Origin of the sequence: Embleya scabrispora (assembly GCF_002024165.1) — a bacterium.
GTDB lineage: Bacteria > Actinomycetota > Actinomycetes > Streptomycetales > Streptomycetaceae > Embleya > Embleya scabrispora_A.
On sequence record NZ_MWQN01000001.1, the window covers coordinates 5,173,963 to 5,229,557 of the forward strand.

General features: G+C 72.7%; 55 protein-coding genes and 2 pseudogenes (2 of these 57 only partly in view). 32 read left to right on the top strand and 25 right to left on the bottom strand.

Features of this window, described 5'->3' with window-relative positions; translation table 11 throughout:
- On the bottom strand, window positions 1-1,999 hold the 5' portion of the coding sequence (locus B4N89_RS22935) for a hypothetical protein (protein WP_078977704.1). Its footprint begins 875 nt before the window's first position; the window shows 1,999 of its 2,874 coding nt (coding positions 1-1,999); it begins with the start codon at window positions 1,997-1,999; the stop codon falls past the left edge of the window.
- Between the two features lie 542 nt (window positions 2,000-2,541).
- Here B4N89_RS22935 and B4N89_RS22940 point away from each other — a divergent pair.
- Together B4N89_RS22940 and B4N89_RS22945 are read left to right on the top strand one after the other, a co-directional pair.
- Complete coding sequence (locus B4N89_RS22940) at window positions 2,542-2,976, top strand: ATP-binding protein (protein ID WP_161500788.1); 435 nt, start codon at window positions 2,542-2,544, stop codon at window positions 2,974-2,976.
- A 168-nt stretch (window positions 2,977-3,144) separates the two neighbouring features.
- Window positions 3,145-3,672: a hypothetical protein gene (locus tag B4N89_RS22945; protein WP_143658053.1), complete on the top strand. Its 528-nt coding sequence runs from the start codon at window positions 3,145-3,147 to the stop codon at window positions 3,670-3,672.
- Window positions 3,673-4,231: 559 nt separating this feature from the next.
- Here B4N89_RS22945 and B4N89_RS22950 read toward each other — a convergent pair.
- Complete coding sequence (locus B4N89_RS22950) at window positions 4,232-5,125, bottom strand: KPN_02809 family neutral zinc metallopeptidase (RefSeq protein ID WP_078977707.1); 894 nt, start codon at window positions 5,123-5,125, stop codon at window positions 4,232-4,234.
- 249 nt (window positions 5,126-5,374) lie between these two features.
- On the opposite strand from B4N89_RS22950, the gene B4N89_RS22955 reads away from it, so the two are divergent.
- The 5 genes from B4N89_RS22955 to B4N89_RS22975 all read left to right on the top strand — a co-directional run bounded on the left by B4N89_RS22955 (window position 5,375) and on the right by B4N89_RS22975 (window position 12,064).
- Complete coding sequence (locus tag B4N89_RS22955) at window positions 5,375-6,973, top strand: ABC-F family ATP-binding cassette domain-containing protein (protein WP_078977708.1); 1,599 nt, start codon at window positions 5,375-5,377, stop codon at window positions 6,971-6,973.
- Between the two features lie 430 nt (window positions 6,974-7,403).
- Window positions 7,404-7,637, top strand: a complete 234-nt coding sequence (locus B4N89_RS22960) for a helix-turn-helix domain-containing protein (protein WP_020553538.1) — start codon at window positions 7,404-7,406, stop codon at window positions 7,635-7,637.
- Window positions 7,638-7,881: 244 nt separating this feature from the next.
- Window positions 7,882-8,631, top strand: a complete 750-nt coding sequence (locus tag B4N89_RS22965; protein WP_101897339.1) for an enoyl-CoA hydratase/isomerase family protein — start codon at window positions 7,882-7,884, stop codon at window positions 8,629-8,631.
- A gap of 233 nt (window positions 8,632-8,864) precedes the next feature.
- Entirely contained in the window at window positions 8,865-10,766 is a 1,902-nt protein-coding gene (locus B4N89_RS22970; RefSeq protein ID WP_078977710.1) for an ABC transporter ATP-binding protein, read from the top strand.
- A gap of 68 nt (window positions 10,767-10,834) precedes the next feature.
- Complete coding sequence (locus B4N89_RS22975; RefSeq protein ID WP_161500789.1) at window positions 10,835-12,064, top strand: FAD-dependent monooxygenase; 1,230 nt, start codon at window positions 10,835-10,837, stop codon at window positions 12,062-12,064.
- Between the two features lie 18 nt (window positions 12,065-12,082).
- Here the strand turns inward: B4N89_RS22975 and B4N89_RS22980 are convergent, their stop codons facing one another.
- From B4N89_RS22980 to B4N89_RS22990, 3 genes are read right to left on the bottom strand one after another with little or no spacing between them, the layout of a single operon-like run.
- Entirely contained in the window at window positions 12,083-12,430 is a 348-nt protein-coding gene (locus B4N89_RS22980; RefSeq protein ID WP_078977712.1) for an Asp23/Gls24 family envelope stress response protein, read from the bottom strand.
- Window positions 12,427-13,179 (bottom strand): Asp23/Gls24 family envelope stress response protein, encoded by a 753-nt coding sequence (locus B4N89_RS22985; protein ID WP_078977713.1) that lies wholly within the window; start codon window positions 13,177-13,179, stop codon window positions 12,427-12,429. Before B4N89_RS22985 ends, B4N89_RS22980 begins: the two co-directional genes overlap by 4 nt.
- Window positions 13,170-13,724, bottom strand: coding sequence for an RNA polymerase sigma factor (locus B4N89_RS22990; protein ID WP_078977714.1), 555 nt, complete (start codon window positions 13,722-13,724; stop codon window positions 13,170-13,172). The genes B4N89_RS22985 and B4N89_RS22990 overlap by 10 nt, the downstream gene beginning before the upstream one ends.
- Window positions 13,725-14,011: 287 nt before the next feature.
- Here B4N89_RS22990 and B4N89_RS22995 point away from each other — a divergent pair, with 287 nt between their 5' ends.
- From B4N89_RS22995 to B4N89_RS23020, 6 genes are all read left to right on the top strand, one after another.
- Entirely contained in the window at window positions 14,012-14,503 is a 492-nt protein-coding gene (locus B4N89_RS22995; RefSeq protein WP_078977715.1) for an Asp23/Gls24 family envelope stress response protein, read from the top strand.
- Complete coding sequence (locus B4N89_RS23000; RefSeq protein ID WP_078977716.1) at window positions 14,500-14,778, top strand: hypothetical protein; 279 nt, start codon at window positions 14,500-14,502, stop codon at window positions 14,776-14,778. Before B4N89_RS22995 ends, B4N89_RS23000 begins: the two co-directional genes overlap by 4 nt.
- A gap of 126 nt (window positions 14,779-14,904) precedes the next feature.
- A complete protein-coding gene (locus B4N89_RS23005; protein WP_078977717.1) occupies window positions 14,905-15,087 on the top strand; it encodes a hypothetical protein in 183 nt (60 codons plus the stop codon).
- Window positions 15,087-15,443, top strand: a complete 357-nt coding sequence (locus tag B4N89_RS23010; protein ID WP_078977718.1) for an Asp23/Gls24 family envelope stress response protein — start codon at window positions 15,087-15,089, stop codon at window positions 15,441-15,443. The genes B4N89_RS23005 and B4N89_RS23010 overlap by 1 nt, the downstream gene beginning before the upstream one ends.
- Complete coding sequence (locus B4N89_RS23015) at window positions 15,440-16,057, top strand: DUF6286 domain-containing protein (RefSeq protein WP_078977719.1); 618 nt, start codon at window positions 15,440-15,442, stop codon at window positions 16,055-16,057. The genes B4N89_RS23010 and B4N89_RS23015 overlap by 4 nt, the downstream gene beginning before the upstream one ends.
- A 4-nt stretch (window positions 16,058-16,061) precedes the next feature.
- Window positions 16,062-16,697 carry a hypothetical protein gene (locus B4N89_RS23020; protein WP_078977720.1) on the top strand — a complete coding sequence of 212 codons (636 nt, stop codon included), beginning with the start codon at window positions 16,062-16,064 and terminating at the stop codon, window positions 16,695-16,697.
- A 130-nt stretch (window positions 16,698-16,827) separates the two neighbouring features.
- Here the strand turns inward: B4N89_RS23020 and B4N89_RS23025 are convergent, their stop codons facing one another.
- On the bottom strand, window positions 16,828-17,589 hold the full coding sequence (locus B4N89_RS23025) for an SDR family oxidoreductase (RefSeq protein ID WP_078979554.1): 762 nt from the start codon (window positions 17,587-17,589) through the stop codon (window positions 16,828-16,830).
- 82 nt (window positions 17,590-17,671) lie between these two features.
- On the opposite strand from B4N89_RS23025, the gene B4N89_RS23030 reads away from it, so the two are divergent.
- Entirely contained in the window at window positions 17,672-18,430 is a 759-nt protein-coding gene (locus tag B4N89_RS23030) for an SIR2 family NAD-dependent protein deacylase (protein ID WP_078977721.1), read from the top strand.
- Between the two features lie 18 nt (window positions 18,431-18,448).
- Here B4N89_RS23030 and B4N89_RS23035 read toward each other — a convergent pair whose 3' ends face one another.
- A complete protein-coding gene (locus B4N89_RS23035) occupies window positions 18,449-19,252 on the bottom strand; it encodes an SURF1 family protein (protein ID WP_235618735.1) in 804 nt (267 codons plus the stop codon).
- 269 nt (window positions 19,253-19,521) lie between these two features.
- Here B4N89_RS23035 and B4N89_RS23040 point away from each other — a divergent pair, with 269 nt between their 5' ends.
- Together B4N89_RS23040 and B4N89_RS23045 are read left to right on the top strand one after the other, a co-directional pair.
- Window positions 19,522-20,199: a hypothetical protein gene (locus tag B4N89_RS23040; protein WP_078977722.1), complete on the top strand. Its 678-nt coding sequence runs from the start codon at window positions 19,522-19,524 to the stop codon at window positions 20,197-20,199.
- The gene (locus tag B4N89_RS23045) at window positions 20,196-21,830 is read left to right on the top strand and encodes a serine/threonine-protein kinase (protein WP_078977723.1); all 1,635 of its coding nucleotides are present in this window, start codon (window positions 20,196-20,198) and stop codon (window positions 21,828-21,830) included. Before B4N89_RS23040 ends, B4N89_RS23045 begins: the two co-directional genes overlap by 4 nt.
- 100 nt (window positions 21,831-21,930) lie before the next feature.
- Here the strand turns inward: B4N89_RS23045 and B4N89_RS23050 are convergent, their stop codons facing one another.
- A complete protein-coding gene (locus B4N89_RS23050) occupies window positions 21,931-22,479 on the bottom strand; it encodes an ArsR/SmtB family transcription factor (protein WP_078977724.1) in 549 nt (182 codons plus the stop codon).
- Between the two features lie 663 nt (window positions 22,480-23,142).
- On the opposite strand from B4N89_RS23050, the gene B4N89_RS47825 reads away from it, so the two are divergent.
- Window positions 23,143-23,877 carry a hypothetical protein gene (locus B4N89_RS47825; protein ID WP_143658054.1) on the top strand — a complete coding sequence of 245 codons (735 nt, stop codon included), beginning with the start codon at window positions 23,143-23,145 and terminating at the stop codon, window positions 23,875-23,877.
- Window positions 23,878-23,925: 48 nt separating this feature from the next.
- Here B4N89_RS47825 and B4N89_RS23060 read toward each other — a convergent pair whose 3' ends face one another.
- Window positions 23,926-24,531: a TetR/AcrR family transcriptional regulator gene (locus B4N89_RS23060; RefSeq protein WP_078977726.1), complete on the bottom strand. Its 606-nt coding sequence runs from the start codon at window positions 24,529-24,531 to the stop codon at window positions 23,926-23,928.
- A 254-nt stretch (window positions 24,532-24,785) separates the two neighbouring features.
- Between B4N89_RS23060 and B4N89_RS23065 the strand changes: the two genes are divergently transcribed.
- The 5 genes from B4N89_RS23065 to B4N89_RS23085 all read left to right on the top strand — a co-directional run bounded on the left by B4N89_RS23065 (window position 24,786) and on the right by B4N89_RS23085 (window position 30,137).
- Window positions 24,786-25,583, top strand: a complete 798-nt coding sequence (locus tag B4N89_RS23065; protein ID WP_078979555.1) for an acetoacetate decarboxylase family protein — start codon at window positions 24,786-24,788, stop codon at window positions 25,581-25,583.
- 51 nt (window positions 25,584-25,634) lie between these two features.
- On the top strand, window positions 25,635-26,525 hold the full coding sequence (locus B4N89_RS23070) for an SDR family NAD(P)-dependent oxidoreductase (protein WP_414646385.1): 891 nt from the start codon (window positions 25,635-25,637) through the stop codon (window positions 26,523-26,525).
- Between the two features lie 6 nt (window positions 26,526-26,531).
- Window positions 26,532-27,854, top strand: coding sequence for an amidohydrolase family protein (locus B4N89_RS23075; RefSeq protein ID WP_078977727.1), 1,323 nt, complete (start codon window positions 26,532-26,534; stop codon window positions 27,852-27,854).
- Between the two features lie 6 nt (window positions 27,855-27,860).
- The gene (locus B4N89_RS23080; protein ID WP_235618736.1) at window positions 27,861-29,147 is read left to right on the top strand and encodes an amidohydrolase family protein; all 1,287 of its coding nucleotides are present in this window, start codon (window positions 27,861-27,863) and stop codon (window positions 29,145-29,147) included.
- Between the two features lie 186 nt (window positions 29,148-29,333).
- The gene (locus B4N89_RS23085) at window positions 29,334-30,137 is read left to right on the top strand and encodes an SAM-dependent methyltransferase (protein WP_078977728.1); all 804 of its coding nucleotides are present in this window, start codon (window positions 29,334-29,336) and stop codon (window positions 30,135-30,137) included.
- Here B4N89_RS23085 and B4N89_RS23090 read toward each other — a convergent pair.
- From B4N89_RS23090 to B4N89_RS23100, 3 genes are all read right to left on the bottom strand, one after another.
- Window positions 30,107-30,544 carry a nuclear transport factor 2 family protein gene (locus tag B4N89_RS23090; RefSeq protein WP_078977729.1) on the bottom strand — a complete coding sequence of 146 codons (438 nt, stop codon included), beginning with the start codon at window positions 30,542-30,544 and terminating at the stop codon, window positions 30,107-30,109. The two genes, B4N89_RS23085 and B4N89_RS23090, sit on opposite strands and share 31 nt — an antisense overlap.
- Before the next feature lie 53 nt (window positions 30,545-30,597).
- Window positions 30,598-31,875 carry an MFS transporter gene (locus B4N89_RS23095; RefSeq protein WP_078977730.1) on the bottom strand — a complete coding sequence of 426 codons (1,278 nt, stop codon included), beginning with the start codon at window positions 31,873-31,875 and terminating at the stop codon, window positions 30,598-30,600.
- Between the two features lie 120 nt (window positions 31,876-31,995).
- Window positions 31,996-33,255, bottom strand: a complete 1,260-nt coding sequence (locus B4N89_RS23100; protein ID WP_143658055.1) for a hypothetical protein — start codon at window positions 33,253-33,255, stop codon at window positions 31,996-31,998.
- A gap of 97 nt (window positions 33,256-33,352) precedes the next feature.
- Here B4N89_RS23100 and B4N89_RS23105 point away from each other — a divergent pair, with 97 nt between their 5' ends.
- The 3 genes from B4N89_RS23105 to B4N89_RS23115 all read left to right on the top strand — a co-directional run bounded on the left by B4N89_RS23105 (window position 33,353) and on the right by B4N89_RS23115 (window position 35,544).
- Window positions 33,353-33,679: a DUF6412 domain-containing protein gene (locus B4N89_RS23105; RefSeq protein ID WP_078979558.1), complete on the top strand. Its 327-nt coding sequence runs from the start codon at window positions 33,353-33,355 to the stop codon at window positions 33,677-33,679.
- 111 nt (window positions 33,680-33,790) lie between these two features.
- Window positions 33,791-34,474, top strand: coding sequence for a YidC/Oxa1 family membrane protein insertase (locus B4N89_RS23110; RefSeq protein WP_078977732.1), 684 nt, complete (start codon window positions 33,791-33,793; stop codon window positions 34,472-34,474).
- Window positions 34,475-34,527: 53 nt separating this feature from the next.
- Window positions 34,528-35,544, top strand: coding sequence for an exonuclease domain-containing protein (locus B4N89_RS23115; protein WP_078977733.1), 1,017 nt, complete (start codon window positions 34,528-34,530; stop codon window positions 35,542-35,544).
- A 42-nt stretch (window positions 35,545-35,586) separates the two neighbouring features.
- Here B4N89_RS23115 and B4N89_RS23120 read toward each other — a convergent pair whose 3' ends face one another.
- Window positions 35,587-36,279, bottom strand: coding sequence for an ABC transporter ATP-binding protein (locus B4N89_RS23120; protein ID WP_078979559.1), 693 nt, complete (start codon window positions 36,277-36,279; stop codon window positions 35,587-35,589).
- A gap of 83 nt (window positions 36,280-36,362) precedes the next feature.
- Entirely contained in the window at window positions 36,363-37,439 is a 1,077-nt protein-coding gene (locus B4N89_RS23125) for an ABC transporter permease (protein ID WP_078977734.1), read from the bottom strand.
- Window positions 37,440-37,549: 110 nt separating this feature from the next.
- Here B4N89_RS23125 and B4N89_RS23130 point away from each other — a divergent pair, with 110 nt between their 5' ends.
- Entirely contained in the window at window positions 37,550-39,358 is a 1,809-nt protein-coding gene (locus B4N89_RS23130; RefSeq protein ID WP_414646386.1) for an ATP-binding protein, read from the top strand.
- Window positions 39,355-39,984, top strand: a complete 630-nt coding sequence (locus B4N89_RS23135; RefSeq protein ID WP_078977735.1) for a response regulator — start codon at window positions 39,355-39,357, stop codon at window positions 39,982-39,984. The genes B4N89_RS23130 and B4N89_RS23135 overlap by 4 nt, the downstream gene beginning before the upstream one ends.
- A gap of 34 nt (window positions 39,985-40,018) precedes the next feature.
- Here B4N89_RS23135 and B4N89_RS23140 read toward each other — a convergent pair whose 3' ends face one another.
- Window positions 40,019-41,299, bottom strand: coding sequence for a hypothetical protein (locus tag B4N89_RS23140; protein WP_078977736.1), 1,281 nt, complete (start codon window positions 41,297-41,299; stop codon window positions 40,019-40,021).
- Window positions 41,300-41,446: 147 nt separating this feature from the next.
- Here B4N89_RS23140 and B4N89_RS23145 point away from each other — a divergent pair, with 147 nt between their 5' ends.
- Window positions 41,447-42,532, top strand: a complete 1,086-nt coding sequence (locus B4N89_RS23145) for an amidohydrolase family protein (protein ID WP_201260886.1) — start codon at window positions 41,447-41,449, stop codon at window positions 42,530-42,532.
- Window positions 42,533-42,551: 19 nt separating this feature from the next.
- Here B4N89_RS23145 and B4N89_RS23150 read toward each other — a convergent pair whose 3' ends face one another.
- The 5 genes from B4N89_RS23150 to B4N89_RS23165 form a co-directional block, all read right to left on the bottom strand.
- Window positions 42,552-43,007: a DUF6924 domain-containing protein gene (locus tag B4N89_RS23150; RefSeq protein WP_143658056.1), complete on the bottom strand. Its 456-nt coding sequence runs from the start codon at window positions 43,005-43,007 to the stop codon at window positions 42,552-42,554.
- Window positions 43,008-43,425: 418 nt separating this feature from the next.
- Window positions 43,426-44,106, bottom strand: a complete 681-nt coding sequence (locus tag B4N89_RS23155) for an ABC transporter ATP-binding protein (protein ID WP_078977738.1) — start codon at window positions 44,104-44,106, stop codon at window positions 43,426-43,428.
- Window positions 44,106-44,846 (bottom strand): ABC transporter ATP-binding protein, encoded by a 741-nt coding sequence (locus B4N89_RS47830; RefSeq protein WP_101897149.1) that lies wholly within the window; start codon window positions 44,844-44,846, stop codon window positions 44,106-44,108. The genes B4N89_RS23155 and B4N89_RS47830 overlap by 1 nt, the downstream gene beginning before the upstream one ends.
- Window positions 44,843-46,765 (bottom strand): ABC transporter permease subunit, encoded by a 1,923-nt coding sequence (locus tag B4N89_RS23160; protein ID WP_101897150.1) that lies wholly within the window; start codon window positions 46,763-46,765, stop codon window positions 44,843-44,845. Before B4N89_RS23160 ends, B4N89_RS47830 begins: the two co-directional genes overlap by 4 nt.
- A gap of 5 nt (window positions 46,766-46,770) precedes the next feature.
- Complete coding sequence (locus B4N89_RS23165) at window positions 46,771-47,331, bottom strand: hypothetical protein (protein ID WP_235618737.1); 561 nt, start codon at window positions 47,329-47,331, stop codon at window positions 46,771-46,773.
- 302 nt (window positions 47,332-47,633) lie between these two features.
- Between B4N89_RS23165 and B4N89_RS49915 the strand changes: the two genes are divergently transcribed.
- From B4N89_RS49915 to B4N89_RS51580, 3 genes and pseudogenes are all read left to right on the top strand, one after another.
- Window positions 47,634-48,287 carry a hypothetical protein gene (locus B4N89_RS49915; protein ID WP_078977739.1) on the top strand — a complete coding sequence of 218 codons (654 nt, stop codon included), beginning with the start codon at window positions 47,634-47,636 and terminating at the stop codon, window positions 48,285-48,287.
- 56 nt (window positions 48,288-48,343) lie between these two features.
- The gene (locus B4N89_RS23175; protein ID WP_235618738.1) at window positions 48,344-49,729 is read left to right on the top strand and encodes an ABC transporter substrate-binding protein; all 1,386 of its coding nucleotides are present in this window, start codon (window positions 48,344-48,346) and stop codon (window positions 49,727-49,729) included.
- A 68-nt stretch (window positions 49,730-49,797) separates the two neighbouring features.
- Window positions 49,798-50,073, top strand: a pseudogene (locus tag B4N89_RS51580) (UTRA domain-containing protein); the annotation flags it as partial.
- Between the two features lie 69 nt (window positions 50,074-50,142).
- Here the strand turns inward: B4N89_RS51580 and B4N89_RS23185 are convergent.
- Window positions 50,143-51,117: a D-alanyl-D-alanine carboxypeptidase family protein gene (locus tag B4N89_RS23185; protein ID WP_143658057.1), complete on the bottom strand. Its 975-nt coding sequence runs from the start codon at window positions 51,115-51,117 to the stop codon at window positions 50,143-50,145.
- Between the two features lie 205 nt (window positions 51,118-51,322).
- On the opposite strand from B4N89_RS23185, the gene moaA reads away from it, so the two are divergent.
- On the top strand, window positions 51,323-52,330 hold the full coding sequence (moaA, locus tag B4N89_RS23190) for a GTP 3',8-cyclase MoaA (protein ID WP_078977740.1): 1,008 nt from the start codon (window positions 51,323-51,325) through the stop codon (window positions 52,328-52,330).
- Window positions 52,331-52,375: 45 nt separating this feature from the next.
- Here the strand turns inward: moaA and B4N89_RS23195 are convergent, their stop codons facing one another.
- From B4N89_RS23195 to B4N89_RS23210, 4 genes and pseudogenes are all read right to left on the bottom strand, one after another.
- The gene (locus B4N89_RS23195; protein WP_078977741.1) at window positions 52,376-52,633 is read right to left on the bottom strand and encodes a hypothetical protein; all 258 of its coding nucleotides are present in this window, start codon (window positions 52,631-52,633) and stop codon (window positions 52,376-52,378) included.
- A gap of 519 nt (window positions 52,634-53,152) precedes the next feature.
- A pseudogene (locus B4N89_RS53395) lies at window positions 53,153-53,458 on the bottom strand (DUF3099 domain-containing protein); the annotation flags it as partial.
- 113 nt (window positions 53,459-53,571) lie between these two features.
- Window positions 53,572-54,111 (bottom strand): RNA 2'-phosphotransferase, encoded by a 540-nt coding sequence (locus B4N89_RS23205; protein ID WP_078979564.1) that lies wholly within the window; start codon window positions 54,109-54,111, stop codon window positions 53,572-53,574.
- Between the two features lie 328 nt (window positions 54,112-54,439).
- Window positions 54,440-55,595 carry the 3' portion of a metallopeptidase TldD-related protein gene (locus B4N89_RS23210; RefSeq protein ID WP_078977743.1) on the bottom strand. 254 nt of this gene lie beyond the right edge of the window, so 1,156 of the gene's 1,410 nt are visible here — the last part of the coding sequence; its start codon lies off the right edge, out of view; it ends in the stop codon at window positions 54,440-54,442.

A 55,595-nucleotide genomic window follows, 5' to 3' on the forward strand; every position in this document is an offset into this window, starting at 1 on the left:
GCAGTTCGGAGACCGTGGTCAGGACGCCCAGCCGGTCCCGGACGAAGCTCAGGTGCACCCGGACCGGCGCGCCGTCGGAGCGGCCGATGCGCTCGTCCAGGTTGCGTCGCAGGTCCCGCTCCAGGATCTTGACCTCGGCCGGTGAGGTGCCGAACTCGGCGGCCAGCGAATCCAGTTCGCGGGGTTCGTCGGTGAACAGCCGGTCCCGGGCGAGTACCCGGCGGCGCGGCTCGCTCGCCGGAAACCAGGTCGCCAGGACGATGACGAGATCGCCGCCGCCGGGCTCGCCGGCGCGCGACTGCGGCCGGTCGACGAGCATCGTGACATCGTCGGGGGGCGCGGCCGGCAGCGTGCCGGGCACCATCTCGACGGTGGCCTCGGGGTCGGCCGCCTTCGCCTTCGTGCCCCGGTTGGTGTGCGGCACGGCGGACGGGTCCGGCGGCGCGGGTACGGACGGCACCTCCGCCGCGGACGCGCCGGCCGGCGCGGGGGTCGGCCCGGAACGCGGCGGGTGGCTCGGTCGGGGCGGGATGCGCAGGCCCTCGGGGGTGCGCGGTACGGCGGCCTCACCCATCGCCGCGACCGCGCCGGCGGTGGGCGGCGGGACCTCGCCGAATGCGTCCCGGCCGCCCTCCTCGTTCGTGTCCGCCGCCTCGGTGCTCTTGGCGGGCGGCTCGGATCGGGTCGGCGGGGCGGTGCGCTTGCCCTTGCGGGTGAGTGCGGGGATCGGGACGTCGGCGACGGTCATCGGCGGCGTCTCGCCGAACGCGTCCACGCCGGGCGCCTCGTCGATCGTGGGCTCCTCCGCCGGCGGGGCCGGGTGCGGCCGGCGGTCCTCGGAGGTGTCCGTGGTGCGGATCCGCGGCACCGGCTTGGCGGCGGGCTCGGCCGCGGGCGCGTCGATGTGGTGGGCGGCGATCTCGGGCAGCGGTTCCGTGCGGGCCTCGGCGGACGACGCGCGCTCGGGGCCGGGCGCCGTGACCGTGGGCAGGCTCGCGCGGGTGGTCGGCGGCACCTCCCCGTAGGCGTCCCGGCCCGACTCGGACGCGTCGTCGTCGGAGTCGGCGACCTCGGAATCGTCATCGGGTGCCTCGGCGGCGGCCGGCTCCGGTTCGGTCGCGACGGGTGCCGGCGGCAGCGCCAGCGACGCGCGCAGCCCGGACGGCACCTGGGTGAGCAGCGCGGTCAACGCGGTCCGCACCTCGTCCGTGGCGTCCTCCAGGCCGACCACGGCCGCGGTCTCCAGGGTGACCTGTGCGAGCTGCGCCATCAGGGGTACGTCCGGCGCCTGTTCGGCCAGCCAGCGCACCACGGTGCCCAGTTCGGCGGTCAACGGCTCGGGCAGCTTGACCGGACGCAGTTCCTCGTCGTCCAGGTCGCCCCACTCGTCCGGGTTGTCCCAGTCGCCGTCCTCCGGGGCGGGCGGGATCACGGTCGCCGCGGCGGACGCCGGCTCCGTCTCGGGGGCCGTCTCCGGCTCGGCGGCCGGTTCGGGCATCGCCGCCGCGTTCGCCGCCGTGCCGGACGCGTCGAACAGGGCGTCCACGTCCACCGATTCGTCGTCCTGCGGCAGCAGTCCCAGGACTTCCTCGAACAGCCGGGCCACCAGCGGCCGCACGGTCGAGGTGCCGATCTGGGTCCAGTCGCCGACCTCGCGCACCGTCGTGGTGAGCAGGTCCGCCCAGTCGGGTGTACGCACCATCACGTTGGTCCGCGCGCCGTCGGGCCACTGGGAGAGCCGGAAGCCGTTGCGCGCCAGCCAGGCCCCGGGCAGCAGATCGCCCAGGCGCAGGTGTCGCAGCTCGGTGTAGGCGAGATCGGCGAGCCGTCCAGGCAGTTCGTCCCGGCCGAAGGTGTCGGCGGCGCGCACCACCGGCACGCTCATCCACCACGCCGCGGGCAGGTCCTCGTGCTCGAGGTAGTCGGCGACGAGTTCGGGCGCGACGAAGCGCAGGGCGGGCACGAAATCGGCCAGAGTGGCCTGGAGCCGGGGCTGCATGCAGGTCCTCCGTGACGCGGTCGGTAACCCCGACGTTAGTACCCCGGCCGGAAAGGTTCACCGGCTCCGTGTGCGGTGTGGTGCGTGAGGCGGCGCCTCGCCGCACTTCGCACCGGGAGCCGGTGGAACTCTCCGGTCGCGATCCCGACGTCGGGTGGCGAGCCGGCACCGGGGGGTCCCGGGTCGTTGCCGTCTGTTTGCGGGACGAAACGGCGGTTCGGTTGGTTCCCCGAGCCGGGGTTCGAGCCGTGCGACGAGGGTCACGCGACGACTTCGAGCCGGCGGTCCGGGGCGGTTGTCGTCGGGGATCGCTACCCCGTCGGCCCGGCCGGGAACCGCCCTCGTGCGTTGCGCGACGCTTTCCACCACCATGCGCGCCGATCGAGCGCCGCCCGTGCGTCCATCGCCGGCCCGCGCCACGTTTCACCAGGGGGAAAGAAGTCGATCTCACCAACAGCGGAGACAAGGACGGCTAGTTTGGACAAAGGTTGCCGATGCCTCCGGCCGCCTCATCCGCGCCACCAGGGGAGACAGGGGGAGACGTGGGCGAAATCGCATCATCGCCGCGATTCGGGGAGTCTCCGGCCGGCCCGCTGTTGCTGTCGCTGCGTCTGTCGGCCACCGTCGAGGCCGTACCTCGCGCCCGCCACGCGCTACGCGCGGTGCTTGCGGAGCGGGTTCCGCGCGCGCCTGTCGACACCCTCGAACTGCTGCTCTCCGAACTGGTGACCAACGCGGTCCGGCACTCGACGCGGGGGCGTACGGTCGCGGTCGCCGTGCTGCGTCGGGAGAACTCGATCCGGATCGCGGTGGTGGACGACGACGGCGCGGCGCTTCCCGAAGCGGGGGACGCGGTGGATCTGCTGGACGAGCACGGTCGCGGGTTGTTGCTCGTGGAGGCGATGGCCGAGGAGTGGGGGAGCTATCCGGTGCCGGATGGCAAGGTTGTGTGGTGTGACGTGAAGACGGTGGAGTGAGGCGGCTTCGGGTCGGGCGGTTGGGTTGTTCGGGCGAAGGTGGGCGAGGGCGTACCCGGGTGTGGGTGGGTCGAACCAATAACCGCAAAAAATGGCGCAATTCGCGTCCGCCATGCACCCTGGCAGGAACGATTTCGATCGCCTGTACACGTGTGCAAGGAGGATCCGTTGCGCGAACAGACCATCGGGGAACACCTCGACCGACTGGCCAGTCCCGACGTCCGGGTGCGGGGGGCGGCCGCCGCGCTCCAGGCCGCGCAGGCCGCCGCGCTCGTCGAGCGGGCCGCCGCACTCGCCCTGCACACCACCGACGCCGAGGAGACGATGCGGGCGGCGCGGGCCGAGGCGGGGCGGATGCGGGAGCGGGCAATGCGGGCGGGCCATGCGGCGCGGGAGGCTTCGGAGCGGTCCGGCTCGGGGGTGGATTCCGCCGAAGTGCCTTTGCGTATCGCGGCGTTGGCGGCGGATCTGATCGGGCTCGCGGGTACGGTGCGGGATGGTGCGGATGACGATGTGCTTCCGTATCTGGTTGCGGCTGCGGCCAGTGCGCGGGCTGCGCTCGAGGCTTCCGCCGCTTGGGTTTCGTTGCTTGTCGCCGATGGCGGGGGGCGGGATGTGCGGGTTCGGATGACGCGGCATCTTTCGGCTGTCGCCGATGCGGAGGAGATTGTGGATCGGGCTCGGGCTGCGGCCTGAGTTGGCCTCAAGCGCGGGGCCTCAAGCGCCGGCTGGGCTGGGGTGTGTTCGGCCGGCGGTGGGCTTTCGGTGGGTTGGGGTGGCCTCAAGCGCCGGCCGGGCTGAGAGGGGTGTGTTCGGCCGGCGGTGGGCTTTCGGTGGGTTGGGGTGGCCTCAAGCGCCGGCCGGGCTGAGAGGGGTGTGTTCGGTCGGCGGTGGGTTTTGGGTGGGTTGGGGTGGCCTCAAGCGCCGGCCGGGCTGAGAGGGGTGTGTTCGGTCGGCGTTGGGTTTTGGGTGGGTTGGGGTGGCCTCAAGCGCCGGCCGGGCTGAGAGGGGTGTGTTCGGTCGGCGGTGGGTTTTGGGTGGGTTGGGGTGGCCTCAAGCGCCGGCCGGGCTGAGAGGGGTGTGTTCGGCTGGCGTTGGGTTTTGGGTGGGTTGGGGTGGTCTCGGGCGCCGGCCGGGCTGAGGAGGGGTGTGGTTGGGCGGCGTTGGGTTTTGGGTGGGTTGGGGTGGTTTCGAGTGTCGGTCGGGCTGAGGGGGGGTGTGGTTGGGCGGTGGTGGGGCTTGGGGGTGGGGTTTGTCAGATGTGGGCTGTGAAGGTGTCGCATTTGGTGGGGTCGCCTGTGGTGTAGCCCCTTTGGAACCACTGTTGGCGTTGGGCGGCTGAGCCGTGGGTCCAGGTTTCCGGGGTTACTCGGCCCTGGAATTCCTGCTGGATGCGGTCGTCGCCCACCGCTGCCGCGGCGTCGAGGCCGTCGGCGATGTCCTGGGGGGTGAGGTTGGTGATCAGGGCTCCCGGGGGCGTGGTCGCGTGTTGGGCCCAGACGCCGGCGTAGCAGTCGGCCTGGAGTTCGAGGCGGACCGAGCCGCTCTGCGGGCCCTGGCGGTCGTTGCCGACCCTGGCCATCTGGCCGGTGAGGTCCTGGATGTGGTGGCCGTACTCGTGGGCCAGTACGTACGCCTCGGCGAACGGCCCGCCCTTGGCGCCGAACTTGGTGCGTAGCTCGCCGAAGAAGCCCAGATCGATGTAGACCCTGCGGTCGCCGGGACAGTAGAAGGGGCCCACCGCCGAGGTCGCCCCGCCGCACGCGGTCGAGGTGCTGCCGGTGAAGAACCGGGTCGGCGCCGGCTTGTACGTCGCGCCCCGGCGCCGGTACTCGTCCGTCCAGTACGCCTGCACGCTGTTCACCACGCCGACGATCCGGCAGTCGTCGCGCGCGTTGGCGTCGGTGCCCTTGCGGCACGAGTCCTGGAGCGCGCGATTGTCCGCCGGGACGGCGCCGCCCCCGCCCCCGCCGTCGCTCAGGCCGAGCTGGTTCGGGCTCAGGCCGAAGATCAGGCCGAGGACCACGGCGATCAGGCCCGCCGCGCCGCCGCCCACCGCGAGGCCGGGACGACGCAGCCCGCCGCCCCCCGAGCCGCGTTCGTCCTCGATCTGGGACGTGTCCAGATCCGCATCGTCGTCGAACTGCATCTCGCGACCGCCAAGGCAACAGGGAATAGACGTCGGGTGACGGATATCCCTTTTCGCGGGTTTTACCGCGCCCGTCGCCTTGGTGCCGGGAGGACGCCCGGAAATTCGTTCCGACGGCTCCCGTAGACTCGTGGGCATGGTCGGTTTCCCTGGATATCCCCGCGAGCGGCCTTAGCGCGGTGCGGCTTCCCAGCGAGCCCCGCACGATCGTCCGTCTTCGTCAGTCCCCGACCGGGAGCCCAGTCCTTCATGATCAACGCAACCAACGTCGAACTGCGGGCCGGTGCCCGCATCCTCCTCGAGCCGGCCTCCTTCCGGGTCGCGGCCGGCGACCGGATCGGTCTGGTCGGCCGCAACGGCGCCGGCAAGACCACGCTCACCAAGACGCTGGCCGGGGAGACCCAGCCGGCGGCCGGGACCATCACCCGCACCGGCGAGGTCGGCTACCTGCCGCAGGACCCGCGCACCGGCGACCTGGACGTGCTGGCGCGGGACCGGATCCTGTCCGCGCGCGGCCTGGACGTCGCGCTCTCCGGGATGCGCGAGGCCGAGGGCCTGATGGCCAGCGCCAGCGGTGACACGGCGGCGAAGGCGATGCGCCGGTATTCGCGTCTGGAGACCGAGTTCCTGACCAAGGGCGGCTACGCGGCCGAGGCCGAGGCGGCCACCATCGCGGCCAGCCTGGGGCTGCCGGACCGGATCCTGGGCCAGGAACTGCACACGCTCTCCGGTGGCCAGCGGCGCCGGGTCGAGTTGGCCCGGATCCTGTTCTCCGACGCCGACACGCTGCTCCTGGACGAGCCCACCAACCACCTCGACGCCGACTCGATCGGTTGGCTGCGCGACTTCCTCAAGACGTACAAGGGCGGCTTCATCGTGATCAGCCACGATGTCGGCCTGATGGAGGCGTGCGTCAACAAGGTGTTCTACCTGGACGCCAACCGCACCACGATCGACATCTACAACGTCGGCTGGAACGCCTACAAGCTCCAGCGCGAGACCGACGAGCGCCGCCGCAAGCGCGAGCGGGCCAACGCCGAGAAGAAGGCCGACCAACTCTTCTCGCAGGCCGACAAGATGCGCGCCAAGGCGACCAAGACGGTGGCCGCGCAGAACATGGCCCGCCGGGCCGAGAAGCTGCTCTCCGGCCTGGAGAGCGAGCGCAAGTCGGACAAGGTCGCCAAGCTGCGCTTCCCCAAGCCCGCCCCCTGCGGGAAGACCCCGCTGATGGCGACCGGGCTGTCCAAGTCGTACGGCTCGCTGGAGATCTTCACCGACGTCGACCTGGCCATCGACAAGGGCTCGCGCGTGGTCATCCTGGGCCTCAACGGTGCGGGCAAGACCACGCTGCTGCGGCTGCTCGGCGGCGTCGAGGACCCGGACACCGGCAAGATCGAGCCGGGCCACGGCCTGCAACTGGGCTACTACGCACAGGAACACGAGACGCTGGACCCGGAGCGCACGGTCCTGGAGAACATGCGCTCGTCCTCGCCCGACCTCGACCTGGTCGAAGTGCGCAAGGTGCTCGGCTCCTTCCTGTTCTCCGGCGACGACGTGGACAAGCCGGCCGGCGTGCTCTCCGGTGGCGAGAAGACCCGGCTCGCGCTCGCGACGCTCGTGGTCTCCAAGGCCAATGTGCTGCTCCTGGACGAGCCGACCAACAACCTCGACCCGGCCAGCCGCGCCGAGGTGCTCGACGCGCTGCGCACCTACGAGGGCGCCGTGGTTCTCGTCACCCACGACGAGGGCGCGGTGGAGGCGCTGCAGCCGGAGCGGATCATCCTGCTCCCGGACGGCGTCGAGGACCTGTGGAGCGAGGACTACGCCGACCTGGTCGCGCTCGCCTGACCGTCCGGGCGGTGCGCCCGACCTCCCGGGCGGTGCGGCCCGGGAGCCCCGAACGTCCGACACCCCGTCGGGTTGCCTTCCTCGGCAACCCGGCGGGGTGATCGCTTTCGTCCCCCCGACGGGTTTTCCCCACGAAATCCTCACAAGGGGAAGCCATCCTTCCGGTCCGTACGTGACGCCGGTCACGGGGCTCGGCGGCGACACAGAGCAAGGTCGTGAATCTCATGGGTGACCAGCGCCTTTGTCGGCGGACACAGGATTCGGTCAAGCATTCGGCAAAGGAAGGCGCGATTCCGCTCGGGTGATCTTTGTGTGCAAGAGGCCACGCGCCGCGATGATCAAGCCATCGGGCCTGGTGGAATCACTGGCCTTGCCATGCCCCAGGGGTGATCATGGGATTCCAGAGCGCACTTCCTATGAGGAGGCACGTGTGGCCGAGACTCTGAAGAAGGGCAGCCGGGTGACCGGTGCCGCGCGCGAGCAGCTCGCGGCTGACCTCAAGAAGAAGTACGACTCCGGTGCCAGCATCCGCGCCCTTGCGGAGGAGACGGGCCGTTCCTACGGCTTCGTGCACCGGATGCTCAGCGAGTCGGGAGTGACTCTCCGCGGCAGGGGCGGGGCAACACGGGGCAAGGCCAAGACCGCCGCGTCGTCCTCGGCCTGAGACCGAGTCCCGGGGCAGTACGGCACCATTCGTCGAACGGCCATGTGACCGACCGGTAACGTCGGACACGTGGTCGTTTGCCGGAAGCGACCCGAACACGGGAGGGACCGTGGACGTGGACGCGCATCAGCTCGGCTCGAACGACAACCCGAGTGGCAACACGAGTGACGACAGGGGCGGCACGGACAACAGCGGTCGCGGGGTCGGCGGTGCCGACAGCGCGGCAGGGCAGGGCCTTTCGGTCGTGATCGAAGGTGCGTTCGCGGTGGTGAGCCTCACCAACCCCGATCGGCGCAACGCGCAGACTCCCGCGCTCTGGCGCGCGCTCGCCGCCGTCGGCCGCGACCTGCCCGGTGATGTCCGGGCCGTGCTGTTGCGCGCGGAGGGCGTCTCGTTCTCCGCGGGCCTGGATCGACGGATGTTCCCGGGTGGCGGGGGCATCCCGGGGGAATCGGACCTCGCCACGCTGGCCGGGGCGAGCGACGACGAACTCGACGCCACCATCGCCTCGTTCCAGGAGGCGTTCACCTGGTGGCGACGCCCGGACCTGATCACGGTGGCCGCGGTGCAGGGGCATGCCGTGGGGGCCGGGTTCCAACTGGCGCTGGCCTGCGACCTGCGGGTGTGCGCCGACGACGCGCGGTTCTCGATGCGCGAGACCGCGCTCGGCCTGGTTCCGGACCTGGCCGGGACGAAGCCGCTGACCGACCTGGTCGGCTACGCCCGGGCCCTGGAGATCTGCGTCACGGGCCGCTGGGTGGGGGCCGAGGAGGCGGTCTCGATGGGACTGGCCACCCTCGCGGTGCCGCGCGAGGAGTTGGACGGTGCCGCACGCGACCTGATCGCGGCACTCGTCGCCGCACCGCGCGACGCGGTGATCGAGACGAAAGCCCTGCTCGCGGGCGCCGCGACGCGTGGCTACGACGAACAGCGCGCCGCCGAACGCGCCGCACAGGCCCGCCGCCTGCGCGATCTCGCGGGGACGGGGGAGTAGGACCGGCTCGGCGGATCCCGACGCGACCCGCTCCATCGGGATCCGCCGGCACGATTTCGTGAGGCGCGCGTCACATGTACTCCCGCCGGCATCGAGGCGCCGGGGGTGGGCCCGGGACTAAGCGGGCCCGTGTCGGTGTTCCCGTGTACGAAGTACTGAGGTTGACTCAGGAATTTGTTCGAGCATTCGGCTCGGGCAGGCGACACGTACGGGATGTACGGGAACGAGGCGGGATGAGTGGCGGCGGCCCGATGGGGATGAACCTGCGCTCCTACACGCGCGACGCGTCCGTGGTGGAGCGAAAACTCGCGCCCGGCACGGTGCGCCGGGTGGGCGAGTTCGCGAAACCGTTCGCGCGGCAGATCACCGCGTACCTGGTCCTGGTGGTGATCGGCGCGGTGCTGACCATCGTGCCGCCGCTGCTCGCGCAGCGGATCGTGGACCAGGGTGTACTGAAGGGCGACGGCCACCTGGTGACCGTGCTCGCGATCGTGGTGGCGGGCGTCGCGCTGCTCGCCGCCGGGTTCGGCCTGGCCGAGCGGTGGTACTCGGCGCGGATCGGCGAGGGTTCGATCTACGCGCTGCGCAGCAAGGTGTTCGCGCACGTGCAGCGCCAGCCGATCGCGTTCTTCACCCGGACCCAGACCGGCGCGTTGATCTCGCGCCTGAACAACGACGTGCTGTCCGCACAGCGGGCGTTCACCTCGACCCTGGCGGGCGTGGTGTCCAATCTGGTCAGCCTGGTCCTGGTGGCCGGGACGATGTTCTACCTCGCCTGGCAGATCACCCTGGTCTCGCTGGTGCTGCTGCCGCTGTTCCTGCTGCCGGCCAAGTGGATCGGCCGCCGGTTGCAGGCGATGACCCGCGAACAGATGCAGTTGGACGCGGAGATGTCGACGGTGATGACCGAGCGGTTCAACGTCTCCGGCGCGACGCTGGCCAAGATCTTCGGCCGGCCCGAGGAGGAGGACGCGCTGTTCTCCGGGCGGGCCGCGCGGGTGCGCGACATCGGCATCCGGATCGCGCTGGTAAACCGGGTGTTCGCCACCGCGCTCACCCTGGTCGCCTCGCTCGCGACCGCGCTGGTGTACCTGATCGGCGGGCATCTCGCGGTGGACGGTCGGCTCACCGTGGGCACCCTGGTGGCGCTCACCGTGCTGCTCGGCCGGCTGTACGGGCCGCTGACCGCGCTGGCCAACGTGCGGGTGGACGTGATGACCGCGCTGGTCAGCTTCGAGCGGGTCTTCGAAGTCCTCGACCTGCCCGCGATGATCGCCGACAAGCCGGACGCGAAGCCGCTGCCGGCGGACGCGGCGACGGTGGAGTTCGACGCGGTCGGCTTCGCCTACCCGGGGGCCGACGAGGTCTCGCTGGCCTCGCTGGAGAGCGTCGCGGTGCTCGATCGACGGCGCTCCGAACCGGTGTTGCACGACGTGTCGTTCCGAGCCGAGCCGGGTCAACTGGTGGCCCTGGTCGGACCGTCGGGCGCGGGCAAGACCACGATCACCTCGCTGGTCGGCCGGCTCTACGACGCGACCGAGGGGACGGTACGGATCGGCGGAGCCGACGTGCGCGACGTCACCCTGGCCTCGGTGCGCGACACGGTCGGCGTGGTGACCCAGGACTCGCACATGTTCCACGACACGATCCGCGGCAACCTGCGCTACGCCAAGCCGGACGCGAGCGACGAGGAACTGTGGGCGGCGCTGCGCGCGGCCAATATCGGCGACCTGGTCGAGGGGCTGCCGGACCGCCTGGAGACGGTGGTCGGCGAGCGCGGACATCGGTTGTCCGGCGGGGAGAAGCAGCGCCTGGCGATCGCCCGGCTGCTGCTCAAGTCGCCGCGCGTGGTGGTGCTCGACGAGGCCACCGCGCATCTGGACTCGGAGTCGGAGGCCGCCGTGCAGCGCGCGTTGGCCACCGCCCTGGTCGGTCGTACCGCCCTGGTGATCGCCCACCGACTGTCCACCGTGCGCGACGCGGACCTGATCCTGGTGGTGGACGACGGCCGGATCGCGGAGCGCGGCACGCACGCCGAGTTGCTGGCCCGGGACGGTCTGTACGCGGATCTGTATCACCGTCAGTTCCGGGACCGGGAAGAAGACTCGATCGATTCCGCGGTGCTCGCGAGTTGACCGACCGCAGCTCGGGGCGCCGGGTAGTGTGGTGATATTCCAAATGGTTGGCAAGAGGGGCTTTCCGGGTGCGTGTTCTCGTCGCCGGCGGCGGCATAGGTGGTCTTGCTGTGGCACTCAGCCTGCACGACGCGGGCATCACCGAGGTGACGGTGATCGACGCGGCACTGAGAATCCGGCCCCTGGGGCTCGGGATCAGCCTCCTGCCCCACGCGGTGCGCGAACTCGCCGAACTCGACCTCTACCATCCGGTCGCCAACCTGGGCGTGCCGCTGTCCGGGGTGGCCTTCCCCGACCGCCGGGCGACCCGGGTGGTACTGGCGCCGCGCGGGCAGCGGGCGGGCTTCCTGTGGCCGCATCTGTCCGTGCACCGCGGGGAGTTGCAGGTCGCGCTGCTGCGCGCGGTGTATCAGCGCCTCGGTCGCGCGGCGGTGCGTACCGGGTCCCGGCTGACCGGTTTCGACCAGGACGACGACGGGGTGACCGCGTACTTCGTGGACGGCGAGGGGCGACCCTGGCAGGAGCGGGCCGACGTGCTGATCGGCGCGGACGGGATCAACTCCGCGACGCGCGCGACGCTGTTGCCGGACGAGGGCGCGCCGATCGCCCAGCCGCGCATCCTGATGCGCGGCACCACGCGCTGTGCGCCGTTCGCCGACGGCCACACCATGATCATGACCGCGCACGGCGAGGCGCGGTTCATGGCGCACCCGATCAAGCCGATCGATCCGCGCGACGGGTACACCCTCACCAACTGGCTCGCGGAGTTGCCCGATCGGCAGTCGGCGGGCGAACTCGGCGACACCGGCTGGAACGGCCCGGCGGACCTGCGCCGGCTGGCCCGGGTCTTTCGCGGCTGGAGCATCGCCGGGGCCGACATCGGAGCCATGGTCAAGTCGCCCACCGAGGCGTCCGGCTATCCGCTGGTGACCCGAGCGCCGCTGGACCAGTGGTCGTTCGGCCGGGTCACCCTGCTCGGCGACGCGGCCCACCCGATGTATCCGTACGTGCTCGGCGGCGCGTCCGAGTCGATCGTCGACGCGCGCGTGCTGGCCCGCTCGCTGGGGTCGTACCGGGACCCGGTCGAGGCGCTGGAGATGTACGAGCGGGCCCGGCTGCCGCTGAACAAGTGGCTGCAACTGATCGGCCACGGCCGGGTGCCGCGCGCCGAGGACGCGACCGGGCCGCTGACCGCCACCGAGGAGATCGGCGGCATCATCGGCGCCTACGGCCACCTGCCCGGACACGACCCGGCGGCCCTGAACGAGCGGCCGTCGTACGGCCTCGCGAAGGTCTGAGCGCGCCGGACGCCAGGCTCACACCCCCGCGTCGGTGACCAGGACGTGCACCACCACCCGTTGGTGGCCCGTGCGCTCGCGTACCTCCGCGGTGACCGCCGTGCGCACCGCGCGGGCCACGTCCAGGACGCGGTGGTCGGCCGCGGCGCGGAACTGCACGTCCACGTGCAGGACTCCGTCGAGCACACGCGTGGTCACCCCCGGGACCCGGCCCGGGAGCAGGCCGCCCGAGACCTGGGCGACCGCGTCGAGCAGGCCCGGTTGCAGGTCCACCACGCCGGGAACGGCCAACGCCGCGCCGCCGGCGGTGGTCCGGGCCAGGACGGACATCTCGCGGGACGACGCGCGCTGCGCCGGCTGCCTCATCGGTTCCCCTTCCGAGCCTCGGCGGCCGGTTCCAGGCCCACCACGTCCACGTCCACCTTCGCCACTTCCAGCCCCAGTCGCTCCGTCGCGGCCCGGCGCACCCGCTCGCGCAGCCGATCGGCCAGCGCGTGGATCGGCTCGCCGTACGGCACGCCGACCGACAACCGCACCGTCACCGGGCCCGGCACCGCCGCCCCCGCCCGATTCTCGAACGGCCGGATCCGGCAACTGCGGGCCTGCACGCCGGGCTCGGCGTCGACCGCCGCGCGCAGCGTGCGCGCCGCGGCGGTCTCGGTCAGCGTCAACTGCTCGTCCGGCTCGCCCATGGGCAGCAGCCGGCCGGTGTGCAACTCGGCCCGGACCAGGCGCATCACCCGGGTGCCCAGATCATCCGGCACCGGGACCGACAACTCGGCCCACTCGCGGGTGACCTGGTCGAGCACCGAATGGTCGCGCAACACCGCCTGGCACTCCGGACACGAGCGCTCGTGCTCGTCCAGCGCGTCCACGGAGGCGTGTTCGAGCACCGACTCCGGTTCGCGCCCACAGGGCAGCAGTTCCTCGTCCGGATCGAAATCCGCCGGCTCGCCGAAGCCCGACTCCGACCCCGAGCCCGGGATCGAGCCCGAGTCCGGATCGGCGTCGGCGCGCGGGCCCGGCGCCGCCCCGCGGGCCCCCGCGAGCAGTTCCGCCGCGGACGGCAGCCGCAGCGCGTCCGGAGCGTCGCCCGTCTCGTCGGTCACGTCCACGGTCGCATCGCCTCCGCCAGGGTCTGTCGTGCTCGGAAGATCCTGCCCCGTACCGCGTTCGTCCCGATCCCCACGGCCGCCGCGATCTCGTCGTAGCTCTGCCCGTGCATCTCGCGCAGTACCCAGCAGGCCCGCTGCTCCTCGGTCAGTGTGGTCATCGCCTCCTGGAGCGCCTTCAGTGCCGCCGACCCCTCGGCCCGTCGCTCCGGATTGTCCGCCATCTGCTCTATCGCCCGGTCGGGTACCTGGTCCAGGCCGACCGTGGGCCGCCGGGTCCGGGCGATGTTCAGGGCGCGGTTGGTGACGATGCGATACATCCAGGTCAGGAACGACGAGTCGGCGCGGAACCCGGGCAGCCGGCGCCACGCGCTGATGAACGCCTCCTGTACCGCGTCCTCCGCGTCGCCGGCGCTGCCCAGGATGCGCAGCGCGAGCGTGTACAGGGATCGCCCGTGCCGACGCATCAGCACCTCGAACGCCTCGGCGTCACCCTCGCGAGCCCGCACCACCAGGGTGCCCTCGTCGAGCTCGGCCTCGTCGGCCATCGGCTTTCCCTCCTCGTCCCAACTCGGCGACCGTACTGCGCCGGAGGTCGCAAGACGAGAACCGCCACCCGTACGGCGGGCCGCGCGTTCGGTACGTGTTCGCGACCGCCTCGGCGGGTAGCGTCGGATTCCGCGAAACATCCTCCGATCGACGCGTGACGTTCGCCCGGTGTGTGTGTCGTACAGGTGTGGTGAACCCGGCAAGGGGCACCGATGACAGCGGGACCGAGTGGGGTTCCGGTCGCAGGGTTCGGGCATTGCAGCCAGTCGAGGAAGGAAGTGCGCCGATGGCGGACACAACGGCCCAGGGCAAGACCGGCACGCAGGCGCTCCAGAAGGACGAAGAGCGTTCGGTGGGCAACGGTGGTCGTTCCACGGAGGTCGTCAAACTGGCCACCGACAAGGGACGCACGTCGATCGCGGACGGCGTGGTGGCCAAGATCGCGGGCATCGCGGCCCGGCAGATCCCGGGCGTGTACGCGCTCGGCGGCGGCGCGGCCCGGGCGTTCGGCGCGGTGCGCCAGCGCATTCCGGGGGGCAAGCCCAACGTGGCCCAGGGCGTCAGCGTCGAGGTGGGCGAGCGGCAGTGTGCCGTGGATCTCAACATCGTCGTGGATTACGGCGTGCCCATCGCCGAATTGGCGCAGGCGGTCCGGGAGAATGTCATCGACTCCGTCGAGCGGATGACCGCGCTCGAGGTGGTCGAAGTCAACATCGCGGTGGACGACATCCACATCGACTACGACGGCGACGACTCCAAGGAGCGCCAGCTTCAGTGACGCGTGGGCCCGGCGACGACGAGCGGCGGAAACTGCTGCGCGAATACCGGGAATTCATCCGCACGAGCCACCCCGATCGTGGGGGCGACCCGGCGGAATTCGTCGCCGGGCTCGAACGCTTCAGGGCACTGATCGACGCGGCGGGACCACCCGCGCCGATCCGTTCGGGGGCCGCGGCGGAGACTACGGTCTACCGCCGCGGCCGCTTGCCGGGCCGGCTCTGGCGGCAGTTGACGGAGCGCCAGCGGCGGCGCAACAACCCGCGTGTCGAGTAGCGGGCGGGTGCGACACCGATGGATTCCGGACAGCTCCGCGGCAGGACATCTTCGCGGCATTCGGCCCGACAGGGGCCGGCAACTCGGCAACAACCAATGGTCGGTTCAGTGAGGAGTCGTTCGCCAATGACTACACCCATGGTCGGCCTGTTGGTCGGCATGGCCCTCGGCCTGGCCGCCGCGCTGGGCGGGTTCGGGGCCTTTCTCCTGGTCGCCGCCCTCGGGGTGGTCGGCTTCCTGGTCGGCCGCTTCCTGGACGGCGACCTGGATCTCGGCGAGCTGTTCAGCTCGCGCAATCGGCGCCGCTGATGCGCGCGGTACCGGCGGAGGGCCTGGCGCCGGCCGCGCACCGCGGAGTACTGCAGATCGGCGGTCGGGTGGTGGAGAAGATCGCCGCCCGCGCGGCGCGTGAGGCCACCACCGAGGTCGCCCCGGACACCGTGCTGCGCGCCCCGAAGGCGGGCGCCACGATGCACCACGACCACGCGACGGTGAACCTCGACGTTGACGTGCCCTATCCCGGCCCGGTGGTCGAGATCGCCCGGACCATCCGGCAACGGGTGCGCGCCGACGTGGAATACCTGACCGGGATGCCCGTGGTGCGGGTGGACGTGACGGTCGCCCGGTTGACCCGTGGGGGGCACGGCAAGAGGAGAGTGCAGTGAGCCTGGAGGCTTCGCCGGAGGCGCCGGCCGACGGCTCGACGGCCCTGGCGGCCGCCGACGACTGGGGCGACGGTGCGAAGGTGCGCCGGGCCTGGTCGACGCGGGGGTTGCCGGCCGCGCTGGTGGCGCTGCTCGTGGGCGGCGTCGCGGGCACCGCGCTGTACATCGGCGTGACGGCCCGGATCGATCGGGCGCCGCGCTGGTCGCGCGACCTGTTGGAGCGGGCCCAGACGCACGAGTGGCGGGACAACTGGACCATCGCCGCCGGGGCGATCGCCGCCGCGGTGGGCCTGTGGCTGATCGTGCTCGCGCTCACCCCCGGACGGCGCGCGCTGCTGCGCCTGCGCTCGCCCGGCGGCGCGATGACCGTCTACATGACCCGGCGTACCGCCGCCTCGTTCCTGCGGCACACCGCGCTGGCCTCCTCGGGCGTGTTGGACGCGCGGGTGCGGATGGGGCGGCGCAAGGCGGTACTGCGGGTGGACTACCACTTCCGCGATCCGGACGATCTGCACGACGAGTTGATCGAACGCCTCCAAGAACGCGCGAACGCGCTCACGCTGGCCCGGGTGCCGCGCGTGGACCTGCGTCTTCAGCCCGTGAGCGGGAGGTGAGGCGATGATGCGCACGGTCTGCAACCGGATCTTGCTGTTCCTGGCGGGGCTGGCCCTGATCGCCGGCGGGCTCGCCGTCGCCGCCCGCGGTCGCGGCTGGTACCCCGACCTGGTGCACACCGCGGACAAGCCGTTCATCACCACGAGTCAGGCCGAGCGGCTCACCGACCACGGCTGGTGGTGGTGGGTCGCCTTCGGCGTGCCGGGGTTGATCCTGGTGCTCGCGCTGTGGTGGCTGCTCGCCCAGGTGGGCCGGCGTCCGGTGCGGTCGATGCGGGTGCACGACACGACCGACCACGCCGGCGACGGTCCGTCGGGACTGGGCACCGGGTTCGGCATGGTCGGCGACGAGGCGGACACGCTGACCGTCTCGGGCAACGCGTTGGCCGACGCGATCGAGGACGACCTGGCCTATGTGGCGGGTGTCGAGCACGTCACCGCGCATCTGGTGCGCCGGCGGCACGGGCCCACGCTGCAGGTGCTGGTCCGGGCCGAGCCGGGGGCCGAACCCCGCGAACTGCTCGGCGCGGTGCGCGACCGGGTGTTGCCCAACGCGCGCGAGGCGGTGGGCCTGGAGACGTTGCCCACGGTGCTGACCCTGCGGACCAGCCGAGGGCTGCCGAAGCGACACCTGGACTGACCGGGCGGGCCGGGGACACCAACCCCGGCCCGCACCTCGGCCGGTGGGCCGCCTTCGGGCGGCGCGCCGCGTGTTCGGCCCGTGCGCCGTGCCCGGCTCGCGTACGGCGGGCCGCGGGCCGGGCTCGGGGTCAGAGGGAGCGGGCCAGTCCGCCGTCGATCGGGATCAGCAGGCCGCTCAGATAGGACGCCGCCGGGGAGAGGGTGAAGGCGGCCACTCGGCCGAACTCCTCCGGGGCGCCGTAGCGGCCCAGCGGGATGGCCTCGCTCTGCCGGGCCCGGGTGGCCTCCGCGTCGCCGCCGAGGTCGTCCAGCTCGCGCACCCGGTCGGTGTCGATCCGGCCCGGCAGCAGGCCGAACACCCGGATGCCGCGCGGACCCAACTCGTCGGCGAGGGACTTGGCCACCCCGGCCAGGCCGGGCCGCAGGCCGTTGGAGATGCCGAGGCCGGGAACCGGCTGACGCGCCGACGAGGAGAGCACGAAGCCGATCGCGCCGCCGGCGTGCAGCGCGGCCGAGGTGGCTCGGGCCAGCCGTACCGCGCCCAGGAAGACCGACTCGAACGACTCCCGCCACTGGTCGTCGTCGACGGCGCCGATCGTGCCGGCCGGCGGCCCGCCCACGCTCACCAGCGCGCCGTCCAGCCGCTCGAAGCGGGCCAGCGCGGCGGCGACGAGGCGCTCGGCCGCGCCGCTGTCCCCGTTGTCGGCGGCGATGCCCAGCGCCCGCTCGGGACCGCCCAGCGCGGCGACGGCCTCCGCCACGCGCTTTTCGTCCCGCCCGGAGACCACCACCCGGGCGCCGTCGTCCACCAGCGCCCGGGCGGTGGCGAAGCCGAGGCCGCGGGTGCCGCCGGTGACCAGATACACACGATCGCGAAGTCCAAGATCCATGCCGCCCATCCTGCCCGCTACCGGCCCCGAAGCCGGGTAAATGACAGGCCGTCAGGTCGGCCGGGTCGCTACCCTCGGTGGCATGACCGAACAGATCGACCTCGTGCGGAAGTGGATCGCGGCTGCCGAGGACGGCGTCACCGTGCTGACCGGGGCGGGCATCTCGACCGACTCCGGGATCCCCGACTACCGGGGGCCGCAGGGCGTGTGGACCAAGGATCCCGACGCGGAGAAGTTGGTCACCTACAGCTACTACATGGCCGACGAGGACATCCGCCGCCGCTCGTGGCTGCTGCGCCGGGACAACCCCGCGCGACTGGCCGGGCCGAACGCGGGACACGCCGCGCTGGTCGCGCTGGAACGGGCCGGTCGGCTCAACGCGTTGATCACGCAGAACGTGGACGGGCTGCACCGCAGGGCCGGCACCTCCCCGGAGAAGATCATCGAGTTGCACGGCACGATGTTCCACGTCCTGTGTACCGACTGCGACACGCGCACCACGCTGGACGCCGCCCTGGAGCGGGTCGAGATGGGCGAGGACGACCCGCGCTGCCTGCAGTGCGGCGGAATCCAGAAGACCGCGACGATCATGTTCGGGCAGGGGCTCGACCACGGGGTGCTGGAGCGGGCCGCGATCGCCGCGCAGGTCGGTGATCTGTTCCTGGCCGTCGGCACCTCGCTCCAGGTGGAGCCGGCCGCGTCGTTGTGCCGGGTGGCACGGGATTCGGGGGCCCGCCTGGTGATCGTCAACGCGGGGGAGACGCCCTACGACCCGATCGCCGACGCGGTGATCCGGGAGCCGATCGGCGAGGTGTTGCCGGAGCTGGTCGAGGGGTTGTGACCGGCGCGGGGGCCGGGGTCAGACCGTCGCGGCCCGCTCGTGCTCGTCCGCCGCGTCGCCCTCGTCGAGCGCGGCCAGTTCGGCCTCCAGCTCCCGGGCCTCGCTCCGGATCAGCTTGACGAACATCGCGAGCAGCGCGAACGCGAAAATCCACCACTGCACCGCGTAGGCCAGGTGCGGGCCCAAGTCCTCGTCGTCCGGCTCCGGGATCAGCGCGGGGGCCCTGGCCGGCATTGGGGTCTGCTCGGTGAGTTCGACGTAGCCGCCGAACAGGGGGTGCGGCACCTTCGGGCCCAGTTCGAAGCCGGAGATCCGCGACACCTGGCCCTCGATCGCCGTCTGGCCGCGGATGCCGGAGTCCTTGCGCGTCTCGTCCGGGCGCAGCCGGCCGGTCACCGTGACCTGGCCGGTCGGCGCCGGCGGTACGTCGGGGCGGTCGGCGGCCTGCGGCGGGTTCTTCACCCAGCCGCGGTCGACCAGGAGGGTGCGCCCGTCGGCGCCGACCAGCGGGGTGAGCACGTAGTAGCCGGGCACGCCGTCCTGGGACCGGTTGCGTACGAGCAGTTCGTGCTCGGTGTCGTACCTGCCGGTCAGCGTGACCCGGCGCCACTGGAGATCGCCCGGCAGCTTGCGGCCCACCGCGAGGATCTCCTCGGCGGGCGCCGGCTTGCGGTCGATGTTGGCGCTGATCAGGTCGTTGTGCGCGACCTTGTTCTCGTGCCGGTGGAACTGCCAGAAACCGAGCTCGACCATGATGGGGATCAGCACGACGACGAGCAGCGCCATCGCGATCCAGCGCGGGGTCAGCAGGAAGCGGTACACACCGGCACGGTACCCCTCGTCGTACGCGTCGCGTTTCGCCGGGTCCCGCCCGGCGCGCCGTGCCGCGAGCCGTCGTGCGGATCGGCCGGCGCGCGGTCGGCGGCGAAACGGGCGGGGTGTCCGGGTCGGCCGCCGGCCGGGGGTCCCCGCCGATAGGCTGCCCGCACGCCGTCTCCGGAAGCCTCGCCCGCAGGCCCCGACGGGCCACGGTGCGGACGCGGCATCGCGCCGCCGGCTCGGGAGACATCCAGCCTCGGGAGTCACACAGCATGGAAGGTCCCTCGCGCGATCCCGTGCCCGGGCGACGCGGCACCGCCGGTCACTGGGTCGGCCTGATCGGGATCGCCGTCGTCGCGTTCGCCTCGATCGGCCTGCTGGGGTGGATCGCTCCGCTGGTGGCGGGAGTTCGTACCCGTCGGCGCTGGGACTGGGTGGTCCTCACGCTCAGCGTGGTTTTCCTGGTCCTGGCCTTCGTCTGCCTGATCGTGGGCAGCGAGACCGAGGACGAGAAGGCCGCGCGCGAGGCGGTGGGCGGACCCGCGCCGCAGTCGGTCCTGGACGACGTCGGGGCGGTCATGCTGCTCGTGCTGATGGTGGCCGTGCCGGTCTGGTGGTGCGTGCGGTCGGCCCGGTGGGCACGGGCGATGCGGGGGCAACTGCCGCCGCGGGAGGCCGGGTACGCGCCGTGGGCGGGGGTGGGCCTTTCGCCGCAGTCGTTGTCGCAGCCGTTGCCGCGACCGGTGGTGCCGGGCTACCCCCACCCCGGGCCGGCGGTACGCCCACACTTCGCGCCGTCCGTGCCGTCCGCGCCCCCGCCGGTCGCCCCGCCCGCGGCCGGGCCGCCGCCCGCCGTCGACGATCCCGCCGCCCGGGCCAGGGCCCGGCTCCAGGGGCTCAGCGAACGGCTGCGCGAACAGGACGGCGGCAACCCCGGCGGGCCCCGATGAGCGCGCCGGGCCGGGTGATCGCGGACCGCTACGAACTGTCCGCGGCGATCGGCCGAGGCGGCATGGGCCAGGTCTGGAAGGCGTACGACCGCACCCTTCAGCGCCGGGTCGCGGTCAAGCTCCTGCGCACGGACCTCGTGGACTCCGGCGGCGAGCGCGGCGCGATGGAACGCCGCTTCCTGCGCGAGTGCCGGGTCACCGCCGGCATCGACCACCCCGGTCTGGTCACCGTGTTCGACGGCGGCGCGGACGCGGGCGAGTTGTACCTGGTGATGCAACTGCTCGACGGCTGCGACCTGGCCGACCTGATCGCCGAGCACCGGCCGCTGCCGTGGGAGTGGGCGGTCGCGGTGGCCGCGCAGATCTGCTCGGTGCTGGCCGCGGTGCACGCGGTGCCCGTGGTGCACCGCGACCTGAAGCCGCGCAACGTGATGGTCCGGCGTGACGGCACGGTCAAGGTGCTCGACCTGGGCGTGGCCGCGGTGCTCGACCCGGAGTCGACCAAGCTCACCACGACCGGCGCGATGCCGGGTTCGCCCGCGTACATGGCGCCCGAGCAGATGAACGGCATCGTCGAGCCGCGCACCGACCTGTACGCGCTGGGCTGCCTGCTGTACGAAATGCTGGTCGGCCGCGCGCCGTTCGCCGGGCCGACGATGGCCTCGGTGATGCTGGGGCACCTGAACACCGCACCCGAGCCGCCGGGCGCACGGCGGCCGGGGTTGCCCGCCGGCCTGGACCGGCTGGTCCTGGACCTGCTCGGCAAGCAGCCCGACCAGCGGCCGGCGAACGCGCAGGAGGTCTACCGGCGGCTGGCCCCGCTGCTGCCGGCGCCCACGGGCGACGCGAGCGCGGCGCTGGCCCCGACCGCGCCGATGGACCCGACCCGCCCGCTGCGCTTCCCGGCCGCGCCGCAACCGCTGCCGGGGGTGCCCGCGCCGGTGCACGCGCCGATCCCGGCCGCGCCGGCCGCGTCGTGGGCGATGAGCGCCGGACCGGCCGCGTACGCCCCCAGGTCGGATCCGGACTGGGCCGCGGTGCCCTCGGCGGCGCCGCCCACGCCGGATGTGGGCAGTGCGCTCGACGAGGCCAACCGGCTGCTGGGCGAGGGGGCGCTGACCCAGGCGGTGGACGTGCTCGGCGCCGCGCTGCCGGTGGCCGTCGCGCGGCACGGCGAGCACGATCCGCTCGTCCTGGGCCTGCGCCAGGCGCTCGCCGACACGCTGCTCGCGGACCGGCAGTTCCGCCGCGCGCTGCCGGAACTGCGGTACATCGCCAGCGTGTTCGCGGCCGCGGGTGGGCCGGCCGACGCGGAGGCGATGGAGTACGGCAGGCAGGTCGCCGCGTGCCTGGAGGAGCTGGGCGAACTGCCCGCCGCGCTCGGCGAGTACCGGCGCCTGCTCGACCTGCACCGCCGGGTCCCGGACGCCGACGTGTATCAGGGCTTCGACCTGCGCGAGCGCATCGGTCTGCTGCTCGCCGCGCTGGGCGACCCGTACCAGTCGGAGAGCGTGCTGGTCCCGCTGCTCACCGAACAGGAACACCGGCTGGGCCCGGGGCACCCGCGTGTGGCCACGCTGCGGCAACACCTGGCCCGGATCCACGGCGCCTCGGGGTATCGCCGCCGCTGAGGGGTGCCGGCTCCGGCGCGTGCGGTCGGCAGACGGATCCTCGACCCGTACCTCCCCGAGCCACGGCGGGGGTGAGCCGGCGCGACCGTCGGCGGTTGTGTCAGGGGTCGCCCGCCCCGTCTTCCCCGCCCCGCCCGTGCGGCGCCGGGCGGAAGAGCGCGAAGACGAGCGACGCGTCCGGCAGTGCGGGGTCGGACAGTTCCCGGTACTCGTCCGCGAGGGCGTTCAGCCGCGTCCCGAGCTCGGCGAACTGCTCCTCCGTGAGCCGCAGATGCGCCATCCGGACCTGCCGCTCGGGCTCGATCGGCGCCGCCTCCAGGTCGGCCACCGCGTGGCGCATCAGCACGTTCGGTCCGCCCTCGCCCGGTTCCGGGAGCACGATCGACCGGGCGGCCATCGCGTAGTACCGCTCGGTGACCCCCCGGACCTTGCGTGTGCGCACGACCTTCACCAGGCCGGCCCGCTCCAACAGCCGTACGTGGTAGCTGGAACTGCCCTTCGCGAGGCCGACCCGCTCGGCGATCTGCGTGATCGTGGCGGGCTCGAAGCGGAGCACGGCCATGATCCGGTGGCGCGTGAGGTTGGAGACCGCGCGTAGCTGTTCCTCGGTCGTGACTCGGATGGTCTCGGGGAGGTCTTGTGCGGGCATGGCTCAATGGTCAATGATCCTTGACCGTTGTGCAAGGGACGTCGCGACACGACGCACGGCATGACGATCGTCCCGGTGCCCGACGTGGCCCGGGACGCACCGCCCGCCTACCACGTCCGGGTCCGCGCCGGTGGACCGGCGGCCATGAGCCGACGGCTCGTCCGGCACAAACCTCGCGGCGACACGGGTCGACCGCGAGGCGGTGTCCGATCATCGCGCCCGAGACTGCCCCGTCGAGAGCGGCCCAGGGCGCATCACAACCACGACATGGAGGTTGTCATGCGGGAATTCGGGCCACCCGGCCGACAACCTCTGCCTCGACAACGCCGGCGGATCCACGGCCGAGAACACCCCGCTCCGGCTCGCGGACTGCCGAGCCACCCCCGGCCAGAACTGGTACCTGCCGTCCTGACCGACCGCCGAGCATCGCGTCGACCGGGCGACGGGAGGGACCGGTGACGTACCGCCCGATCGCGATCAACGACCCCCGGCGGTACGGCGGTTCGAGAGTTGCTCCGGTCCGGCGGCGCGATCGCCCGCACTCGGTCGCGCGGTTCGGGGGTGGGCGCATATTTTCTGCCACTTGTCCGACATCGTGGTCTTCCGTAGCGGGCCGTCATGGGCGACCGTGGAGGCAGCGACGTGCGGAGGGGTGACGTGGCGATGGAGCTTTCCGATGTGTCCCTGCCCTGGTTCGTACTCGGTGTGGCCGGCGCGGTGTCGTCCCTGGCGCTGCCCTGGTTCCAGACCCGGACCTATCGTCGGGCGCGCGCGCTCGACTTCGACGAGTCGCGCTACGACACCGCGCCCGACACGGTCTTCCGAGTCCCGATCACGCCGCTGAAGGTCTACGCGGAGCCGGTCGCGGCGCGGGCGGTGGGCCTGCCGCTGGGGGTGGCCGGCGCGGTGTTGTTCCTGCTCTTCGGGCTGTGGCCGTCGATGCTGACCTGGTCGGTGTGCGGTGGCGTGACGATCCTGCTCACCCCCGTGCGCCGCGCGCTCGGCCTGCGGGTGACCCATCGGATCGCGCGCGATGTGCGGTTCCGCAACGGGCCGCTGCGCGATCGGGACGGCACGGTGATCGCCGAGCAGAGCTGGTCGCAGGTGGTGCGCACCTGGTATCGGCACGAGTATCGGGATCGGCCGCCGGGCGAGGACGACCTGTCGGTGGCGGTACTCGGCAAGTTCTGGTGGCTGGCGGGACACCTGCTGTGCTGGCCGATCACCCTGCCGGGCACCCAGATCGTGCAGACCGCGATGTGCCGGAACCCGGCCTGGTCCCTGGGCCACGTGGGCGACGACGCGGGCGCCCCGTGGCTCGCCGATCTCGGCGAGGCGCGAACCCCGGTACACCGCGACGCGTCCGGGAAGGCTCGCCAGACCGCGCCGGACGGGTGATGCCGCTTGGGTGACGGGCGCGGCCCCCGGCTCCGCCGCGCGCGACGCTCACCCGAGCAGCGACTCCACCAGCGCCCGGACCGACAGCACGAACAGCCGGTCGCCGTCGGTGACGTTGCTCAGGCTGTCCGCCAGTTCCGGGTCCTCCCGGGCCAGCTCGGCCCGCCACTCGTCCACCGCCGGCGGTTCGGCCGCGCTGTTCTCCAAGGCCCGCTCCAGCATCACGAAGCCGGCGACCTGGTACTGCACCGCCTGGACCGCCTCGCCCGCCCGCGCGCCCCGCAGGCCGGCCGCCGTCATCTCGTGCACCAGCGCCTTGCGGGCGGGCAGCATCATCAGTGACTCCAGGCCGCGCTCGCGGACCAGGCCGACCAGGTGCGGGCGCTCCAGGATCATGCGCCGGGTCGATCGCGCGATCGACACCACCCGCTCGACCGGCGTGCTCCCGTCCACCGAGATCGCGCCCATCTCCGCGATCACCCGATCCACCAGTTGGTCGACCAGCACGTCGCGGTTGCCCACGTGCCAGTAGATCGAGGTGACCGCCACGCCCAACTCGGCGGCCAGTTTGCGCATGCTGAGGTTCTCGATACCGGATTCCATGACGAGACGCATGGCGGTGTCGAGCACGGTGTCTCGCGTGATCCTGTCCATCACGTCCCATTCTCGCGCCCCGGGCCGGTGACCCGATACACGGTCAACCGGGCCGCAGCCCTTTACCTCGCCGACCCACCGGTGTAACAGTGTTACAGAGCAATCGGCACCACTGCGCTCGAGACCGCGACAACGGGGGTCGACGACCCGCGCGCAGCCCTCGCACGAGCACCGAGCACCCGGCACCGAGCACCGAGCACAGGCACAGGTACGAGCACGGCATGAGCACGGCACGAGCGGAAGAGGTGAGGTACGTGGCACGCATTCGGTACGGCGCCCGGCCGGCGGAGGCGCTGAAGAAGTCCTCCCGGGAACGATCCAGCCTTCCGGAGATCTGGTCCACCGGCGTGATGGCGATCTGGGAGACCGACCCCGAGGTGATCGCGGCCGTACTGCCGCCTCCGCTGGTCCCCGCCGACCGCCCGTTGGTCCGGGCGAACATCTCCGGCTGCGACATCAACGGCTACCCCCTCGGCGCGGGCGCGATCGCGGTGCGCTGCAAGCACGGCGACATCGAGGGCGACTACACGCTGACCATGCCGATGACCACCGAGCGTGCCGTGATCGGCGGTCGGGAGGTGTTCGGCGAGCCGAAGAAGCTCGCCGACGTCAAGGTCGAGCGCGACGGCGACTCCGTCGTGGCCACCGTGAACCGGATGGGCGTCACCTACATCGAGGTCCGCGGCACGGTCGGCGAGGAGCTGCCGCTGCCCGAGCCCCGGCAGACGCTGAGCTTCTACTACAAGTTCCTGCCCGCCGTGGACGGCGACGGCTTCGACGCCGACCCGCTCCTGGTCCACGTCACCCGCAACGAACGCACCCGCAGCGCCCACGCCGTGACCGGCGAGGTGATCCTGCGCGACTCGGACTTCGACCCCGTCGCCGACCTCCCGGTCCGCAAGCTGATCTCGATCACGCTCAGCGAGCGCACCTCCGACCAGCAGGGCTTCGTCGCCGAGCGGGTCAAGGCCGATCTGGTGCTGCCGTACATCCACCAGCGCTACGACGACGTGCAGCAGATCACCGACGACCCGCCGCCCGCCACGCGGTAGCACCCCGCAGGCACGGCAGCGACGACAACAGACGACAGGGGAATGGGACACATGCTGCAGGAATTCGACGGCAGAGTCGCCGTCGTCACCGGCGCCGCGAGCGGCATCGGGCTCGCGATGGCCGAACGGTTCGCCGCCGAGGGCATGAAGGTCGTGCTCGGCGACATCGAACAGGGCGCGCTGGACAAGGCCGTCGCCCGCATCACCGACGCGGGCGGGCGGGCGTTCGGACACGTGGTGGACGTGTCGGTGCGCGAATCCGTGTTCGCGCTGGCCGACGCCGCGTTCGAACACTTCGGCGCGGTGGACGTGTTGTGCAACAACGCGGGGATCGGGTCCGGCTCCGAGGGCAAGATGTGGGAGCACGACCCCAAGGACTGGGACTGGTGCTTCGCCGTCAACGTGTTCGGCGTCTTCAACGGTATCCAGGCGTTCGTCCCGAGGATGCTCGCGCAGGACACCCCCGGGCACATCGTCAACACCTCCTCCGGCGACGGCGGCATCGCCCCGCTGCCGAACGCGTCGGTGTACGCGAGCACCAAGGCCGCGGTGGTCACCATGACCGAGGCGCTGTACGCGCAACTCGGCCAGGTGCAGGCCAAGTTGGGCGCGTCCGTGTTGTTCCCGGGACCGAAGATGTTGCGTACCGGCCTGTGGGAGTCGTACCGCAATCGGCCCGAGCGCTTCGCCAAGTCGGTGCCGCGCAAGACGCCCTACAACACGCTCGACGCGTGGGAGAAGGCGATGCGCGACGCGGGGCGGGAGATCGAGTTCACCCCGGTCGAGTCGGTCGCCGCCGACGTGCTCGACGGCATCCGGGAGAACCGGTTCTGGATCCTGCCCGCTAGCGAGCACAGCGACGCGCAGATCACCGCACGGTCGCGCAGCATGCTCGACCGCAGCAACCCCTCGTACCTCGAGACCTTCGTCCTGGACAAGTGAGCGACGATGACTGAGCAGAACGAACTCACCACCCCCTACACGATCATCTCCTCGGACACCCACGCCGGGTTGCCCACCGAGCTGTATCGCGACTACCTCGCCACCAAACACCACGCGGCGTTCGACCAATTCATGTCCGAGCGCGAGGCGCAGCTCAAGGCGATCACCGATCTGGGCGTGCGCAACGAGGACTTCGCGGCGAACTGGTTCGAGACCAACGAGGAGGTGCTGCGCAGCGGTTGGGAAGTGGACCGGCGCGACCTGGAGTTGGACAAGGACGGCGTGGTCGGCGAGGTGATCTTCCCGGACGCCGACGCGGTCGAGTCGCGTACGTGTGTGCCGTTCGGCGCGGGCCTGGGCCTGTCCGGTGACCTGGATCCCGAACTGGGCCTGGCCGGCGCGCAGGCGCACAACCGCTGGCTGGCCGAGCTGTGCAAGACCAGCCCGGAGCGGCGGCGCGGGGTCGCGCTGATCCCGATCACCGCGGCGCTGGACGATGTGCTCAAGGAGATCCGCCGGATCAAGGCCGACGGCCTGGGCGCGGTGATGATCCCCGCGATGTGGATGAACCAGACGCCGTACCACGACCGCAGGTACGACCCGGTGTGGGCGCTGTGCGAGGAGCTGGAGCTTCCGGTGGTCACCCACTCGGGCCCGGCCGACCGCGAAGCGTACGGGAACCACCTGGGCATCTACGTCACCGAGGTCACCTGGTGGCCGTCGCGGCCGCTGTGGTTCCTGCTGTGGTCCGGCGTGTTCGAGCGGTTTCCGAGGCTGCGGTTCGGGGTGACCGAGGCGGGCTGCTGGTGGGTGGGCAACCTGCTGTGGTTCACCGACCGGCTGCTGCTCGGCTCGCGCGGCGCGGCCAAGCTGGCCGGGTTCGAGGAGATCAAGCTGCTCCCGAGCGAGTACTTCGACCGCAACTGCTTCATCGGCGCCTCCAACACCAAGCGCCGCGAGATCGGCATGCGCTACGAGATCGGCATCGGCAACATCTGCTGGGGTAACGATTTCCCGCATCCGGAAGGCACCTGGCCGGAGACGCTCAACATCCTGCGCAAGACGTTCTCCGACGTGCCGATCGCCGAGACGCGCGTGATGCTCGGCGAGGCGGTCGCGGACGTGTACGGCTTCGACCTGGCCGCCCTGAAGCCGCACGCCGAGCGGGTCGGGGTCACCCCCGCCACGCTCGGCCAGGTGAACGCGGACGGTTCGGCGAAGGACCTGACGACCAAGTGGGCCGCCGCCGCCGAGATCGGCCGGCACTGGCTCACCGGACACGACACGGGCGCCGCGATCAACCCGAACGCGCCGGCCCAGGAGGTCTGATCCCCGATGACCGAGCGCACCACCCCGCCCGCCGTCCCGGGCGGCCCCCCGTTCACCGACCTACCCGAGCGCTACACGGTGATCTCGGCCGACTGCCACGGCGGCGGCGAGATCCACGGTTACCGCGACTACCTGCCCGCCCGCCTGCACGCCGAGTTCGACACGTGGGTGGCCGGCTACGAGATCCCGTACCCGGACCTGAAGGGCGATCTGGGTCCGCGCAACTGGGACTCCGACCGACGGCTGCGCGACCTGGAGGCGGACGGGGTGGTCGCGGAGGTGATCTTCCCGAACACCGTGCCGCCGTTCTTCCCCAAGCCGTCGTTGACCGACCAGCCGCCCGCCGCGAACGCCGGGGACCTGGCGCTGCGTTGGGAGGGGCTCAAGGCGCACAACCGCTGGATGGTCGACTTCTGCGCGGCGGCTCCCGGACGCCGCGCGGGCATCGTCCAGATCATGCTGCACGACATCCCGGCGGCGGTGGAGGAGATCCGCTGGGCCAAGGAGGCGGGGCTCACCGGCGGCGTGCTGCTGCCCGGTACCCCGCCCGGCTCCGGCCTGGTGCCGATGTTCGACTACGCGCACTACGAGCCGCTGTGGCGGGTGTGCGAGGAGTTGGGCATGCCGCTCAACCACCACACCGGCTCGGCCGCGCCGCCGGCCGGGGAGACCGACGTGGACAAGGTGGTGTTCCTGACCGAGGTGTCCTGGTGGGCGCACCGCGCGTTCACCCACCTGGTGGTCTCCGGCGCGATGGACCGCCACCCCGATCTCCAGTTCGTGTTCACCGAGCAGGGCACCGCCTGGATCCCGGAGGAGACCCGGCGGCTGGACTACTACTGGCACCGGATGAGCACCGCGGTCGGCTCCCAGGAGTACGAGTGGGGCAGCGAGCTGGTCGGCCGGATGGCGCTCAAGCCCAGCGAGTACTGGGCCCGGCAGTGCCACGTCGGGGCCAGCTTCCAGCGTCCCGCCGAGGCCAAGCTGCGCTACCAGGTGGGCGTGGACCGGGTCATGTGGGGCAGCGACTACCCGCACAAGGAGGCCAGCCACCCGTTCAGTCGCGAGGCGCTCCAGCTCACCTACAACGGCATCGACCCGGTCGAGGTCGCGGCCATGGTCGGCGGCAACGCGGCGAAGCTGTACGGCTTCGACCTCGACGCGCTGGCCCCGATCGCGGCCCGGGTGGGCCCGAGGGTCGAGCAGGTCTGGGCACCGCTCGCGCCGGAGGACATCCCGGTCGGCGCGGACAAGTGCCCGGCGTTCGTCGGGGTGACCGGCGTCAAGCCGTAGCCGGACCCGTGGGTCGGGCGTAGCCCGATCGCCTGCGCGGTTCCCGTCGTCGGCGGGGTCGGAACCCCCGTTCCGGCCCCGCCGACACCGACACCGCGAGCGGTGTGACGCCTTGCACAGGGCTTCGCGCCGGTGGGCGGGCGATTTTTCCGGTGAATCGTGTCGGTACGGCCTAGAGTCCGAGCCATGACTCGACCGGACTGGGCTCCAGAGCACATCGACATCACGCGCGCCAGCGTCGCCCGCGTCTACGACTACGCGCTCGGCGGCGCGCACAACTTCGCGGTCGACCGCGAGGCCGCGGAGCTGGTCACCCAGGCGATGCCCGAGTTGCGCGACGTGCTGCGCGGGAACCGGGTCTTCCTCACCCGCGCCGTCCACCACCTGTTGGACCTGGGCATCCGGCAGTTCCTCGATCTGGGCTCGGGCATCCCCACCGTGGGCAACGTGCACGAGATCGCGCACAAGGCCGACCCCGACGCGCGTGTGGTGTACGTGGACAACGACCCGGTCGCGGTCGCGCACAGCCAACTGCTGCTCGCGGACAACCCGAACGCGACCGTGGTGGGCGCCGACCTGACCGATCCGGCCAAGGTGATCGACTCGCCCGAGGTGCGCAAGCTGATCGACTTCTCCCAGCCGGTCGGCGTGCTGATCGTGTCGGTGCTGCACTTCCTGCCGGACGAGGCGGATCCCGTCGGCGTGGTGCGCCAGTACATGGACGCCACCGTCCCCGGCAGCCACCTCGCCCTGTCCCACGCGCACCGCAGCGAGGAGCGCCCGGCGGGGATGGACCGCGCGCTCAGCGAGTACTCGTCCAACGTGCAGCAGATGCACGCCCGTTCGCACGACGGGATCCTGGCCATCTTCGGCGGCCTGGAACTGCTGCCGGCCCGCCTGGTCCCGGTCGACGTGTGGGGTCCCGAGGGCCGGCTCGGCGACCCGGCGGTGAAGCTGCCTCAGTTGGCGGGCGTCGCGGTCAAGGCCTGAGCGGCCGGCACCGGGTTGTAGAACTCGCGCTGCCCGACCACCAGACCGTCCCGGAAGGTCAGCACCGCGATGTAGGTGTTGGCGTAGGGCCGGTCCGTGGTCCGGGCCCGACCCGTCCCGGTGAACTCGACGATCACGGTGTCCGGGTCCACGCAGTCGTGGACCCGGGTCACCGTCAGGCTCAGCTCGAAGACGCCGAGCGCGATGGCGAGGTAGGTCTCCACCGCGGCCCGGCCCTCGATCCGCACCGGCGGCGCGGCGTAGGGGAATTCGAGCACGACGTCGGGGTGGTAGCAGGCCACCTGGGCCGCGCGGTCGCCGGCGCCGACGGCGGCGAGCAGCCGTTCGGCGACGCGGGTGTGGTGCGCGCGACGCGCCTGGGCCGGTTCGGTCGAATCCGTGGTCATGGCCGCACCCTGGCGCAGATCGGCCCACGAGGGAAGATCGCCTCCACGCGGGATCAGGCCGTGGCGGGTTCACCGTCCGCGACGGGTACCGCGTACGTCTCGGGCAGCAGGAGCAGACACGTCGCACTGACCGTCGCCGCGCCCGCCAGATAGGCCGCGACACCCCACGGTGTGCCGTCGCCGCGGGCCAGTTCCGTGGCCACCATCGGGGTCAGCGCGCCGCCGAGCACGCCGCCCAGGTTGTACGTGGTGGACGCGCCGGTGCAGCGCACCCGCGGCTCGAACAGTTCGGACAGGTACGCCCCGACCACCGAGAACATCGCCATGAACGCGACCAGCGTGCCCAGGCATCCCAGGGTCATCCACATCGGCTCACCGGTGGCCAGCAGGCCGAGCATCGGGAACGCCCACAGGCCCATCCCCGCACAGCCCACCAGGCACATCGGCTTACGCCCGTACCGATCACCCACCACGGCGAACAGCGGGGTGACCAGGGCCATCCCGGTCACCGCGATCATGATGCAGGCCAGCATCGTGGTGCGCCCGACCGTCGGCCGGTCGTCGGCGTACTGCAGGGACCACGTGGTGGTCAGGTAGAAGCCCACGTAGCCGCAGGCCAGCGCCCCCGCGGCGAGCAGAACCACGCGCCAGTGCCCGCGCAGGAGTTCGCCCACCGGACTCGGCGAGGTCTCGTTGCCGGCCACGAGCGCGCGAAACGCGGGCGTCTCCTCGACCGAGGCCCGCAGCAGCAGCCCACCGGCCGCAAGCACCCCCGCGAACAGGAACGGGATCCGCCACCCCCACGCGTGGAACTGCGCGTCGGTCAGCGACCCGGACAGGATCAACATCAGCCCGTTGGCGAGCAGGAAGCCGATCGACGGGCCGCCCTGCGGAAAGCTCGCCCACAACGCCCGTCGCCCCGGCGGCGCGTGCTCGGTGGCGAGCAACACCGCGCCGCCCCACTCGCCACCCACGCCGAAGCCCTGGCAGAACCGCAACACCACCAGCAGGATCGGCGCCGCCACCCCGATCCGCTCGTAGGTCGGCAACAGCCCGACCAGCACGGTCGCCACACCGGTCAGGACGAGCGACACCACCAGGACCGGCCGCCGCCCGCGCCGATCGCCCAGGCGCCCGAACACCACCGCGCCCAGCGGGCGCGAGACGAATCCGACCGCGTAGGTCGCGAACGCCGCGAGGGTGCCGGCGATCGGCGAGAAGCCGGGAAAGAACAGCGGCCCGAGCACCAGGGCGGCGGCGGTGCCGTAGACGAAGAAGTCGTAGAACTCGATCGCGGTACCGGCGAAGGACGCCGCCGCGATCCGGACCATGGAGACATTTCGAGTCACACCCCGCCCAACGATCGGGTGGGGGCGTGGTCACCCATGCGGCGGTCACCCATGCGGCGGTCACCCGTCCGGCGCGGTCCGGCGAACTCCCGAGGGCGGGGGTCAGGTGTTCGGGCCCGCCTGCGTCGGGTGGCTGCCGGCGGTGGGGGCGGTCGGTCGCGGGGGCTTCGGGGGTGGGCCGGCGAGGATTCGGCGCCAGGTCGCGGGGGACAGGGTGTCCTGGGACTTCCGGTGGGTGATTTTGGTGAGGGTGTGTCGGGGGGCCGTCAGGGCGGTGGCGGCGGACCACAGGGCGCCGGGGATGCGGCGGGGCTCTCGGCGCAGGCTCAGGGACTCCTCCGCGGTGTCGCGGTAGGGCTCCAGGCGTAGCGCGATGCGGAGCATCTCGCGGGCGGCGCGGCGGCGGCCGGCTCGGGCGGCGGTCCATACGCCCGCGTGGGCCTGGCGGGTGCGGATGTCGGGCCGGCCCCAGGGCATCGAGGCCGGCCTCTCGCCCCGGGAGACCGCGATCAGCGCGGCCGCCAGGTCGGTGCCGCTCGCGGCGGCGTTGCCCGGCTCGGCCAGGTGGGGGCGGACGTCCAGCCAGGCCGGCCCCGACGCGGTGCGCACGGCGTCCAGGGACAGGGCGCCGTGCCAGCCGAGGTGGCCGCCGAGCATGGCCACCTGTTCGCGGATGTCGGGCGCCACCACGCTGCGCCGCACCGCCGGACCGTGCAGATGCTCGTACGCGTGCACCGCGACCAGTCGGCCGTGCTCGAACACCGCCTGTGCGGACAGGACCGGGCCCGCCGCGGGCTCCTGCACCAGCACCCCGGCGCCGTCCACGAACGCGCCGTCGCGGTCCAACTCGTCTGCCAGGCGCAGCAGTTGTTCACGCCGCTCGACCCGATGCGAGCCGAGCAGGGTCTTGATGTAGAGCGGCGGGTCGGCGACCTGGCGCAGTTCCTCGGCGGTGTGCACCACCACAGTCCCGGCCGGCTGCGGCATGCCGATCTCGGTCAGCGTGCTCGCCGCCGAGGCGCGGTCCGCGACGCGGCGCAGTGCGGCGAACGACGGTACGGCCAGGGCCACTCCGTGCGCGGTGATCCGCTCCGGGGCCCGGGCCAACACCGCGACGTGCTCGCCGGTGGGCAGCAGCACGTCGTACGGCTCCGCCCCGAGCACCGCTTCCGCCCGGGCCAGCCAGGCCCACGGATCCGTGCCGAAGGCGGGCACCTCGTGCACCCGCGCCACCGACCGGGGGCGACCCGGGATCGGCCGACCGGGCGGCGCCAACACCGCCGGCTCGTGCCCCGATCGCCCGACCGCCACCGCGATCTGACGTGACGTCACCCCGAAGCCGTCCCCTAGCAGCACGCGCACGGGGGTCATCCTGGCACACCCGCCCGCCGTCGGAGCGGGCGGAATTCGTCGGCTCGGGCCCGCGTGTGGGGGTGCCGGGCGGAATAGGATGGTGTGCATGCCTCGCCAGGGTCGGATCTCCGCGTCGACGTCGCCGGTTGCGGCGTTGCTCGTGCTGATCGGCCTCGGGCTGTTCGTGGACGGGGCGTTGCCCGTCCTGGTCGCCGTCGCGGTAACCGTCGTGCTCGCCCTGGCCGGTGCCGCCGCGGCGGGGGCACCGTCCGCCGAGTGGGCGCAGGTGCGGGGCGCGGCGCTGCGCAGACAGGCCGACCGGCTGGCCTTCCTGCCCTCGCGCGACCCCGACGGGCCGGGTCGAGCACGGCCCCGAGCGCCGGGAGCGGGCCCGGCGGCCCACGGCCGACCCGACCGCTTCGGCATCGCGTAGCACCAGCGCCGGTACCCGCATTCCGGCACGCTCGATCCCGATCCCCGGTCCGGTGACTTCGGCACGGCCGCCCGACGCATCCCGATTCCCGCGTCACGGAAGGCCCTTCCCATGTTCGGCATCCCTGTCCTCGGCGTCGCGCACGACGTCCTGCTCACCCTCGCCGACGCGCTCGCGCCGCTGCTCGGCACCGGCTCGGTGGCCGGCGCCGTGGTGGTGTTCACCGCGTGTGTCCGGCTCGCCCTCGTCCCGCTGGGCTACGCCCAGGCCCGCGCCGAGGTGGCCCGCGCCCGGCTCGCCCCGCAGGTCGAGCGGCTGCGCCGGAAGTACGCCGGGGACCCGCGGCGACTGGCCCGCGAACTCGGCGCGCTGCATCGGCGGGCCGGCACCTCGATGTTCGCCGGCGTGCTGCCGGCCCTGGCCGGACTGCCGTTCCTGTTCCTGACCTACCGACTCTTCGCCGGCGACCGCGACCTCCTGGGCCACACCCTCGCGGGCGCGCCGCTCGGCCTGCACCCGGTGGCCGGCCTCGGTGGACCGCACACGCCCGTACTGCTCGCCGTGACCGCGCTGATCGCGGGCGTGGCCTGGCTCCAGTACCGCCGGGCCGCCGCGGTGCCGAACACCCCAGCCCTGCTTCGGTGGATGCCCTTCGGCACGGTCCTGACCGCCGCGTTCGTTCCGCTCGCGGTCGGCCTGTATCTGCTCACGAGCACCGCGTGGACCACCGCCGAGCGGCCGCTGTTGCGCCGACTGGCGACGGCTCGTGCGGATCGCGTCGTACCCGGGCACTAGCGTTTCGGGCAGTGACGACGTGAATCTGATCCGCGATCGGAAAAGGGCACCCCATGGCAACGAACAAGTTCGGCGCGACCTGTGCCACGTGCACGACCTATGTCAAGGCCGGCGACGGGCTGTTGGTCCGCCGGGACGGCAAGTGGGTCACGTACTGCGCCGATTGCGGCGAGCCGAAGCCCGCCGCGCCGCCGCGCGGCAATCACGACGGCTGGCACCGGGGGCCGATGGCCGCGTTCGACGTGGAGACCTCCGGAGTCGATCCCCTCACCGATTTCATCGTCACCGCCGCCCTGGTGGACTCGACTGGTACCCGGCGGTCCTGGCTGATCGACCCGGGGGAGCGGGAGATTCCCGCCGAGGCGACCGCGATCCACGGGATCGACACCGCCCGCGCCCGGGCCGAGGGACGGCAACCCGCCCTGTGCCTGGCCGAGATCGGCGAGGCGATGGCCGAATACCTGGCCGCCGACACCCCGATCGCGATCTACAACGCGCCGTTCGACCTGACCATCCTCCAGGCCGAGCTGCACCGCCACAATCTGCCGCAACTCCCGTACACGGCACCGATCATCGACCCGCTGGTGATCGACAAGCAGCTCGACCGCTACCGCAAGGGCAAGCGCACCCTCGCGGCCACCAGCGCGTTCTACGAGGTGGTGCTCACCGACGCGCACACCGCCGACGGCGACGCGCTGGCGTGCCTGCTGCTCGCGCAGGATCTGGGCGCGCGTTTCCCGGAGTTGGCCGCCGACTCGCTGCGCACGCTGCACGAGAAGCAGGTGCAGTGGTACGCCGAGCAGGCGGCCTCGCTGCAGAGCTATTTCGACCGGCGCAACCCCGACGGCGGCGGCGCGGTCGTCGACCCGAACTGGCCGGTGATTCCCGGCGGTCCGGACGGGCCGGGCTCGCCGAGCCTGCCCGGTACCACCGGCGGATCGAGCGCGTGGCGGGCGGCGGACGCGGAACCGGACCGGTCCGGGTCGAGCGCGTGGCGGCCGGACGCCGGGTCGGGCGGGTCGGCGCCGGGATCGGGGTCGAGCGCGTGGCGGCCGGAGGTGGGGGAGTAGCCGGCGGCGCGGATGCCACGAGGGGCCGGCCGGCACCGTGCGCTACGCCGTCGCGAGCGTGCGCAGCCGGCCGTCGATCAGCTCCACCGCCCGGTCCGCGTGCGGCAGGTGGCTGCGGTCGTGGGTGACCAGGACCGTGGCGGCGCCGCTCGTGCGGGTCAGCTCGGCGAGCAACGCGACGATGGCCGCACCGCGCTCGTGGTCCAGCGCGCCGGTGGGCTCGTCGACCAGGAGCACGCTCGGCTCGTGCATCAGCGCCCGGGCGATGTTCACCCGCTGCCGCTGACCGCCGGAGAGCCGGTGCGGGCGATGCTCCGCCCGGTCCGCGAGGCCGACCCGGTCGAGCAGTTCCAGCGCCCGGGGGCGGGCCTTGCGGGCACTGCCGCCGGCCAGATGCGCCATCACCTGAAGCTGCTCGACACACGTCAACGAGGCGAGCAGGTTCGGCTGTTGGAACACGATCCCGATGGTGCTCCGGCGCAACCCGGCCCGCTCGGCCGGCCGCAGGGCGACCGCGTCCAGGCCGGCGATCGACACGCGGCCCGCGTCCGGCGTGGTCAGCGTCGCGGCGACGGCGAGCAGGCTCGACTTGCCGGACCCCGACGGGCCGACCACGGCGGTCAGGGTTCCGGGCGGCACGGCCAGTGAGACCCGGTCCAGTGCGGTCAGCCGACCGTCGCCGTCGGGATAGGTGAGCGTCACGTCGGCGAGGTCCAGGCCGGGGGACGGGTGCATGGCGGGCCTCTCGGGCGTGGAGGAGTCGGGCCGCGGGTTCGTCGCCGTGCGGTTCTTCGCCGTGTGGTTGATCGCTGCGCCTCTCATCGGGTCCCGCCGAGCGCGGTGTGCGGGTCGACCGAGGTCACCCGGCGTACGGCGAGCCCGGCGCCGACCATGCCGAGCAGGATCAACACCGCCCCCGGCAGGAGCGTGGTCGAGGCGTCCACCACGTAGGGCACTCCCGCCGGTGCGATCGCGCCGAACAGCGCGGCGACGCCGATGCCGACGGCGGTGCCCGCGAGCAGCACCAGGAACGCCTGACCGAGCGCGTCGCGCAGCAGGTAGCCGGTGGGTGCGCCGAGCGCTTTGAGCACCGCCACATCGCCCGCCCGCTGGATGGTCCAGACGGTGAAGAACGCGCCGACCACGAGCGCCGAGATGGCGAACAGGAACCCGCGCATCAGTTGCAACGAGCCGTTCTCGGCGGTGTACGACCCGATCGCCTTCCGCGCGTCGCCGATCGAGGTGCTGCGCGTGCCGATCGCCCGGTCCGCCGCCCCGATGTGCGCGCCGGCCAGGTCGAGCGCGATCACCGTCGCGTGCGGGCCGCCGCGCCGCGGTCCCGGGCGCAGCGGTTGCCAGTCGGCGAGTGTGGTCCAGGCGACGGGTGCGTGGCTGTACGAGGATCCCGACACCACGGCGGCGACGGTCAGCGCGGTGTCCGCACCCACGGTCAGCCGGTCGCCGACGCGTACGCGCAGTTCGTCGGCCAGGTCCCGGGACAACACCACCGTCCCGGGGGCCAGCCCGGCGGGGGCCAGCGGCCCGCCCGGCTCCACGCCGAACGCCGCCGCGGCGGTGGTCCGCGCGCCGACCCCGAGCCGGGTCATCGCGATGCCGAGCGGCGCGGCCGAGCGCACCCCGGGCCGCTCGGCCCAGCGCTGCCACTGCGTCTGCTCCACGGTCGAGTCGGCGAACGAGACCCCCTGTCCGGGGGCGGGCGCGGCGAACGCGAGCCGATCGGCGGGCAGCGCGTCGATCGCCGACGTATTGGCCCGCCCCAGCCCCACGGTCAGCCCGGACACCAGCCCGACCAGCGCGGTGACCAGCACCACGGTGACGATCATCAGGGCGAACCGCCCCCGGGCGAACACGAGATCCCGCAACGCTACGAACACACGCCAAGCCTGGTCGCCGGCCGCGTCCGCGTCATCGATCGGGTTGACCGCCCCCGGTCAACCTTTCGATCGATGGCGGCTCCACCCGCCCCGGTTAGCCTTGACCCGATATGTACGCCGGTACCCCGACCCCCGTCTCCGTGCCCCGCGCGCTCCGCGCCTGTATGCATGCGCTGGTCGCGCTGCTGCTCGCGGTGGCCGCGCTGCGCGCCCTCGTCGGCACCGACGCCTCCGCGCCGCGGGCCGCGCTGATTTCGGTCGCCGCCGCGATCACGGCCGCCGTGTACGCGGTGGGCAACCTGACCCCCTCGGTGGGGCCGTCGCGGCGGGCCTCGGTGTGGTGGCTGGGCGCGCTGGCGTTGTCCTGGTGCGGGTTGTACGCGCTCACGGCGGAGGGGATCTGGTTCGCCTTCCCGCTGTTCTTCCTGGTTCCGCACCTGCTGCCCGTGCGGGTCGCGCTGCCCGTGGTGGGCGGGCTCGCGGGAATCGCCGTCGGGGGCTACGCGGCTCATCGCGGCGCGGTGTCGGTGGGCATGGTGCTCGGCCCGCTGCTGGGCGCGGCGGTCGCGGTGGCCACCGTGCTCGGCTATCAGGCGTTGCATCGGGAGAGCGAGGCGCGGCGCCGCCTCGTGGAGGACGTGGTCGCGGCCCGGGCCTCGCTCGCGGCGGCGGAGCGGCACGCGGGAGTGCTGGCCGAGCGTGAGCGGCTGGCCCGGGAGATCCACGACACGCTCGCGCAGGGCTTCAGCAGCATCCAGTTGTTGCTGCGCGCGGCCGAGCGGGCGCTGCCGGCGGATCCGACGGCAGCCGACCGGCACGTACGGCTGGCGCGGGTCACCGCGACCGACAGCCTGGCGGAGGCGCGGCGGTTCGTCCGGGCGCTGGCGCCGCCGGAGTTGGACGACTCCTCGCTGCCGGCGGCGCTGGAGCGGCTGTGCGCGCGGACGGCCGCCGAAGCGGACCTGGATGTGCGCTTCCATCGCACGGGGGAGGCGGCCGGGTTGCCGACGGCCGTCGAGGTGGCGCTGCTGCGGATCGCCCAGTCGGCGCTCGGGAACACGGTGCGGCACGCGGGCGCGGCCCGGGCCGAGGTGACGCTCAGCCACATGGAGGCGTCGGTGACGCTCGACGTGGTGGACGACGGACGCGGGTTCGATCCCGCCGCGCGCCCGGTCGGGACGGATCGGAGCGGGACCGCCGGGACCGGATTCGGGCTGGCGGCGATGCGGACTCGGGCGGCCGAACTGGGCGGAGCGCTGACGGTGGAGTCCGGCCCGGGGCAGGGGACGGCGATCGCGGTGACGTTTCCGATGCGGGCGGGGGAGCGGCCGGGGGCCTCGCCGGCGCCTGCGGGGGAGGGGATCGGGGCCGTTCCGCCACCTGCGCGGGAGGCCGGGGCTTTTCCGATACCGGAGACCGGCGGGCCCGGGGCCGGCCCCGCACCCGCCCGGGAGCGGTCGGGGTCCCTGCCGGCGCCTGTGCGGGAAGGGTCCGGGGCTTTTCCGGTGCCTGTACGGGAGGCTGGGGCTTTTCCGGTGCCTGTGCGGGAAGGGTCCGGGGCCGTTCCGGCAGCTGGGCGGGAGGTCGGGGCTTTTCCGGTGCCTGTGCGGGAGGCTGGGGCTTTGCCGGTGCCGGAGACCGGGGGGCCCGGGGCCGGCCCTGCGCCCGCCCGGGAGCGGTTGGGGACCCTGCCGGCGTCTGTGCGGGAGGGGGCCGGGGCCGTTCCGGCACCTGCGCGGGAGGAGCGGTCGGGGACCCTGCCGGCGCCTGTGCGGGAGGGGTCCGGGGACCTTCGGGTGCCTGTGCGGGTGGTCGGCGCCCTTGCGGTGCCTGAGACCGAGGGGCTCGGGACCATCGCGGTGGCTGCTCGGGGGCGGTCGGGGACCTTGCCGGCGTCTGCGGACGGGGGTGCGCGGTGATTCGGTTGTTGTTGGCCGACGACCATCCCGTCGTGCGCGCCGGGCTGCGTGCCGTGTTGGCGGCCGAGCCGGACTTCGAGGTGGTGGGCGAGGCGGACACGGCGGAGCGCGCGGTCGAGTTGGCGGGCTCCCTCGCACCCGACGTGGTGCTGATGGACCTGCGCTTCGGCCCGGGCGCCATGCACGGGAACGCGGCCACGGCGGCCATCGCGGCGCTGCCCCGCGCGCCGCACGTCCTGGTGCTGACCACCTACGACACCGACGCGGACATCCTGGCCGCGGTCGAATCGGGCGCGCTGGGCTACCTGCTCAAGGACGCCCCGCCGGAGGAGTTGGCGGCGGCGGTACGGACGGCCGCCGCCGGCGAGTCGGCGCTCGCGCCCCGGATCGCGGGCCGACTGCTCAGCCGACTGCGCCACCCGCAACCGGTGTTGAGCCCGCGGGAGATCGAGGTGCTGGGACTGGTCGCCGAGGGGTTGTCGAACCTGGCGATCAGCAAGGCGTTGTTCCTGAGCCAGGCAACGGTCAAATCGCATCTGGTGCACATCTACGCGAAGTTGGCGGTCGATTCCCGAACGGCGGCCGTGGCGGCGGGTGTTCGGCGGGGACTGGTGAAGCGCGGGTGAAGCCCGCCCCGGACGCGCCGCCGCCGTCCCCGCCCTAGGCGAACCGCGAACTACGCACCGGACCGGGCGAGTCGACCCGGTCGCGTGTCCCCGACAGCCACGTGCCGGCGACGGTTCGGGTGAACGTGCCCAGCGCCTCGTCGGGGTCGGCCGGCGCGTCGTCGTCGCCGGCGTGGTCATACGGCCCGGCGCGTAGCACCTCGGCCGCGTGGTCCGCTTCGGGGCGGGTGTCGGCCCCGTCCCCCACGCCGCCGTCCGGCCGGGCGAACAGCTGTTCCTCCCATGGTGCGTTGCCGTACTGGCGCAGCAGTCCCGAGACGTCCGCGGAGACCGCGGGCGGCTGTGTCCAGCACGTGGCGTGCTCGTACAGCACCTGCCCGGGGGCACGTTCGCGAAGCGTCGCGCACACCTCGGGGGCGAGATCCTCCAGGCGGTACGCGACGACGAGGGTGTCCGGGCGGGTGGGGGTGTACGACACGGTGGGCACGCCCAGCAGGTCCGCGGCGGCGAGGCCCATGATGCGGCCGCCCCGGTCGTCGAGGAGGGACACCGTCGTGGGCGCGACGCCGGCCGCTTCGAGGACGAGCACCAGGCGTCGCAGACCGTGCAGGCAGGACGTGTGGTCGTCCTGGTGCATCGCATAGCGGCCGGTCATGCCGGCGGTGAAGCCGTACGGGGACAGCGTGGTCAGTACGCCGCCGGTCAGCGCGAACTGCCGACCGCGCAGGTCGAGATGGTCGAGGGCACCGGCCCGCGAAGCGGCGTCGGCGCGGTTCGGCATGCGGCTGACCCGGCCGTACGCCCAGGTCCACCTGTCCTCGTCGGGTGCCGGCAGGGCGGCCGCGTGTCGGCGGGCGCGGGTGAGGTCGCCGCCGAGGATCGAGTTGTAGACCAGCAGGTAGCGGTCGGGCCACGCACGCAGCTCGGCCTCGTGGGCTTCGAGGAGGGCGACGGCCTCGCCGTGGCGTGCCTCCGCCTCGTACGCCGCCACCAACTCGTTGCGCACGCCCGCCGAGCCGGGCACCCGGCGGACCGCTTCGGCGAGTGGGGGGATCGCGGCGAACGCGATGCCGCGCTCGACGCACGCGTAGCCGAGTTCGTACAGACGTTCAGGGCTCGCCGGTTGTGCGACGGCCTGCTCGGCCGCCTTGGCCAGGTCGGCGAAGCCGGCCAGTCGCGCCGCCTTCTCCAGCGCCCGTGCCAGTTCGCCGAGGGGGACGGTGGCCGCCACGCCACGCAAACCGCGGATCGCGCCCGGGATGTCACCCGTCTCCAGGCACTGCCACACCCGGTCGAGATCGTTGTCGGTGTTCATGGGGGACGAGCCTTCGACACGGGGTGCGGCCGGCACAACCGGATCAGCCGTGCGTGGGCGGGCCTTCGGCCTCAGCCACAGCCTCGGGTTCGGGGTCGGGTGTTCGGGGAGGTGGGGTCGGGGGCGGGCAGGTCGTAGGGTCTCGGCATGACCGTGCTGCACGTGAAGGGCCGCGTTCTGGTCGGCCCCGAGGATGTCCGTGACGAGATGTGGGTGATCGGCGGGCGGATCACCTTCGAGCGGCCGACGTCGCTCGCCGTCGACGCCACGTTGGAGGGGTGGGTACTGCCCGGCCTGGTCGACGCGCACTGCCATGTCGGGATCGACGCGCACGGCGCGGTCGACGCGCCGACCGCCGAGCGCCAGGCGATCACCGACCGGGACGCGGGCGCGCTGCTGCTGCGCGACGCGGGCTCGGCCGCCGACACCCGCTGGATCGACGGCCGCGAGGACCTGCCCCGGCTGATCCGCGCGGGGCGGCATCTGGCCCGGCCCAAGCGCTACATCCGCAACTACGCGCACGAGATCGAGCCGGGTGACCTGACCGCGTTCGTGATCCAGGAGGCCCGGCGCGGCGACGGCTGGGTCAAGCTGGTCGGAGACTGGATCGACCGGGACACCGGGGACCTGGCGCCGCTGTGGCCCAAGGACGCGCTCCAGGCGGCGATCGCCGCCGCGCACGCCGAGGGCGCCCGGGTCACCGCGCACTGCTTCGCCGAGAACTCGCTTCCGGACCTGGTGGAGGCGGGCATCGACTGCATCGAACACGCCACCGGGTTGACCGAGGACCTGATCCCGCTGTTCGCCGAGCGGGGCGTGGCGATCGTGCCGACGCTGGTCAACATCGCCACCTTCCCAGGGATCGCCGACCAGGCGGGCGCCAAGTTCCCGACCTACGCCGCGCACATGCGCGCGCTGCACGCCAACCGCTATGCCACGGTGCGGGCCGCCTACGACGCGGGCATCCCGATCTTCGTGGGCACGGACGCGGGCGGCTCGCTGCCGCACGGCCTGGTCGCCGACGAGGTCGCGGAGCTGGTCGCGGCCGGCATCCCGGCGCGCGACGCGCTGTCCGCCGCGTGCTGGTCCGCCCGCCGCTGGCTCGGCCGGGACGCGATCGCCGAGGGCGCGTCGGCCGACGTGGTGGTGTATTCGGCCGATCCACGGGCCGACGTCGGCGTGTTGGCCGACCCGCGCGCGGTGGTGTTGCGGGGCACGGTGATGCCGCGCTGACGGGTCGCGACGCCCACCGTCAGCACCGCAGCACGCCGTCGGGGTCGGCATGGGCGACCCTGGCGAATTCCGCGAAGAACAGGTTCGCGTCGGCGAGGTTGGCCTGCACGTTGTGCGTGGCGGCCGGCAGGATCCGGAACGCGCGCGGGGACGCGATGTCGATCGGGTCCGGGTCCTCCTCGTCGTATCGGGGGTCGAGCGCGAGCAGCGCATGATCGTCGCACCCCATGGTGTGCGGGTCGGCGACGAAAAGCACGAACGTGTGCGCGTCGTGTCGAGCTGCGGCCACGATGTCGTCGGGCTCGGCGTCCGCCCAGGCGGGATCGTCGACGAGCAGCACGATCGCCGGCCTGTCGTCGGCCGGCCCCCAGGGTTTCGCCAACTCCGCCATCACGTCGGTCCACGCCGCGTCGTTGGTGTGGTCGGTTCTGATCACCACGACCGTGTACGCGTGGTGTGGCTCGATCTCGGGCAACGCACCGATCTCCCCTCGGCAGTCCACGCGCGACCCTGGCACTCGCCACCGACAACCGCACGCCTGCACGCCCTGCGACCGTGGCCGAAATCCGCCCCCGCGCGGGGCCGCCGGAGTGATTCGGCGACACTCCGTCCCCGCCCGGTCGTTGAACGCCGTGTCCGTCGACGTGATTCGACGGGCGCGGCGTCGGGGCGCAAGACCTCGGGGCCGGCGCAGCGAAAGGCAGCCCCCGTGCGAGGTTCGGCCCTGATCGCCCCCAACCCCGATCCACACCACCGCCGTCCCTTCGGCATGGTGCCCCTGCCCTACCCGGTGCCCGAGACCCCCGGCCCCACCCCCGCCGCACCCCTGGGCCATCCACCGGGGACCACACTCGACACGCCGGAGCCCTGGTATCGCGCCGACGGGTGTTGACCTACGTGCGACGGGCGCTGTCCGGGTGGGACTCGTATTCGGTCGGGTCGCCTCTGAAGGTGACGGTGCCTCGGCTGAGGGCGTAGACGACCTCGGCGCGGCGCAGGGCCTCGCCCGTGTGCTGTTCGACCAGGATCACCGTGCGCTCGGCCGTGGCCAGGGCGGCCACCACGCCGTACAGGTGGGCCGCCACGCGGGGGGCCAGGCCCTGGCTGAGTTCGTCCAGGAGCAGGAGCCTGGCGGGGGTGAGCAGGGCCCGGCTCACCGCGAGCATCTGCTGCTCGCCGCCGGAGAGCGTGCCGGCCCGCTGCCTCAGCCGATCGGCCAGCACCGGGAACGCGGTCAGGGCCGGCGCCACGTCGCGGCCGTCGGCGAACAGGCGCAGGTTGTCGGCCACGCTCAGGCCGGCGAACACCCCGCCCCGCTCGGGGATCAGGGTCAGGCCGGCGCGGGCGCGGCGGTCGGCGGGCCAGGCGGTGACGTCCACACCGTCCCAGGTGATCGTGCCGGCGGTGGGCCGGACCAGCCCGGCCAGCGTGTCGAGGAGCGTGCTGCGACCGGAGCCGTTGCGGCCGACCAGCGCGGTGACGGCGCCGGCGGGGAAGTCCAGGTCGACGCCGTGCAGCGCCTCGACCGGGCCGTGCCGGACCCGAAGTCCGCCGACTGACAGGGTGATCGGCATCAGAGGTACACCTCCCGGGCCCGCGCGTCGCGCCGGATCTCGTCCGGGGTGCCGGCCGCGACGATCCGGCCCGCGGCCATCACGTGCACCGTGTCGGCCACCCCGAACACCAGGTCCATGTCGTGTTCGACCAGCAGGATCGCCAGGCCGTCGGCGGCCAGCGCGCGCAGTTCGCGGCGCAGCCGCTCGGTCTGCGCGTCGTCGAGTCCGCTGGCCGGCTCGTCCAGGAGCAGTACCGACGGGGACGCCGCGAGCGCGCGCGCCAATTCGACCATCCGCAGTATCGCGGCCGGGAGTTCGCCGGCCCGGGTGTACGCGTGTTCGGTGAGCGCGAGCCGGTCGAGCGCCGCCTCCACCGCGTCCCCGGTCCGTCCTCGGGCGGGATCGGGCAGGCCGAGCAGGCGGGCCGGGGCGGAGGATCCGGACCGGTTCTCCGCGGCCACCCGCAGGTTGTCCACCACCGTCAGGCTGGGAAAGATCGACACCGCCTGGAACGTGCGGGCCAGCCCGAGCCGGGCCCGCCGGTGCGCGGGCAGCCGGGTCACGTCGCGCGTGCCCAGGTACACCCGCCCGGCATCGACACGCCCACCCGCCAGGCAGTCGAACAGGGTGCTCTTGCCCGCCCCGTTCGGCCCGATCACCGCCGTCACCACGCCCGACGGCACGGTCAGGTCGACCCCGTCCACGGCCCGCAGCCCGCCGAACCGGCGAACCACCCCCTGGGCCCGCAGCGCGCTCACCCGCCCACCTCCGCCCGGCTCGCGCGCACCCGCTCGCGCAGGGTGCGCCCCAGCGGGCCGAGCCGGACCGGCGGGGGCGGCGGCGCGGGCACCGGCGCCGGCCCCGCGGCCAGGCGCAGGAGGGTCGCCGGGACGCCGCCGGGCATCCGGGACAGCAGCACCGCCAGGCCGCCGATCACGATCGTGGACATGCCGGCCGTGGCGGCCGCGTCCAGGGCGACCACCAGGCCGGCGGCCAACACCGCGCCGGCCGCGCTGTCCACGCCGAACACCACCACCGCGGCGAACCAGACCAGGCCGAGCACCGGGTCGAAGGCCGCCGCGTCGAAGGCGCGCCCGCCCATCCCGAGCAGCGCGCCGCCGAGCCCGGCCACGCCGGCGCTGACCGCGAAGACGAAGACCTTGGCCGAGGAGACGTCCACGCCGGCCGCCGCCGCGCCGCGCTCGTGGTCGCGGACCGCGACCAGCATCCGCCCGAGCCGGCTCACGTGCAGCCGGCGGACCACAAGGAGCACCAGTACGAGGCAGGCCAACTCCAGGGCGTAGAAGGAGCGTTCCCCGTCGAACGGCCACGGGTGGTCGAGTGCGAGGTCGGTGGTGAAGCGCGGCTGGGCGAAGACGAACCGGCTGACCACCGCGGCCACCGCGAAGGTGGTCAGCGCCAGGGTCAGCCCGCGCCGCCGGATCGCCGGCCACCCGGTCAGCAGGCCCACCGGCACCACCAGGAGCGCGGCCAGGAGCAGCGCGAGCAGGGCCGGGACGCCCCGCCCGGTCAGCTGCGCCGCGAACAACGCGCCGAGTCCGGCGAAGCCGGCCTGGCCGAGCGAGATCTGGCCGGCGTATCCGGTGAGCATCACCAGCGACACGAACACGATCGCCATCGCCGGCACCTGCTGCGCGACCCGCAGATGTTCCGTGCCCAGCGCGAGCGGCGCCGCGGCGACCGCGACGAACGGCACCCACCAGCCCACCGGCGCGCTCTCCCCGTGCCCGGTCCCTATCCGGGCGCCGGCCGCGCGTTCCGGGTCGGGGCCGCCGACCTCGACCATGCGGGGCAGTACCAGGAGCGCGACCAGCATCACCACCACGAACAGGTTCGCCTGGAGCGCCTGGATAAGTCCCCACGAGTCGGGTTCGAGCCGGGACAACTCGCTCTGCCCCACCCCGATCGCCAACGCCGCCAGGATCGCCACCGGCAGACTGGCCAGCCGGGCCACCACCGCGACGCCGATCGTCTCCAGGACGAGCAGGGTCAGGCCGTACGGATCCAGCCGCAGGTGCGGCGCGAGCAACACGCCGGTCAGCCCCGCCAGCATCGACCCGAAGGCCCACCCGGCCGCGGCGACGCGATCGGCCGGCACCCCGGACAACTCGGCCAGGGCCCGTCGGTCCACCACCGCGCGCAGCCGCACACCGAAGCGGGTGAACCGGGTGACGACGGCGACCAGTACGGCGACCGCGGCCACCACGCCCAGTTCGACCAGCGTCCCCTTGGCCACCGACGTGTCGCCGGGCAGGCCGACCGTGCCCGTCGGCACGATCGAGGGCGGATCGAGCCGGGCCTGGGTGCCCCAGGCCAGCGTGGCCACGCCGACCAGGAGCACGAACACGCCCAGCGAGGCGACCAGCATCCGGGCCGGACCGGCCCCCTCGCGGTGCAGACCGCGAAAGACGAAGCGCTCCAGGACCAGGCCGAGCGCCGGCGCCACCACGCCCACGTCGAGCAGTACCGCCGCCCACAGCGGCCAGCCCCACACGCGCACCTGCTGCCAGACGAGGTAGGCCACGATCATCGCGAGTGCGCCGAAGGACAGGTTGAACACGCCGGTGGCCCGGTAGGAGGTGATCATCCCGACCGCCGCGAGCGCCGCGATCGCGCCCACGCCCAGCCCGGCGAGCGCCAGTTCGACGGTGAGCACGGCGCTCAGCCGTCGGCGCCGGGCGCGCTCGGCCCGTCGGTCCCGGCATCGCCCCCGAAGGCCCCGTCCGACCGTCCACCGGCCGCACCGCGAGCGCTCGAACCCGCCGCCGGGCCGGGATCGCACAACCGGCACGGCCGCAGGTCCCGATCCCGCACCGCCGCCGCATCCACCGGCGTCACCCCGTTCTTGCCCCGCACCAGCGAGCACCCGCTCCGGTGATAGCGCGCTCCGCCCGGAACCGTCACCCACGCCGCCCCGGCGCCCACCTCGGCCGCCGCGTCGGTCGGCTCCGGCTCGACCAGCAGCTCGTACAGCCGGCCCATCATCCGCCGCAACTCCGCGTTCTCCACGCTCGTCCCGGCGGCGGCCTCCGCCGTCCCGCGCCGGGTCCCCACCACGAGTACCGCGCCCGCGACGATCAGCGCCGCGCCCGGAATGGTGGCCGAGGCCAGGTAGGGCAGTTGGCGCGCCTCGTACCGTTCACCCGACACGCCGTACCACCCCACCGCGCACAGCAGCGCCCCGCACAACCCGACGAACCAGCCGCCGTGCGTGCGCGCCAACCGCCGCAAACCCTCGATGGCCGGGGGCGCGGCGGCCGTACGCTGTCTTTCGGCAAGGGAGTTCGCCTTTCCCGTGGAACCTGCCGAGTTCGTCGAACCTGCCATATGGTCCACCCGTCGAGTCCGCCCGATTGCGTATCGGTGCCTCAGCGTAGTTCGCCGGGATCTGGTCATACGGCCCGGAACACGATTGGATACCGAGTCGCGCATGGCAACATGACTTGCCGGTAACCCAGGTACTACCTGGCTACATCAACAGCAACAGGACGCCGGGCGACCGGCGGAACGGGTGGTGAACGCACGTGAGCGTGGACTTGATCAACGAGCGGGCCAAGCGGAACGGCACCGGTGCGGGTCGGCGCAAGGGCGCGCGCCGTGCGCTGCTGGCCCTGCCGCTGGTGGCGGTGCTGGTGATGTCCGGGTGTAGCAGCGACGACGACAAGGACGACAAGAAGGACGCCAAGGCGTCCCAGTCGGCGAGCGCGCCGGCGGCGGGTGGCCAGACCAGCGCCGCGACTCCGCCGGCCACCGCCTCGTCGCCCGCCACCGCGGGCGGCAGCAGCGGCGCCCCCTCGACCGGCGGCGGCTCGACCACGTTGACCGGCGAGGAGAAGAAGGTCGCCGACAACTGGGACAAGCTGTTCGACAACGCCCAGCCGCTCGACGCGCGCAAGGCGGTTTTGGAGAACGCGGACAAGATGGGCGCGCTCGTCGAGACGCTCGCCAACGACCCGCTGGCCAAGTCGGTCACCTCCAAGACCACCGCGGTCAAGATCAACGGCGACACCGCGGACGTCACGTTCGACATCCTGCTCGCCGGCACCCCGGCGCTGCCCGGCCAGAACGGCAAGGCGGTCAAGCAGGACGGTACCTGGAAGGTCAGCCTGGGCACCGTCTGCACGCTGGTCGGCGCGCTCAAGCCGGGCACCGTCGCCCCGGGTTGCCCGACGGCCTGACGCCCCACTCCGCACGGGCGGGTTCCCCGCCGACCCCGGGTCACCGAGGAGCACGCATGCATCGTCGTATCCACGGACGGCGCATGCCGTGCGCCTCGGTGGCCCTGGTGCTGTCCGGCGTGTTGTGCGCGGTCGCCGCGCTGACCGGGTGCGGTTCGCGGCTGCCGGAGCGCGACTTCCGCGAGGATCGTGCTCCGGCACCCGCGTCCGCCGCCGCGGTGCCGAACACCAACACCGCGTCCGACGTGGGCGTCACGCCCACGGAGATCACCGTGGGCATGATCGACACCGTCCAAGGGGTGCTCGGCAACGAGACGTTCTCCGGGCCGATGTACGGCGCCCAGGCCTATTTCAAGGCGCTCAACGACCGCGGCGGGGTGAACGGGCGCCGGGTGAAGGTGTCCGCCTGCGACGACAACGGCTACGGCGTGGCCAACCAGCGCTGCGCCCGCCGACTGGTCGAGGACGACAAGGTGTTCGCCTTCGCGGGCAACAGCATCTACAGCTACAACGCCGCCCAGTACGTCAGCGACAAGGGCGTGCCCGACGTCGGCGGGCAGCCGATCGGGACCGCGTACGAGACGTACCCGCACCTGTACTCGATCTACGGATCGCGCGCGCCACGCGACGGCAAGGTGGGCTGGGACGGCCGGCTGTACGCGAGCACCGAGGTCTACCGCTACTTCAAGGAGAAACTCGGCGCCCGCACCGCCGCCGTGGTGTCGTACAACCAGGCCGACTCCGCGCGCTACGCGCAGACCGTCGCCGACGGGCTGCGCTCCGAGGGCTACACGGTCGTCGAGAAGCAGGTCGACTTCGCGCTGCCGAACTTCGCCGCCGCGGTGGTGGACATGCGCAGCAAGGGCGTCGACATCGTCTTCGACGCGGTGGACACGCGCGGCAACGTCGAACTGTGCAAGGCGATGGACGGCAGCGACCTGCGGGTGACCGCCAAGGTGACCAACGTGCAGAACTGGAACGCCCGCGTCGGCGAGGACTTCAAGGCGTCCCCGACCTGCCGCAACAGCATCTACGCGACCGGCAACAGCCGGGGCTACACGGACACCGGGCAGCCCGCGGTGGCCGAGTTCCGGGCCGCGATGAAGAAGTACTTCCCCGACCGCGAGGACAAGCTCTCCCAGTGGGAACTGGAGGGCTGGGCCTCGGCGATGTGGCTCACCGACGCGATCGCCTCGTGCGGCGCCAAGGTGACCCGGGCCTGCGTCGAGGGCTTCGTCAACCGCCCCGAGGGCTACGACGCGCACGGCCTGCTGATCCCGGTCGACTTCAAGGCCGAACCGGTCGACCGCGTCGCCGCACCCACCCGCACCTGCTTCGACGTGGCCCGCTGGCAGGACGGCGCCCCGGGCGGCTGGATCGCCCAGGTGCCGGACATGACCACGAACTGCTTCGACGTACCGTCCCTGCCGTACAAACCGTGAGCCCGGATCGCCGTCAACGCCCTTCGGCGCCGGCTCGGCGAGCGCAGTTGCGACCCGAGCGGGCCGAGCTGGTCGCAGGTTCGGCGATCACGCACACCGACACCGGGCCCGGCGGGACCTGTGCGCGACTGGCCGAACCCGGTGCGGCGCCGGCCCACTTCCAGGAGCAGGTGCGTGCCCGGATGCCAACCAGGGCCGAGGCGGAACAACTCGGGCTCGCCGCCGGGGTGCCGGTGGTGCCGGTGTGTCGGACGGCCTTTGCCGCCGATCGCCGGGTCGTCGAGGTCAACAGCATGGTGATGGACGCCGGCTCGTCCATCCTGGAATACGACTTCGACGCCTGACACGCCGCGCCGCAAACGCGACGCGCGCGGAAGCCGGTCGGCTTCCGCGCGCGTGGGTTCGGGTGGGGGTCAGTCGGCGTCGAGGGCGCTGGGGAGGCGGGCCGGGCAGCCGTTGGTGTACGAGGCGTTGTACTCGAAGTGCCATTCCTCGTTGTCGTACATCCGGCACCAGCCGTACTTGCTGCCCTTGGCCTGGAGCCAGGCCTGGGCGTTGGCCGGGTAGATGTCCACCGCGACGCCCCGGACGTGCATCGACTTCTCCGGCGGCAGCACCCAGTGCAGCGCCGCCTCGCGCGAGCCGACCTCGGCGATCTTGTCGTCCAGGAGCTTTTGCTGGTGCGCCCAGCCGCGTTTGCCGGAGTTCAGGTTCAGCTTGATGCCCTCGGCCGCCATCGCCTTGTCGATCTTTTGCCACGCGGCGTACGCGGCCGGGGTGAGCGCCTTCGGGTCCTTGGGCGCGTCCTTGTCGTTGGCGGGCGGCTTGGCGGTGCTCGAAGCGGTCGATTTCGGCGGCTTGGTCGTCGCCGACGTGCTCGACGAGGAGCCGGTGGAGGGTGCGTTCGTGGGAGCCGTCTGGGTGTTCGGGGCCTGCTCGGGGTTCGGCGTCACCTGCGCGCCCACCGAGTCCGCCCGGTCCTTCTTGTCGTCGTCGCCACCGCCGAGGAACAACACCGCGCCGGCCCCGGCCCCGCCGAGGATCAGCGCGCCCGCCAGGCTCCAGGCCACCAGCTTGCCGCGCCGGCGCCGCGTCGGCGCAGGCGCGTCGGCGGGAACCGGTCGGGGCGGCTCGGCGACCGGCGCGGCCGAACCGACGGGCGGCTGCTCACGCGTGTACCAGTCGGCCGGAACCGGCGTGGTCTCCGCGTCGAACCTGCCCGGCGTACCGGGTATGCCGGGTGCGCCGGGCGGCTGCGATCCGGGTGGACCGGCCGCGTGCCCCGAGCCCGAACTGTGCTGTTCCCACGAGGTGTCCAGGAAGTGCGCTCCGTCGGGTGTGCCCCCTTCGTCGGGCTGTGGTTCTCCGCTGCCCGCTGCGTGTCTCACTGGTGAAGCCTCCTCGTAGTGAGCCTGGATCCTCTCGCGGATCACGCGCGCCGAGCGAGCCACGGTTGTCCCGACCCGTGTGGGATACACCACTGCAACCGTTCCGGCGTTCGGCTCGTAGCCTGGGGAGCACCGGTCGGAGCAACCCGCGTAACCTGGGAAGCTTGCCGCAAGGGACCGACCGCACGGAGGAGAGGGGTCGAAGGTGAGCACGCACCACCGCACCGGAGGACTCGTCGACGGTTTCGGTCGCATGGCGACCGACCTGCGGGTGTCGCTGACCGACCGCTGCAACCTGCGGTGCACGTACTGCATGCCCGAAGAGGGGCTGGACTGGCTGGCCAAACCCGAGCTGCTGACCGGCGAGGAGATCTCCCGCCTGGTACGGATCGCGGTGACCATGCTCGGTGTGCGCGAGGTCCGCTTCACCGGCGGCGAGCCGCTGCTGCGCCGCGAGCTGGTCGACATCGTCCGTGCGGCCGCCGCCCTGGAGCCGCGCCCGACGTTGTCCGTCACCACCAACGGGATCGGCCTGGCCCGCCTGGCGCCCACGTTGCGCGAGGTCGGCCTGGACCGGGTCAACGTCTCCCTGGACACCCTCGATCCGGCCCGCTTCAAGGCGATGACCCGCCGCGACCGGCACGCCGACGTGGTGGCCGGGTTGGCCGCCGCGGTCGACGCCGGGCTCGGCCCGGTCAAGGTCAACACCGTGCTGATGCGCGGGGTGAACGACGACGAGGCCGCCGCGCTGCTGGCGTGGTGTCTGGAGCGCGGCTACGAACTGCGCTTCATCGAGCAGATGCCGCTGGACGCGCAGCACGGCTGGCAGCGCTCGGAGATGATCACCGCCGGGGAGATCCTGACCGCGCTGCGCGCCGCCTTCCGGCTCGACCCCGAGTTCGGGCGCGGCAGCGACCCCGCCGAGCGCTGGCTCGTGGACGGCGGCCCGGGCACGGTGGGCGTGATCGGCTCGGTCACCCGCCCGTTCTGCGAGGCGTGCGACCGGACCCGGCTGACCGCCGACGGGCAGATCCGCAATTGCCTGTTCGCGCGCGAGGAGTCCGATCTGCGCGCGGCGCTGCGCGGCGGTGCGGACGACGCGGAGATCGCCGACCGCTGGCGCGCCGCGATGTGGACGAAGAAGGCCGGCGCGGGAATCGACGACCCGGAGTTCCTCCAGCCCGACCGCCCCATGTCCGCTATCGGCGGCTGACCCGCCGGCGTCGTCGGACGCCGACGCGCTCTCGCGCGACGCCTCTCAGGACCGCTCGGACGCCGATTCGCCCGGGGACTCGGGCTCGTGCCAATCGGCGAACGCCACCGTGTCCTTGAGGAATCCGCGAATCCCCAGAAACTGGGCCAAATGCTCACGGTGCTCGTCGCACGCGAGCCACGTCTTGCGCCGTTCCGGGGTATGCAGCTTGGGGTTGTTCCAGGCCAGAACCCACCGGGCGTCGGCGCGGCAACCCTTCGCCGAACAGATCGGTCGACCGGGATCGGCGGGGGTGGGAAACATGCCCACCAGTGTCGCAGACGAGGCCGTTCACTCCGGCGCGGTGCCCGTTCCGAGGAACTGACCCTGTGTCAGGCGCCAACCGGAGCGCTGCTCTCAGTAAGCAACAGGCTGGTGCGGTATCGCCCTGCGGATCCACCTGCGGACCGGCGAAAGACCCCGGACACGGGCGATGCCGGGCAGCCACGGGGGGAGCCGCCCGGCATCGCGTCGGTCGCTCCGACGGGGGATACGGAGCACGTTTCGAAGTATGGCACGTCCGGCCGGCGGTTGAAGCACCAACCCGCGTAGCGCTTGCCGCTAATTTTTGACGCTGTGCGAAGGGGCACCCTTCGGGTCACCGATGTGGCCCCGATCGGCACCCTCGGGGTCACCGTGCGTATCCGAATCCGTGTGCGACAAAAGGTCGGTCGGTTCCGCGCCGGCCGCCGGCGGGGTACCGACGGTCGTCGTCCACGAGTCCTCGGAGTGTGTGTGCAACGTCTCCCGCTCGGCGCTCGTGAGCACCGCGCCGGGCGGCGGCTCCAGCGCCTTGGGTGGCAGCGGCGGTACGAACTGCGCCTGCACCGGCGCGTTCGAGGTGGGTTCGCGACCCGCGTTGGCCAGCACCACCGCGATATAGGGCAGGAACAGCGCGCCGGCGACCAATATCCACCGCCACGGCGACGGGGTGAACACCGCCGCCACGAAGCACACGGTGCGGATCGACATCGAGATGACATACCGGCGTTGGCGCCCGGCGACGTCCTCGGTCAGTCCCTTGCGCGCACCACTGATCTGGAATACCGCGCCCTTGGTGTTTTTCACGGTCCCACCGTCTCCGCCCATGTGACCACACACTCGTCCGCATCCTCACGGTACGCCCGCGTGTGCCCCGCACCGAGACCGGGGGCGGGAGCTTTGCCGTGAGCTGACCCGAGTGGGGGATGTGCCGGGTACGGTCAGTCGCGCCGGTCCAGGTACTCCGGCGGCACCGCCGGGACCAGCCAGACGCCGTTGTCCGAGCGGCGGAACGTATGCCCGTCGGCGACCATGCGCTCGGCCCGCACCGCGAACACCACCGGCCGACCGCGCCGCGCGCCCACCCGGCGCGCCGTCTCCACGTCGACGGACAGGTGCACGTCGTGCCGCTCCATCGGCCGCAGCCCCTCGACCGAAATCGCGGTCGCACTCCGGGCGTTCGTCCCGTGGAAGAGCACGGCGGGCGGCACCGCCTCGACCAGCCCCAGGTCCACCGCGACGGTGTGGCCCTGACTGGCCCGGATCCGGGTCCCGTCGGCGGAGAATGCGAACCGCCGCTTGTCGTTCTCCGCGACCACACGTTCGAGCTGCGCGCGCGACAACGCCACCCCGTGCGCGGCGCAGGCCGCGAGCAACACATCCACCTCGACCCACCCGGCCTCGTCCAGGACGATCCCGAGCCGCTCGGGCTGATGCCGCAGATGCCGGGAGAGATACTTCGAAATCTTGACGATGTTCATGATGAACCCCAACAAAATCACGAAGCCGCACGAGGGCACACCGATTTTCCCGCGAGCCGACCAACGCGGGACGCCGAACCACAGCCCCGCCCCCTCGGGGCACCGAACAATCAGCCGATCCGGCGCTCGAGGACAGCGGGCCGCAGGCCACGCCGAACCGCAGCCTCGGCACGGGGGGCACCGAACAAGCAGCCCGTCCGGCGTTTGAGGACACCCGGCCGGAGGCCACCGCCCAACGGCGGCCTCCGGCGCTCGGGGAGCCCGAAACCCCTCAGCCCGTCCGGCGCTCGAGGACAAGGCGGGCCGCAGGCCGGCCCGCCCCGACCCGCTACTGCGCCCGACTCGGCGACGACATGTTGAAGTCCCGCACCCGCAGGGCCGGCATCGCCGCCCGCGTGAACCAGTCACCCCACTCGCGCGGATACGTACGCTCGGTCCGCCCCGCCTCGACGGCCCGCCCCAACACGTCCACCGGCGACTCGTTGAATCGGAAGTTGTTCACCGCCCCGACCACCTCGCCACCCTCCACCAGGTACACCCCGTCCCGGGTCAACCCCGTGAGCAGCAGCGTCTGCGGATCCACCTCGCGGATATACCAGAGGCACGTCAGCAGCAGCCCGCGCTCGGTCGACGCGACCATCTCCGCCAACGTCGGCCCGCCCGCCGGCGCGTCCAGGATCAGGTTGTCGATCTCCGGCGCGACCGCGAGCCCGGTCAGCTCGGCGGTGTGCCGGTTGGTCGACAGCGCGGTGAGCACGCCGTCGGTGACCCAGTTCGTACGCTCCAGCGGCAGCCCGTTGTCGAACACCGACGCCGTGTCGCTCGACGCGTGCGCGATGGTGAACGGCGCGCTCTCCAGACCCGGGTGGTTCGGGTCGCTGTACAGGGTCAGCGGCAGCTCGGTGAGCCGGTCGCCGACCCGCGTGCCGCCACCCGGCTTGCTGAAGACCGTACGGCCCTCGTGCGCGTCCCGGGCGCCGCCCTGCCAGTACATGTAGACCATCAGGTCCGCGACCGCCGACGGCGGCAGCAGGGTCTCGTAGCGGCCCGCGGGCAGGTCGATCGTGCGGGTCGCCCAGGACAGCCGCTCGGCGAGGTCCGCGTCCAGCGCCGCCAGGTCCACGTCCCGGAAGTCGCGCGTCGGCGTGCCGCCCCACGCGGACCGGGTCAGGTCGCCCGACTTGGCGTTCAACTCGACGTGCCCGGTGGGCTGGTCGTGCCGGCGCCGCAGCCCGGCGGAGGTGCCCACATAGCTGGAGGTCAGCTGGTGCGAGGCGAAGCCGTACAGCAGCCGGTCCGCCTCCCGGGCCCGGCCGAACGCGGCGCCCAGCTCCGGCGCGAAGTCCGCGAACACGCCGATGGACGTCTGCGCCGGCGCCTCGGCGAAGCCGTCGTCCGGGCCGCCCGAGGCCCCCAGGAGCGGTCTCGCGTCCTCGGCCGGACCGGCTTCACGGGCCGCCGCCTCCGCGGCCCGTACCAGGCCC

What these genes read in the sequence shown, in the direction of transcription:
- B4N89_RS22950 (WP_078977707.1), bottom strand. Translation starts at nt 5,125, where the DNA reads ATGCAGTTCGACGACGATGCGGATCTGGACACGTCCCAGATCGAGGAC.
- B4N89_RS22955 (WP_078977708.1), top strand. Translation starts at nt 5,375, where the DNA reads ATGATCAACGCAACCAACGTCGAACTGCGGGCCGGTGCCCGCATCCTC.
- B4N89_RS22970 (WP_078977710.1), top strand. Translation starts at nt 8,865, where the DNA reads ATGAGTGGCGGCGGCCCGATGGGGATGAACCTGCGCTCCTACACGCGC.
- B4N89_RS22980 (WP_078977712.1), bottom strand. Translation starts at nt 12,430, where the DNA reads ATGAGGCAGCCGGCGCAGCGCGCGTCGTCCCGCGAGATGTCCGTCCTG.
- B4N89_RS22990 (WP_078977714.1), bottom strand. Translation starts at nt 13,724, where the DNA reads ATGGCCGACGAGGCCGAGCTCGACGAGGGCACCCTGGTGGTGCGGGCT.
- B4N89_RS22995 (WP_078977715.1), top strand. Translation starts at nt 14,012, where the DNA reads ATGGCGGACACAACGGCCCAGGGCAAGACCGGCACGCAGGCGCTCCAG.
- B4N89_RS23005 (WP_078977717.1), top strand. Translation starts at nt 14,905, where the DNA reads ATGACTACACCCATGGTCGGCCTGTTGGTCGGCATGGCCCTCGGCCTG.
- B4N89_RS23010 (WP_078977718.1), top strand. Translation starts at nt 15,087, where the DNA reads ATGCGCGCGGTACCGGCGGAGGGCCTGGCGCCGGCCGCGCACCGCGGA.
- B4N89_RS23020 (WP_078977720.1), top strand. Translation starts at nt 16,062, where the DNA reads ATGATGCGCACGGTCTGCAACCGGATCTTGCTGTTCCTGGCGGGGCTG.
- B4N89_RS23025 (WP_078979554.1), bottom strand. Translation starts at nt 17,589, where the DNA reads ATGGATCTTGGACTTCGCGATCGTGTGTATCTGGTCACCGGCGGCACC.
- B4N89_RS23030 (WP_078977721.1), top strand. Translation starts at nt 17,672, where the DNA reads ATGACCGAACAGATCGACCTCGTGCGGAAGTGGATCGCGGCTGCCGAG.
- B4N89_RS23040 (WP_078977722.1), top strand. Translation starts at nt 19,522, where the DNA reads ATGGAAGGTCCCTCGCGCGATCCCGTGCCCGGGCGACGCGGCACCGCC.
- B4N89_RS23045 (WP_078977723.1), top strand. Translation starts at nt 20,196, where the DNA reads ATGAGCGCGCCGGGCCGGGTGATCGCGGACCGCTACGAACTGTCCGCG.
- B4N89_RS23050 (WP_078977724.1), bottom strand. Translation starts at nt 22,479, where the DNA reads ATGCCCGCACAAGACCTCCCCGAGACCATCCGAGTCACGACCGAGGAA.
- B4N89_RS47825 (WP_143658054.1), top strand. Translation starts at nt 23,143, where the DNA reads ATGGAGCTTTCCGATGTGTCCCTGCCCTGGTTCGTACTCGGTGTGGCC.
- B4N89_RS23060 (WP_078977726.1), bottom strand. Translation starts at nt 24,531, where the DNA reads ATGGACAGGATCACGCGAGACACCGTGCTCGACACCGCCATGCGTCTC.
- B4N89_RS23070 (WP_414646385.1), top strand. Translation starts at nt 25,635, where the DNA reads ATGCTGCAGGAATTCGACGGCAGAGTCGCCGTCGTCACCGGCGCCGCG.
- B4N89_RS23075 (WP_078977727.1), top strand. Translation starts at nt 26,532, where the DNA reads ATGACTGAGCAGAACGAACTCACCACCCCCTACACGATCATCTCCTCG.
- B4N89_RS23080 (WP_235618736.1), top strand. Translation starts at nt 27,861, where the DNA reads ATGACCGAGCGCACCACCCCGCCCGCCGTCCCGGGCGGCCCCCCGTTC.
- B4N89_RS23085 (WP_078977728.1), top strand. Translation starts at nt 29,334, where the DNA reads ATGACTCGACCGGACTGGGCTCCAGAGCACATCGACATCACGCGCGCC.
- B4N89_RS23090 (WP_078977729.1), bottom strand. Translation starts at nt 30,544, where the DNA reads ATGACCACGGATTCGACCGAACCGGCCCAGGCGCGTCGCGCGCACCAC.
- B4N89_RS23095 (WP_078977730.1), bottom strand. Translation starts at nt 31,875, where the DNA reads ATGGTCCGGATCGCGGCGGCGTCCTTCGCCGGTACCGCGATCGAGTTC.
- B4N89_RS23105 (WP_078979558.1), top strand. Translation starts at nt 33,353, where the DNA reads ATGCCTCGCCAGGGTCGGATCTCCGCGTCGACGTCGCCGGTTGCGGCG.
- B4N89_RS23110 (WP_078977732.1), top strand. Translation starts at nt 33,791, where the DNA reads ATGTTCGGCATCCCTGTCCTCGGCGTCGCGCACGACGTCCTGCTCACC.
- B4N89_RS23115 (WP_078977733.1), top strand. Translation starts at nt 34,528, where the DNA reads ATGGCAACGAACAAGTTCGGCGCGACCTGTGCCACGTGCACGACCTAT.
- B4N89_RS23120 (WP_078979559.1), bottom strand. Translation starts at nt 36,279, where the DNA reads ATGCACCCGTCCCCCGGCCTGGACCTCGCCGACGTGACGCTCACCTAT.
- B4N89_RS23130 (WP_414646386.1), top strand. Translation starts at nt 37,550, where the DNA reads ATGTACGCCGGTACCCCGACCCCCGTCTCCGTGCCCCGCGCGCTCCGC.
- B4N89_RS23140 (WP_078977736.1), bottom strand. Translation starts at nt 41,299, where the DNA reads ATGAACACCGACAACGATCTCGACCGGGTGTGGCAGTGCCTGGAGACG.
- B4N89_RS23145 (WP_201260886.1), top strand. Translation starts at nt 41,447, where the DNA reads ATGACCGTGCTGCACGTGAAGGGCCGCGTTCTGGTCGGCCCCGAGGAT.
- B4N89_RS23155 (WP_078977738.1), bottom strand. Translation starts at nt 44,106, where the DNA reads ATGCCGATCACCCTGTCAGTCGGCGGACTTCGGGTCCGGCACGGCCCG.
- B4N89_RS23175 (WP_235618738.1), top strand. Translation starts at nt 48,344, where the DNA reads ATGCATCGTCGTATCCACGGACGGCGCATGCCGTGCGCCTCGGTGGCC.
- B4N89_RS23195 (WP_078977741.1), bottom strand. Translation starts at nt 52,633, where the DNA reads ATGTTTCCCACCCCCGCCGATCCCGGTCGACCGATCTGTTCGGCGAAG.
- B4N89_RS23205 (WP_078979564.1), bottom strand. Translation starts at nt 54,111, where the DNA reads ATGAACATCGTCAAGATTTCGAAGTATCTCTCCCGGCATCTGCGGCAT.